The following is a 55,778-nucleotide window of genomic DNA, read 5'->3' as shown; positions in this document are numbered from 1 at the left end:
ATGCGATTTCGCCCGTCATCGCGGCCGGACAGCGCGTTTTCGGCGAGAATCGCGTGCAGGAAGCCAAGACGAAGTGGCCTTCCTTGATGCAGGCCCACCCCGGCATCGTGCTGCACCTGATCGGGCCGTTGCAATCCAACAAGGCGAAGGAGGCGGTGGCGCTGTTCGATGCTATCCATTCGGTGGACCGCCCCAGCATTTGCGAAGCGTTAGCCAAGGAAATCAAAAACCAGAACCGGCAGCCGCAATTGTTCATCCAGATCAATACCGGCGAGGAGCCGCAAAAAGCAGGCATTTCCCCGTCCGATGCCGACGCCTTCATCGCACGCTGCCGGGAGCATTACGGGCTTTCGATCTCGGGCCTGATGTGCATCCCGCCGGTCAACGACCCCCCTGCCCCGCACTTCGCGCTGACGGCCAAGATCGCCGCGCGCAATGGCCTGACAAATCTCTCGATGGGCATGAGCGCCGATTTCGCCACCGCGATCCAGATGGGCGCGACCCATGTGCGCGTGGGATCCGCGATATTTGGCGCGCGGTAAAGGATGGCGGCGCTCTCCACGTCGTCATTGCGAGCGAAGCGAAGCAATCCATTTCGCCACCTGCTGAGGCATGGATTGCTTCGGTCGCTTCGCTCCTCGCAATGACGTTGTGGAAGCCTGGTCGAGCCCAACTGATTCCCTTCCCCGCAGGGCAAAACCAGCCCTCTACCCGATCACGATTCTCGTCTGCGGGCTCATTCGCCGTAGTAGCCGCAGCATCGCGGATTTGGTCATCGAGACGCAGCCGGCGGTCGGCGCGAAATTTGGACGGGCGAGATGCAGAAACACCGCGCTGCCACGGCCGGCGATGCGCGGGGTGGCGTTGTGGTCGATCTCGATGATGAAGTCGTAGAGATGATCCTCGCGCGTCAGCCGGTCGCCGTTCTGCTCGCGGGTAAGCTGCATCGGCTGGTTGTAATGGCGGTCCCGCGGGTCCTCGCACCAGGCGTCCTCGGGCCGAATGGGGCGGGTGGGCAGGAAGCTCGTCGGTCGCGGGGAGCGGTCCGCCCGCCACCACAATTGCCGGGGGCGGAAGATGCCCCGGGGGGTGCCGCCGTCGCCCTCGCGCTTATTGGCGAGGATGCCGCCCCGGCCGAGCGCCACCGGCACCGACCAGCCGTCGGCGGTCAGCCACCCCCGGCACGGGTTACCGGCGGCGGGTTGGACCCGGACCAGGGACAACGGCCGATCACGCGCGGTTGTCTCATAAGTGATTGAAAAATTGGAACTTCTCATGTGAATCAAAAAGCCCGCGCCTTGCCTGCCCGGCCCCGATTGTTCTATCTGGCGGGATTACAGCACATTCATCCAATCGGATGCTGATTTGGGATAGACTGTGATCGGCTTGTGAATCGGTAATGAACGACTACCTACAAAGCGAGTCTCGCCATCAAGTCTCGGCCAAAGCGCTGTCCGCTTGTGTCCGCTGCCTGCCTCCAAGAGGATCGTTCCTATGGCCAATGCCCGCAAGATTTTGATCGTGGATGACGACACCGACCTGCGTGACACGCTGGTCGAGCAACTTTCCCTTCACGAGGAATTCGAAGCCTCCGCAGTCGATACCGGCGCCAAGGGCGCCAGCGCGGCCAAGACCAACTCTCCCGATCTGGTCCTGATGGATGTGGGCCTCCCCGATACCGATGGCCGCGAGGTGGTGCGGTCCTTGCGCAAAGGCGGCTTCAAGGCGCCGATCATCATGCTGACCGGCCATGACACCGATTCGGACACCATCCTCGGCCTCGAATCCGGCGCCAATGACTATGTGGCAAAGCCCTTCCGCTTCGCGGTGCTGCTGGCCCGGATTCGCGCGCAGCTCCGCCAGCACGAGGCGAGCGAAGATGCGGTGTTCTCCGTCGGTCCCTACAGCTTTCGGCCCGGCTCGAAGATGCTGACCGCCGCCAATGCGCGGAAAGTGCGGCTGACCGAGAAGGAGACCGCGATCCTGCGCTTCCTCTACCGCGCCGGCCAGATGCCGGTGTCGCGCGAGACGCTGCTGCAGGAGGTCTGGGGCTACAATTCGGGCGTCACCACCCATACGCTGGAAACGCATATTTACCGGCTCCGGCAGAAGATCGAGAAAGATGCCGCCAATCCCGAGATCCTGGTGACCGAAGCCGGTGGCTACAAACTGGTGCCGTGATACGATTCGCGACCGAATCGTATCCCCGGTCACCGGCCTGAATGTCGATCGAAGATGACGTAGCGCTGCTCGAACGCGTCTCCACCTTGCGCCTGCTGGGGGAAACTGCGCTGCGTATGCTTGCGATCGGCTCCGAACAGCGCAATTTCGAACGCGGCGACGTTCTCTTTCATGCCGGCGACCAGGCGGATGCGGGCTATGTCGTGCAGCGCGGCGCTTTCCGCGTGGAAGACGGCGGTGCCGAGATCATCGCAGGCCCCGGCGCGCTGATCGGCGAGCTCGCGCTGATCGTGCCGATGAAGCGGCCGTCGACCGCGACCGCGCTGGAGCGCGCCACCTGTATTCGAATCTCGCGCAGCCTGTTTCAACGCGTGCTGGAAAGCGATCCGGCCGCGGCGCGAAGGCTGCGCGACGAATTCGCCACCCGCACCAGCCAGCTCGCCAGCGATATCGTGGTCGCGGGCGGGAAGTTGAGTTCGTAGCTGCTCTCCGTCGTCCTCGCGAAAGCGAGGACCCATAACCACAGCTAGTTGTTGCGGCGGAAGCAAGCGGTTGCGGCGGAGCACACTACAAAGGCCTGTGGTTATGGGTCCCGGGTCAGCGCTTCGCTTGCCCGGGACGACAGCCGGCTACCGGCCGGCTACACCTCCAGCGTCACCGTCACCGGCACGTGGTCCGATGGACGCTCCCAGCCGCGCGCGTCGCGGGTGATCCTGAAATCCGTGACGCTGTCCTTCAGCGCGCGCGAGACCCAGATGTGGTCGAGCCGGCGGCCGCGGTCGCCGACGGTCCAGTCCGCGGCGCGGTAGCTCCACCAGGTGTAGACTTTCTCCGACAATGGAATCCGCTCGCGCGCGACGTCGAACCATTCGCCATGCATCTGGGCTGCGAGCAGCTTCTCGGTCTCGACCGGCGTGTGCGAGACGACTTTCAAAAGCTGCTTGTGCGACCACACGTCGTTCTCATGCGGCGCCACGTTGAGATCGCCGACCAGGATGTGGCGGTCGTCACCGCGCGGATGCAAGGGTTCGCAGGCTTTCATCTCGTCGAGGAATTGCAGCTTGTGCTCGAATTTCGGATTGAGCGCGGGATCGGGTATGTCGCCGCCGGCCGGCACGTAGAAGTTATGCAGCACCAGCGGCTTTGAGAGCTGTGCCTTGTCGCCGAACTCGACCGAGATGTGGCGGGAATCGATCTTGTCGCAGAAGGTACGGATGTCGGTCTTCTCGAACGGCACCTTCGAGATGATGGCGACGCCGTGATAGCCCTTCTGTCCGTTCAGCGCGACATGCTCATAGCCAAGCCGCTTGAACCGCTTCAGCGGAAAGGCGTCGTCGATGCATTTGGTCTCCTGCAGGCAGAGCACGTCCGGCCGCGCCTGCTTGATGAACTTGGCGACGAGGTCGATGCGCAGGCGCACCGAGTTGATGTTCCAGGTTGTGAGGGAGAGACGCATGGGAACTGCGTCTTAGCATGGATCGCGGCGGTGGATAGGATTGTCCACAGGACCGTAGGATGGGTAGAGCGCAGCGAAACCCATCATTTTTCGCATGCGGCACGATGATGGGTTTCGCTGCGCTCTACCCATCCTACAAAAGGCTCAGACGTGCAGACGCGTAGGGTGGGCAAAGCGAAGCGTGCCCACCATCCACGTTCGGTGCAAGAAAGGTGGGCACACTTCGCTTTGCCCACCCTACAATCCAACGAACTACTATCCCGGCGGCGTCACGTAGTTCGTGAAATCGATCTTGAACAGGCCTGGATCGATCTTCTTGGTGGAATCGAGATTGTAGACGGCAACGGTGGTGTCGTAGCCCTGCGGATCGGTGATGGTCCATTGCTTGAGCTGGCCGTCCTTGGCGCCGACCATCAGCATCAACCGGCTGGTGCCGATCAGCGCCTGCTTCTCCTCGATAATGATCGAGACGAAGACATCGTCGGCGTTGACGCTAACGACATTGGTGTCCTTCATCAGGTCGATGCGATCGGACAAGAGATAGCGCAGCGGCGTCTGCGACAGCGGATAGATGTCCTGCGTGGCGAGCTTGCGATCACGCACCGCGACCGAGGAGCCGTCGGCGACGATGTCGATCGGGCTCGGCGGTTCATATTCGAAGCGGACCTTGCCGGGCTTCTGGATATAGAAATCGCCCTTGGTCTTGGAGCCGTCGGGGCCGACCTGCACGAAACTGCCTGACAGCGTCTGCAGCGAGGAGAGATAGCTGCTGATCCTCGCGGCCTGTGCCTTCTGGTTGGCATCGAACGTCGCGAAGATGTTGGCGGGGACGTTGCGGCGCGGGTCGGGGATGACGGGGTTCGGCGGCGTCTGCGTCGAGCCTGTGGTCGCGGGGCCTCTCTGCTCCTGCGCGCTCATCTGCGTGCCGTCGCGGCCCTTCGGCGCGGGCTTCGGCACCGGCACGTTCTGCGCCGATGAGGGCGCGGCGCCGGCGATCGACGTCGCGATCAGGATCGCCAATCCGGAATGGATGGCGCGATGAACGTGCTGTTTGGCCATTCGGTATTTCGGATTCTGATGCAACGCGTGTTCCGACTTTAAGGGCATGATCTTTTCGGAAAACCGGTGCCCACTTTTCCGGATCATGCCTGAGTTTATCGTGGGTGGTGCCGCGGCGATATCGCTTTTCCGTGAAATTCTCGGGGCAGGATCACATGCTGCCTTCTTCTTCGATCAGGATCTCGCGCTTGCCGGCATGATTGGCCTGGCCGACAATGCCTTCGAGTTCCATCCGCTCCATCAATGACGCGGCACGGTTGTAGCCGATCTGCAGGCGCCGTTGAATATAGGAAGTGGAGGCCTTGCGGTCGCGTTTGACGACCGCCACCGCCTGCGAATAGAGGTCGCCGCCGCCATCCCCGCCCATGCCGGTGGAGTCGAATACCGCGCCGTCCTCCTCGCTCGGCTCTTCCGCGGTAACGGCTTCCAGGTATTCCGGCGCGCCTTGCGTCTTCAGATGGCGCACCACCTTCTCGACTTCCTCGTCGGAGGCGAACGGGCCGTGCACGCGGCTGATGCGGCCGCCGCCGGCCATGTAGAGCATGTCGCCCTGCCCCAGCAGTTGCTCGGCGCCCATCTCGCCCAGGATCGTGCGGCTGTCGATCTTCGAGGTGACCTGGAAGGCGATGCGGGTCGGGAAGTTGGCCTTGATGGTGCCGGTGATGACGTCGACCGACGGACGTTGCGTGGCGAGGATCACATGCAGGCCGGCGGCGCGCGCCATCTGCGCGAGGCGCTGCACCGCGCCTTCGATGTCCTTGCCGGCGACCATCATCAGGTCGGCCATCTCGTCGACGATGATGACGATATAGGGCAACGGATCGAGGTCGAGCTTCTCCTCCTCGTAGATCGCCTTGCCGGTCTCCTTGTCGAAGCCGGTGTGCACGGTGCGCGTCAGGTCTTCGCCCTTGCCCTTTGCCTCGACGAGGCGCGCATTGTAGCCGTCGATGTTGCGCACACCGAGCTTGGCCATCTTCTTGTAGCGCTCTTCCATCTCGCGCACGGCCCATTTCAGCGCGACCACCGCCTTCTTGGGATCGGTGACGACCGGCGTCAAAAGATGCGGGATGCCGTCATAGACGGAGAGTTCGAGCATCTTGGGATCGACCATGATCAGGCGGCACTGGTCGGGGCGCAGCCGATACACCAGGCTCAGGATCATGGTGTTGATCGCGACCGATTTGCCGGAGCCGGTGGTGCCGGCGATCAGCATATGCGGCGTGCGCGCGAGGTCGATGATGACGGGCTCGCCGCCGATGCTCTTGCCGAGGCAGAGCGGCAGCTTTGCCACCGAATCGATGGCTTCCTTCGCGACCAGGAGCTCGCGCAGGTAGACCTTTTCGCGATGCAGGTTCGGCAATTCGATGCCGATGGCGTTGCGGCCGGCGACCACGGCGACGCGGGCCGACAGCGCGCTCATCGAGCGGGCGATGTCGTCCGAGAGGCCGATCACGCGCGACGATTTGATGCCGGGCGCGGGCTCGAGCTCGTACAGCGTCACGACCGGACCCGGATTGGCTTTGACGATCTCGCCGCGGACGCCGAAATCCTGCAGCACGCCTTCGAGCGCGCGCGAATTGGCTTCCAGCTCGGCCTTGCTCTGCGGCTGGCGATCGGCGGCCTTCGGCGCTGACAGCACGGAGACCGAGGGCAGTTCGAACTTGTCGGAGGATTTCTTCTTCGCGCGCGGCTCGGCCTTCTTGCGCGGCGCGCGGGCGACGGGCGCTTCCTCCGCTTCTTCCTCGGCCTCGTCTTCTTCCTCTTCAACCTCTTCGTCGAATTCCTCGTTCGCCTCAGGCACCACGGAGGGCGCGGTCGCGCGGCCGCCGAGACTGGGCTCCTGCCGTTCGAATGCGCCTGCACTGCGCTGCGGCGCGCTCGAGACCAGCGAGCGATAGGCGGTGCCAAGCAGCCAGCCGAGCCGCGCCTTCGCGCTCATGACAGCGTGGAACAGCCAGCCGAGCGAGATCGAGCTGCGGTCCTCCTCGTCGTCTTCTTCGACGAACGGCTCGTCACGATCCTCGATCGCCGTCAGCTCTTCTTCGCTCTCCTTCGCGCCCCAGCCGCTCGCGAACAAAAAGCTTGCGGTCATCGCGACGAACAGGATGGCGCCGAGCACCAGGCGATAGATCATGCCGGCCGGACCGAACACCACTGCGGGCGCGCGCACCAGCGCGTCGCCGACCACGCCGCCGAGCCCGGTCGGCAATGGCCAGGCGCCATTATGCGGGAAGCAGCTCGCAAAGCCGGCGGCGATCACGGTGGCGAGGATCCAGCATGCCAATCGCAGGGCTTCGCGGTCGAAGGCGCGATGCGTCAGCATGCGCCAGCCCCACACAGCGATGGGGAGGATCAGCATGATGGCGCCGAGCCCCAGGATCTGCATCAACAGATCGGCGCCGATCGCGCCGGGATAGCCGAGGATGTTGCGGATCGGGCGCGAGGTGGCGTGGCTCAAACTCGGGTCCTGCACCGACCACGTCATCAGCGCCGCCGCGGCGACGCCGGCAAGCATGATCAGGCACAGCCCGCCGAATTCTCGCACCCGCCGCTCCAAGGCTTCGCGGATCGGGACCGGCAGATGGCCGACCAGGGGAATGACACGTTCGATCGCTGGCATGCGCTTTCAGAGCCTTGCGATTAACTTAAGGTTTCGACCAGGCGGTGCAGCGCCTCGGCCGTTGATTCACTGTCGGAGACCAGCGCGAGCCGGATATAGCCCGCGCCGGGGTTGGAGCCGTCGGCTTGCGGCCGCGCCAAATAGCTGCCCGGGATCACGCGCACGCCGGCATCGCGATAAAGCTTCACCGTCGCCGCCTCGTCGCCGCCGCGCTCGGAGACGTCGAGCCAGACGCAGAAGCCGCCGGCCGGACGCTGATAGCCGTAGCGACTGCCGAGGATCTGGTCGGCGAGATCGAACTTGATCCGGTATAGCCTGCGGTTCTCCTCGACATGCGCCTCGTCGCTGTAGGCGGCGACCGCGACATGCTGCAGCGGCACCGGCACTTGCGGCGCTGCGACGTTGCGGAGTTCGTGGAAGGCGGCGAGGAATGTCTTGTCGCCGGCGGCGAAGCCAACGCGCATGCCCGGCAGGTTCGAACGCTTCGAAAGCGACTGGAACACGACCACATTGGTGAAGTCGGGGCCGGCATATTCCAGCGCGCTGCCCGGCGCTTCCCTGGTGTAGATCTCCGAATAGCACTCGTCGCTCAGGATGATGAACCCGAAGCGGTCGGCGAGCGTTTTCAGCCGCGCGAAATAATCGCGCGAGGCGACCGCGCCTTGCGGGTTCGCGGGCGAAGCGATGTAGAACGCCACCGTGCGCGCCAGCAGCGCGTCATCGAGCGCGTCGAGATCGGGCAGGAATCCATTGGCCGGCGTGGTCGGCAGATAGACCTGCTCGCAGCCGGAGGCACGTGCGCCGGCACCATAGGCCGGATAGAACGGGTTCGGCATCAATATCGCCGGCGTCCCATAGCGCACGCCGACATAGCGGGCGGCGGTGATGGCGGCGAAGAACAGGCCCTCGCGGCTGCCATTCAGCACCAGCACTTCGCTCTCAGGATCGACCGCCCGCGGCAGGTGGAACCGGGTCGAAAGCCAGTTCGCCACCGCGCGGCGGAATGGCTCGATGCCCTTGGCGAGCGGATAGCGGCCGAACTCGGCGGTGTGCTTGGCCAGCACCGGCCCGACAAACGCTGGAACCGGGTGCTGCGGCTCGCCCAAGGACAGCGTAATCAATGGCTTGCCCGGCTGGTACGGTGCCAGCAGCTCAGCCGTGCGCGCAAAGGGGGAACGTTCGGCCTGACCGGCCGGCATTACACTGCCGGCGTCTTGCGCCACGCCGGAGGGAGCGGTCATTGCCATGTCTAAACGCCAGCACTTTCAATGCGGTCGAGGGGAATCCGGCTCGACCGTAAATTGATCAAGTCACCATAGATACGGCGAGGTTAAGACGCGATTAACCATCGGCGGTATGGGCCATCAAGAGTGGGTTCGGTAAGGCGGGTCGGTGCCCAGCAGGGGCTAGATCGGCGACGCAGCACCTTATTTTACCAGCAATAACAAAGGGAAACGCCACCAGCCCGCCGTAATGTTCCGCATTTAGGATTTGGGAACTTGGGAACCGGGTTGGGGGAATCGATGCGTGCGGTTGGTCGGCCATTGCGGGCCGTGTTTGTGCTGCTGCCGTTGCTGGCCGCATGTGCGCCATCTCCAGACAATGCAGTTCCGAATGGGGCTCTCCCTCAGGCGATGCAGGGCAATTCGTCGTCCGCCGAGCGGCGCCTCGCGATCACGCATCGCTACACGCTCCGCGTCCCCAGCGCCGAAACCGAAGCCATTCAGCAAAAGCATATGGCCGAATGCGCCAAGCTTGGCTGCTCCATCCTGAGCACGTCGATCGACCGGTCGAACGAAGGGCGCATCAACGCGCGCGCATCGGTTCGCATCAAGCCCGAATCCTTCGACGCGTTTGCGGCAGTGCTGACCGCGCCGCCGGCCCAAGTCACCATGCACGCCCAATCGGTGGAAGATATCGCCGTCCCCAGAACGGCGGCTCGATGCGAAAATAGTGCTGCGCGACCGCCTTAGCGGAATGTTGCGCGACCAGACCGTGAAAACGGCTGCCGACCTGATCACGATCGAGAAAGAGCTGGCGCAGGCACAGAGCGACATCGAAGCGATCACGGCGCAGCGTGACGCGCTGCGGACACGCACCGACACGATACGGGTCGAGATATCCTATGTCGGCGCCGCCAGCCTGGTTGGCGGAGCCGACTTCACCCCGATCTACCAGGCCATCAGGACGATCAACCAGACGGCGGTCAACTCCGTCTCCTGGCTGATCTCCTTCGTCGCGGCCATCGTGCCATGGCTTCCCGTCATCGCGTTGGTCTGGTGGGCCGCGCGCCTTGGCATGCGACGATGGAAGTCCCGGAGGCTGTCCGGATAAGAGCCGCTACCGCGCCGGCAGCAGCCAAAAAGAAAGGGGCTCCAACTTGCGCTGGAGCCCCTCAACGGTCGGGGCATTGCCGGGTATGTGCCCGAACCGTAGTTCTGGGTGTGATCCCGGGAGAGATCACACCCCGGGAGAACTCACATGTTGTAAGCGCGCTCCGTGTGCTCGGTGATGTCGAGGCCTTCACGCTCGGTCTCGACGTTGGCGCGCAGGCCGACGATCACGTCGACGACCTTATAGAGGATCGCCGAACCGACGCCGGACCACACCAGCGTGGTGCAGACGCCCCAGATCTGCGAGGTCATCTGGGCGACGAAGTCGTAGTCGGCGATCTTGCCGGCGACATAGTCCATCACGCCGGTGCCGCCGAGCGCCGGGTTCACCAGGATGCCGGTGCCGAGCGCGCCGACGATGCCGCCGACGCAGTGGACGCCGAACACGTCGAGCGAGTCGTCATAGCCGAGCGCATTCTTCACCACGGTGCAGAAGAACAGGCAGACCACGCCGACCACGAGGCCGAGCACGATCGCGCCCATCGGACCGGAGAAGCCGGCCGCCGGCGTCACCGCCACCAGGCCCGCGACCGCGCCCGAGATGGCGCCGAGCATCGACGGATGACCCTTCACGATCCATTCCGCGAACATCCAGGACAACGCCGCCGCCGCGGTCGCGACGAAGGAGTTGGTCATGGCGAGCGCGGCGCCACCGGAAGCCTCGAGGTTCGAACCGGCGTTGAAACCGAACCAGCCGACCCAGAGCAGCGAGGCGCCGATCATGGACATCGTGAGCGAGTGCGGAGCCATCAGCTCCTTGCCGTAGCCGGTGCGCTTGCCGATCAGGATCGCGCCGACCAGGCCGGCGATGCCGGCGTTGATGTGCACGACGGTGCCGCCGGCGAAGTCGATCGCGCCCTTCTTGAAGATCCAGCCGGCGTCGGCATTGATCTCGTCGAGCTTGGCCTGCGCCGCGGTCTTCGCCGCGCCGTCAGCCGCAGCCGCCAGCGCCTTCGCCGCATCCGTGATCGCGTCCGGTCCGGCCCAGTACCAGACCATATGCGCGATCGGGAAGTAGATCAGCGTCACCCAGAGCGGGATGAACAGCGCGAGCGCGGAGAACTTCATGCGCTCGGCGAAAGCGCCGACGATCAGCGCGGGCGTGATCGCCGCGAACGTCATCTGGAAGCAGACATAGACGAGTTCGGAGATATTGGCGTCGACGCTGAAGGTGGCCGCCTTCGAGTCCGGCGTCACACCTGCCAGGAAGGCCTTGGAAAAGCCGCCGATGAAATCCGAGCCGCCGGTGAACGCGAGGCTGTAGCCGTAGAGCGCCCAGAGCACGGTGACGATGCACACCGTGTAGAACACCTGCATGAGCACCGAGAGCATGTTCTTGGAGCGGACCAGGCCGCCATAGAACAGCGCGAGCCCCGGGATCGTCATCAACAGCACCAGCACGGTCGACGTCATCATCCAGGCGTTGTCGCCCTTGTTGACGGTCGGCTCGGCATAGGCAGCGGTCGCAGCGAACAGGCCGAATGCGAGTGCCGCCAATCCCGCGCTGTGGGGACGTTTGAACGTCATGTTATTCTACTCCTGAATTGTAAGGTTTGAGCGCGAAATCAGAGGGCCGCGGCATCGGCCTCGCCGGTGCGGATGCGCACCGCATGGTCGAGGTTGATGACGAAGATCTTGCCGTCGCCGATCTGCCCGGTCTTTGCCGCCGATGTGATAGCGTCGATGGTCTTGTCGACCTGGTCGGCCGCAACCGCGACCTCGATCTTGATCTTGGGCAGGAAGCTCACGGCGTATTCAGCGCCGCGATAGATCTCAGTGTGGCCCTTCTGACGCCCGTACCCCTTGACTTCCGTCACCGTGAGACCGTGAACGCCAATGGCGGTCAGGGCGTCGCGGACTTCTTCGAGCTTGAATGGCTTAATAATCGCCATAACAATTTTCATGTGTCCTATCCCCGCTTGGGCCCGGTGCAGACGAACCGGGTGTTTCGACTGAGATCCACCACGCGGAGAAAATTCACAACGCGGTCACAGCCGCCGGCGTTAGAATCAAATGCCGTGCCAGATCGACGGCGCCGCCTAACGGATTATGAATCCGCCTGTTTTCGCGCTTGACGGGAATTGGTCGGACCTGCGCTATTCCGTCGCGCTCAAAACGTAATCAATATTGCCCGATTCATAGGCACGCCAGAGTCTGGACATAATCCTGCCCAGCCCGACGGCAAATCAGAGGTAATAAAGTAGAGGAAATTACTGCAGGGCCTCGCCGTGCTGCGAAATATCCAGGCCTTCCAGCTCCTGCTGCAGCGATACCCGGAGCGGGACGAACGCGCTGACCAGCTTCAGGAGCACGAAGGTCACGCCGCCGCACCACACCAGCGTAACGGCGACGCCGGCGAGTTGGATCAGCAGTTGCTGCGGACGGCCCTCGAGCAGGCCGGCCGTGCCGCCGATGGCGCTGGCGGCGAACACGCCCGCGAGCAGCGTCCCGGCCATGCCGCCGATACCGTGGACGCCAAACACGTCGAGTGAATCGTCATACTTGAAGCGGTGCTTCAGCCAGGTGCAGGCCCAGAAGCACACGAGGCCCGCGATGATTCCGATGATGACTGCGTGCCATGGTTCGACGAAGCCCGAGGCCGGCGTGATAGTGCCGAGCCCTGCCACCGCGCCCGAGATCATGCCGAGCACCGACGGCTTGCGCCGCGTCGCCCATTCGATCGCGCCCCAGGTCAGCGCGCCGGCGCAGGCGGAAAGATGCGTGGCGATGATCGCCATCACCGCGCGCGAATTCACGGCAAGCGCCGATCCGCCATTGAAGCCGAACCAGCCGACCCACAGCAGTCCGGTGCCGATCACCGCGAGCGACAAATCGAACGGCGACAGGTTCTCGCTGCCATAGCCGCGGCGCCGCCCCAACACTTGCGCCGCGACCAATCCGCTGACGCCGGCCGAAAGATGCACCACGAGCCCGCCAGCGAAATCCAGCACGCCAAGATTGGCGAGGAAGCCGCCGCCCCACACCCAATGTGCTAGCGGAATATAGGCGAAGATGAACCAGCCGACGGAGAACCAGAGATAGGCCGAGAAGCGCATGCGATCGGCGACCGAGCCTGCCACCAGCGCCACGGTGATGATCGCAAACGTCATCTGGTACAGCATGAACAGCGCTTCCGGGATCGTCTTCGCCGCCGGATTGACGCCGTCCATGGTCATGCCGGCGAGAAACCAGCGGTCGAGCGTGCCGATCCACGGTCCATCACCGACGAAGGCGAGCGAGTAGCCGAACATCACCCAGAGGATCGAGACGATCGCGACTGCGGACAGGCTCTGCGCCATCGTCGCCAGCACGTTCTTCTTGCGCACCATGCCGGAATAGAACAGCGCGAGCCCCGGGATCGTCATCATCAGCACCAGCGCGGTGGCAACGATCATCCAGGCGGTGTCGGCGGCGTTGATGGCCGACGTCTCCGCACGCGCCGGCGTCGCCGACAACAGCGTCGCAAGACCAAGCGGCGCGATCAGCCGCACGGCGCGAGATGGTGCCCCCATGATGTTTCCCCGGCAGAAATGAAATGATTCTGGTTGATGCGACCGGCGGCGTTGTCGGTGCCCGCGTTCGGCGAGAATTCATTCTTGTTTGAGCATGATCTTTTCGGAAAACCGGAGCCCACTTTTCCGGATCATGCTCTAGAGCGCGTCGCTGTCGGTCTCGCCGGTGCGGATCCGCAGCGCATGTTCGATCGGCGTGACGAAGATCTTGCCATCGCCGATCTGGCCGGTGCGTGCCTTTGCGGTAATGACTTCGACCGCCTTGTCGGCGATGTCGGATGCGACCGCGATCTCGATCCGCAATTTGGGCAGGAAGTTCACGACATATTCTGCGCCGCGGTAGATCTCGGTGTGCCCTTTCTGCCGGCCATAACCTTTGACTTCAGTGACGGTCATGCCGTGGACGCCGATCTCGGTCAGCGCCTGGCGCACCTCGTCGAGCTTGAAGGGTTTGATGATGGCGACGACAAGTTTCATGGCTAGCGGCCCGCTTTTTTCTTAAAGTTCGGCCAACCGCCTGCTCTTTGGATGGCCTTCGATCCCGGGCCAATCTGGCATCTTTCTGAGCAAATGGCACAAAAAAGTTGCAGGTTTAGGGGGAAAACATTGGCAGACCCTGACCTCGCTCCCTGTACAGGGGACATGATCGTCCGTCACAATGCGGCTTTCCTGCTTCGCCAGTTGTTCTGCTGGCGCCTGTTCCCAAGAATCGCGTTTTCCAAGGAAATGCCATGGCCGATCGATCCTGGTTTTATGCATCCGAGGGCCAGCAAAAGGGCCCATTTCCCGAATTCCAGCTCCGCGATCTCATCATGCGGGGCACCGTCGGGCCGGATACGCTAGTCTGGACCGAGGGGATGGCCGGTTGGCAGAAAGCGGGTGAGATTCCCGGACTGATTTCGGATATTTCCAGTCCAGCGATGCCTTCGCAGCCGGGCGGGCCGCCGATCATAACTGCGGCCGGCTATGCGGGTGGAACGGTCTCAGCCGATCTGCCGATCCGGGAGCTGTTTGGACGCAGTCTGTGGTTCGCCATTGGCCAGCTCCTGGTGATCCCGGCGCCGTGGTCAGCCACCGGCTTTTATCGCTGGATCATCCCGCACATCAACGTCCCTGGCCGGCCGAATCTCGGTTTCACGGGACAGGTCGGTGACATCTGGTATGTGTTCGTCGCGATAGGGCTCTTGAGCTATACGGGCTGGACCGAGAGCACGACGATCGAACTGCTTGCGCCGCTACTGCAGGCGGCGCTCGGATGGGTGGTCATCCGCTGGATCGCCAGCCATCTCAGTTCAAACGGGCAGCAGCTCCCAATCGCCTTCAACGGCAGCATCATCGCCTATACCGGGTGGTATCTGCTGTTGGCGATCTCCTTCATCACCATCATCGGCTGGGCGTGGGTGACCACGGCGTGGATGAGGTGGATGTGCCGCAATATCGAGGGGACGCGCCGTGAAATCATCTTCAAGGCGTCAGGCCTCGAGATGCTTTGGCGAACCGTCGTGTTCACAATCGGCTGCTTATTGCTGATTCCAATCCCGTGGGCTTTGCGCTGGTATGCGAATTGGTACCTGTCGCAATTCGCGCTGGTCGAGCGCAGCACGCTGGCGAACGCTTAGAGCGACGAATGAGATGCCGATTGGTTTCACCTCTCCCGCTTGCGACCCGCAAGCGGGAGAGGGAGTCATCGCGGCGGCAATTCTAACGCGCGCTACTTCCTCTCGCGCACCGAACCTTCCTGCGCCACTGACGCCACCAGCGTGCCGTCGGGCTTGAAGATCATGCCGCGGGTCAGGCCGCGGCCGCCTTGCGCGCTCGGAGAGTCCTGCGCGTAGAGCAGCCATTCGTCGGCGCGGAACGGGCGGTGAAACCACATCGCGTGATCGAGGCTTGCCGGCATCATGCGCTTGTCGAACAGCGTGCGGCCGTAGCGCGCCATCACCGCGTCCAACAGCGAAAAGTCGGAGGCATAAGCCAGCGCACACAGATGCAGCGCGGGGTCGTCGGGAAGCTTCGCCGCGGTGCGGATCCAGACATGGATGCGGCCCTCCTCGATCTTCTGGCCGAAATAGCGGCCGAGCTCGACCGGGCGCAGTTCGATCGGCCGATCGGATTCGTAATAGCGGCGGATGAAGTCCGGCATTTCGCGGAACATCGGCTGCTTCGACACTTCCTCGGCGGTGAGCTTTTCCGGCGGCGGCACGTCCGGCATCTTCTCCTGGTGATCGAAGGCGCCCTGCTCCTCGGCATGGAACGACACCATGATCGAGAAGATGGCATTGCCGTGCTGGATCGCGGTGACGCGGCGGGTCGAATAGCTCTTGCCGTCGCGCAGCCGCTCGACCTGGTAGATGATCGGGACCTGCGGGTCGCCCGGCAGGATGAAATAGCAATGGATCGAATGCGGCAGCCGGCCCTCGACGGTGCGGCAGGCCGCGACCATCGCCTGGCCGATTACCTGCCCGCCGAACACCCGCTGCCAGCTTGTTTTCGGGCTGTTGCCGCGGAACAGATTCACCTCGAGCGGTTCGAGATCCAGAATGGAAAGCAGGTCAATCAGGCTTTTTGACATGTTGCATCTTTCAGGTTCTCCGCATTGTCATTCCGGGGCATCGCCACCGGGTCCGCGCAGCGCGGCCCGATGACAGGCTCCGCGATGAACCCGGAATCCAGAGGTTTCGGCGCGAGATTCCGGGTTCGCGTCTTCGACGCGCCCCGGAATGACGGCATTACATTAAGCACCTTGCCTCAAGACCCTGTTTCGCCCAGCCGTTATCAGGTAGCAAGCACAGTCTGAGGGCATGAGCGCGTAAGGGACTTGCATGTCGGCACAGCGAGGCATTGTCATTTGCGGGGGCGCCTTTGCGGGCCTGGCGCTGGCCCTGGCGCTGCGCCAGGGGCTGGGCACCGAAATCCCCATCATCGTCGCCGATCCGGCGCTCGGGCAGCGCCCGAGCCGCGATCCGCGGGCGACCGCGATCGTCGCCGCCTGCCGCCGGTTATTCGAGGCGATCGGCATCTGGGCCGAGATCGCCGACACGACGCAGCCGATCCTCGACATGGTGGTCACCGATTCGCGGCTCGACGACGCCACCCGGCCGGCGTTCCTGACCTTTGCCGGCGATGTCGAGCCCGGCGAGCCGTTTGCGCATATGGTTGAGAACCGGCATCTGATCGACGCGCTGGTGGCGCGCACTGAGGCCGCAGGCATCGATCTGCGCGCGACCGCGGTTTCGACCTATGAGGCCAATGCCGATCTCGTCAACGTGACGCTCGCGGACGGCAGTGTGATCGAAGCGAGCCTGCTGGTGGCCGCCGACGGCGCCCGCTCGAAGCTGCGCGAGCGCGCCGGCATTGTCACGCATGGCTGGGACTATGATCAGTCCGGCATTGTCGTCACGGTCGGCCATGAGCGCGATCACCAGGGCCGCGCCGAAGAGCATTTTCTGCCCGCGGGTCCGTTCGCGATCCTGCCGCTGAAGGGAAAACGCTCCTCGCTGGTGTGGACCGAGAACCGCAAGGAAGCGTCCCGCATCGTCGGCTTGAGCGATGCGGAATTCCACGACGAGCTGGAGCGGCGCTTTGGTTTGCAGCTCGGAGAGGTCAAGGCGCTCGACAAGCCGCGCGCCTTTCCGCTCGGCTATTTCGTCGCGCGCTCCTTCATCGCCGAACGGCTGGCCCTGGTCGGCGACGCAGCGCATCTGATCCATCCGATTGCAGGGCAAGGGCTCAATATGGGCCTGAAGGATGTCGCGGCTTTGGCTGAGGTGGTGGTCGATGCGGCGAGGCTCGGCATCGATCTTGGCCAAGCCGATGTGCTCGAGCGCTACCAGCGCTGGCGCCGCTTCGACACCATGGCGATGGGGGTTGCGACCAATTCGCTGAACTTCCTGTTCTCCAACGAATCGACGCTGCTCAGGACCGTGCGCGACGTCGGGCTCGGCGTCGTCGACCGCCTGCCGCCGCTGAAGAGCTTGTTCATTCGTCAGGCCGCCGGCCTCTCGGGCGAAGTGCCGCGGCTGTTGAAGGGCGAGGCGTTGTAAGCGGCGAATAGCGAATGGGGAGTGGCGAATAGAAGGCTCCTCCTTCGCTATTCGCCACTCCCCATTCGCTATTCGCCCCCTCCATCACTCGATCTTGCGCGCTTCTTCCGGCAGCATGATCGGGATGCCGTCGCGGATCGGATACGCGAGTTTTGCGGAGCGCGAGATCAGTTCCTGCCGTTCCGCGTCGAACTCCAACGGACCCTTGGTGATCGGACAGACCAGGATTTCCAGCAGCTTTGGATCGGCGGTGCTTTCGAGATGATCAGTCGGGGAGCTCATGACGGTCTTCCAGTTTCGCAGGCGCTTCTTACCATGTCTCAAACGGCGAGTGTAACGCGCGCAGCCAATTAGCGCACGGCCATCCGCAAGAGTTCGTCGACGATCGCCTGCTGCTTTGCTTTCGGCAGCGGCTGCTCCGTCAGCGCCTGGCCGAGGAATGCCCAATAGAAGATCTGGGCACGGACGCGGGCCACGTCGTCGGTGAGGCCCGCCTGCTTCAGGAGACCTTCGACATAGCCGAGCCGCCGCTGGTCGATCGCCTGCACGGCGGCGCGTGCTGAAGCGTCGACGCTCGCCCAGCTTCGGACCGCGTTTTCCAGCGCCAGCTTTTCGGAAAACACCCGGCGCAGCAGCACGGCCAGGGCGTCAGAACCCGCCGCCGTCGCCTCGACATCGACGATGATCCGCTCCGCCGCGATCTCGCGCCAATGTTTCAGGACGGCGGCGTGGTAGGCGGCGATATCGGCGAAGTGCCAGTAAAAGCTGCCGCGGGAGACGCCCATCTCTTTTGCCAAGGGTTCGGCCTTCAGCGCGGTGAAGCCGCGTCTTGCCAGTGCTTTCAGGCCCTGGTCGAGCCAGTCCTGTGCGGAAAGCTGATCGGTCATGCAGCCTACCATACACCAGTGTATTGACAGGCGCCAATGCGCGGGCGATAACCATACACTGCTGTATGGAGGCGAACGATGCGCGATATCCTGCTGCAATGTTCCGGCCTCGCCGCGATCGCGGCGGCGCTGATCCACGGTTACCTTGGCGAATTCAAGGTCTTTCCCAAAATGACGATCGAACCGGCGCGGCTGCGCACGCTGATCCGGCTGGTCTGGCAGGCCGGCACGGTGGCGTGGATCGGTGGCGGCGTGCTGCTGCTCGCCGCGCCCTGGATGGCCTCGGAGGTGGCGCGGCACTGGATCGTCGTCACGCTCGCCTGCGTGTTCGCTTTCGCGGCCCTCGCCAATGCGGTTGCGACGCGCGGCCGGCATTTCGGCTGGATGGCGCTCAGCGCCGTGGTGGCGATGGCGGTCGCGGGGTATTAGGCTAGCCCCACACGCGGTCATTCCGGGGCACGCGCAGCGTGAACCCGGAATCCATCAAGCCGCATGCGCTGGTCGAGAAATGGATTCCGGGTTCGTCCTTCGGACGCCCCGGAATGACGGTAGAGGAGAATGACGGGACGGCCGAGAATCACTGCAGCGGCGGGTCACCGCTGGTGCGCTTCTTGGCGAGATCCATCTCGGTCACCGCGATCAGGATTTCGGCGCGGGTCTTGAGGTCGGGCGCTTCCAGCATCGCCTGCTTCTCCGCCGGGCCATAGGGCGACATCATCGCGAGCGCATTGACCAGCGCCTCGTTGGGCGCGGCTTCGATGCCGGCCCAGTCGACCTTCAGGTTGTTCGCTTTCAGGAAATCCGTCAGCACCGAGAGCAGCGCTTCGCGGTCGACGTCCTCTTCGCCGCTGCGCGCGACGAAATCGTCGGTGAAGGAGAAGAAATCGACCTTGCATTGGCGGTACGGGGTCAGCACGCTGAGCTCCTCGACCACCTTGAAGCGCGACACGCCGGTGAGTTCGAGGATGTAGCGGCCATCGCCTGATTCGGCGAGCTGGGTGATGCGGCCGACGCAGCCGACGCGGAACAGCGCCGGCTTCTCCTCATTGTGCGAATGCGTCACGTCGGGCTGGATCATGCCGATCAGCCGATGGCCGTCGCGGAAGGCGTCGTCGACCATGGCGAGATAGCGCGGCTCGAAGATGTTGAGCGGCATCTGGCCGCGCGGCAACAATAGCGCACCGGCAAGCGGAAAGACCGCGATCACCTCGGGAAGCTCGGCCGGGCCCCGATATTCGGCATTGATCGGCATCTGCGGCCCCGGTGTTATGCACGCACTAGATTATGATCCGATTGAACGAAATCGGATCATAATCTCATGTCTTTGTTTGAGCATGATCATTTCGGAAAACCGGTTTCCACTTTTCGCTACGCGGCCCTTCGGGTCCGGATCATGCTCTATGAAAACAGGATCGTCGAAAGCCGCTTTCGTCCCTCGACGGTCGCTTCATCCGCCCCGCCCCACGCTTCGAAGAACTGGACGAGCTGCTTGCGTGCGCCGTCATCGTTCCACTTGCGGTCGCGCCTGACGATCTCCAGGAGCTGGTTGGTCGCCTCGCTGCGCTTGCCCATCGCGTTCAGCGCGGTGGCGAGATCGAACCGCGCCTGATGATCGAGCGGATTTGCGGCGACTTTCTGTTCCAATTCGCCGATCGGACCGACCGATTCCGCCTGCTCGGCAAGGTCGATTGCGGCCTGCACCGCCTTCACAGCCGGCTCGTTGCGCTTGGACTCCGGCACCATGCCGAGCGTCTGTTTGGCCTGGTCGACCGCGCCCGTCGTGACATAGCATTTGGCGAGACCGGCGAGCGCGGCGATATTGGTGGCGTCGATGCCGAGCACCTCGGCATAGATCTGCGCCGCGGCCGCGGCGTCGCCTTCGGCGAGCACGGCGTCGGCTTCTTTCAGGATCTCGGCAATATTCGGCTCGCCCGCGGCAGGGACGCCCTTCGTCAGCCGCTCGATGAAGGCGTTGACCTGGCTCTCCGGGATTGCGCCCATGAAGCCGTCGGCCGGCTGGCCGTTGACAAAGGCGATCACGGCCGGGATCGACTGGATGCCCATCTGGCCGGGGATCGACGGATGCTCGTCGATGTTCATCTTGACGAGCTTGACCCGGCCCTTGGCGTTGGTCACCACCTTCTCCAGGATCGGGGTGAGCTGGCGGCAGGGGCCGCACCAGGGCGCCCAGAAATCGATCAGCACCGGCTGGCGCTTCGACTCCTCGATCACGTCCTTGACGAACGTCTGGGTGGTCGTTTCCTTGATCAGATCGCCTGCCTGCGGCGCCGGACCGCCGCCCTGCTCAACTATCGTCACGATATCCTCGCCTGATGTCCCGAGATTGGGGCCCGTTCTAGCACGGCCGGAACCGAACACCCGTCAGCTAAATGGCGGTTTGGCGCCAAATTTCAATCGCCTGGTACCCTGCTCGTTCCGCCGCAGGCCGATCATGCAGGGTCGCGATCAAATGCGGCCGGAGTTTGTGGGCTGCTTGAGGCGAATCAGCCCGTAGCGGCGTGAGGACGGGAAAAGTGGGTTCCCAGGCGAAAAACCCGGCGAGCCGCCACCGAAACGCCCCTCGGCGCGTTGCTTTCCGTCCTTTCGTCCCCATTTCCACTCAAATGAGGCGATTTAGCCGCCTTCGGGCCTGTTGCATTCACGGTCCGCTTTTGGCATAGCTCTGCCGTTGCCGGCGAGTGATCGCCGCCATCAGGATGCGGGTGTAGCTCAGTGGTAGAGCACGACCTTGCCAAGGTCGGGGTCGAGGGTTCGAGCCCCTTCGCCCGCTCCAAATTTCCCCGTCCGTCGAACTGGCTTTAACCTCCGGCCGCGCGCCGTCGTCGCGCCTGCTGCTCTCCCTCGCTTGACCGAAGCAAGCCCACGCTAAGGTATCTCCGGCGAGAAACGAGACCCGGCCCAATCATTCATCCGACGATTGATTTCCCAGCCAATCGAATCGTCGGCCGTGACGCTGCGAGCGGCGTTAACTTCGAACGAATATTGCGGCGCAATGACATCGCTGGCGCTTCGCAAGAAACAGCGCAAGCGAACCCGCTCAACTTGTCTTGACCTCGCGCGAAAGCGGCGTTCATCGCCTCGCGCTTCTCTCGCGCGAGGGATGTGCTAACATTTTCTGCTCTGGCCTCTCTCTCGCAGGCCACTACGATCGTCTCGTTAGAATCAATAAAGAGCCAGCCGCCCGGCTGGATAGGGGAGTAACGCGATGCAATCGGTTTTCAATCGTTCCATTCTTGCGCTTGCCACCATCGCCCTCGTGGCGGGGACTGGCTTTGCCAATGCGCAACAGCAGCAGGACAAGGGCAGGTCGCTGAAGAAATACGAATCCGGCACCAAGGAATTCTGGACCCATCCGCCGGATGACTGGTTCCTCGGCGACGAGACCGAAACGCAAAAGGGGCTCGCGCCGCCATCAGGACCGCCGACCGGCGCCTCCGACTCCGAGCTGGCGGCGCTGATCAAGAAGATCAAGCTGCCACAAGGCTTCAAGATCGAGGTCTACGCGTCGAACGTGCTCGCCGCGCGGCAGATGGCCTGGGGCGACAAGGGCACGCTGTTCGTCGGCTCGTTCGGGCTCGGTAACGTCTACGCAATCAAGGACAACAACGGCAAGAAAGAGGTGAAGACCATCCTCAAGGGGCTGAACATGCCCACCGGTCTCGCCTTCCGCGACGGCGCGCTCTACGTGATCGCAGTCGACAAGCTGATCCGCTACGACAATGCGGAGGCCAATCTCGACAATCTCGGCCAGGGCAAGGTGGTCTATGACGACATGCCCTCCTATGCCGCGCATGGCTGGAAATATATCGCGGTCGACAAGGACGGCTGGTTCTACATTCCGTTCGGCCCGCCCTTCAACATCGGCATTCCCCCGACCAGCCTCTCGCAGATCCGCCGCGTCGATCCCAAGACCGGCAACGCGGAAATCTGGGCGCTCGGGGTGCGCAACAGCGTCGGCGGCGATGTCGATCCGCGCACGGGTCGCTACTGGTTCACCGAGAACGCGCGCGACTGGATCAGCGACGATCTGCCGAGCGACAAGCTCAACATGATCTCGAAGATCGGCGAGCATTTCGGCTATCCCTATTGCCACCAGGGCGACCTGCCCGATCCGAAATTCGCAATGGGGCACAAATGCTCGGAGTTCACGCCGCCTGTGCTCAACCTCGGCGCCCACGTCGCCCCCCTCGGGATGAAGTTCTACACCGGCAATCAATTCCCGGCGGACTACAAGAACAACATCCTGATCGCCGAGCACGGCTCGTGGAACAGACACAAGTATCAGGGCGCGCGCATCGTGCGCGTGATCGTCGGTCCCGACGGCAAGAACGCCAAGCAGGAAGTGTTGGCGTCCGGCTGGATCGAGGGCGACCAGGGCTATCTCGGCCGCCCTGCTGACATCATCCTCGATAAGGACGGCTCGATCCTCGTTGCCGACGACTGGGCCGGTGCGATCTATCGCATCAGCTACAGCAAGAAGTGACACTGTAACGAATGGAGGCTGCGGTGGCCGGATGGCGGCCGCGGCCTCTTTGTTTTGAATTTCGTCGTTCCGGATTGCGCGCAGCGCAAGTCCGGAACCCATAACCACGAGCGATAGTTATGGATTCCGGGCCTGCGCTCCGCGCATCCCGGAATGACAGGGGTGATGGAGTGGAGCCTGACTGATGCGCCGACAGTTCGTCTCGTACCTATTTGGTGGACTCGCGCTCCTGACCACGACCGTCACTCCGATCCGCGCCGCCGATGTCGCGGCCGGCAAGGAAAAAGCGGAGATGTGCGTCTCATGCCACGGCGAGAACGGCATTTCGCAGACGGAGAACATCCCCTCGCTCGCCGGCCAGCCCGATCAGTTCCTTCAGTGGCAGCTCGTGTTCTTCCGCGCCGGCACCCGCAAGAACGAGCTGATGCAGCCGATCGTCGAGCAGCTCAACAATGACGACATCCGCAATCTCGGCGCCTACTTCTCCTCGCTGACGCCGCCGAAGGGCCCGAAGGACGACGATCCTGATCTGTCGGAAAAGGGCAAGCAGGCCGCCGCCGGCCGCCGCTGCGCGTCATGCCATACCGACAGCTATGCCGGCACCAAGGCGGTGGCGCGCATCGCCGGCCAGCGCGAGGATTATCTCGTCAAGGCGCTGCACGACTACAAGTCCAGCGCGCGCTCCGGCGGCGGCATGGCCGCGATGGCCGAGGTCGCCTATCCCCTGAGCGAAGAAGAGATCACCGCGCTCGCGCATTATCTGGCACATCTCTGATGGTGATGCCGTAGCCGTAGCCCGGGTGGAGCGCAGCGTAACCCGGGAACACTGTGCGCCGCGGAGAGGGTTGTCCCGGGTTGCGCTGCGCTCCACCCGGGCTACAGGACTACTTGCCCCGTTGCAATTCGTACGCCTTGAGATGCGTATATGCCGTGCGCAATTTCGGCACGGGAATCTTCGCGGCGTCGGCGCGGGCGACGAGGTCGCCGATCACGTGATCGGCTTCGACCGGCAAGCCGGCCTTGATGTCGCGGAACATCGAGGCGGTCATCGGCGAACCCGCGGCGGTCAGCATGCCCTTGACGCGTTCGAAGAACGGTCCAGCCGGCGCATAGCCTTCGGCGGTCGCCACCGCGCTGCATTCGTCGAGCATGCCGAGCAGGAAATCCTTGCCGCCGGGCGCGGCCAGGATGTTGCCGACGGAGGTGCGCATCAGGCTGGTGGAAGCCGCGAGCGAAGCCAGGAACACCCACTTTTCCCACATGTCCTGCATCACATGATCGCTGGCGGTTGCGCCATTGACGGCGGAAAACACCTCCGCGATCGCGCGCACGCGGTCGGACATCTTGCCGTCGCGTTCGCCGAACGTCAGCGACTGCATCGGCTGAAGCTGCACCACCTCGCGCGCATCATTGAGCGTTGCCGCAATCGCGCAGAGGCCGCCGAGAACCTGCTCGGCGCCGAATTTCTTGTCGAGCGCGCTCAGATGCAGCATGCCGTTGAGCAGCGGGATGATGGCGGTGTTCGGTCCGACCGCCGGTGCGAACGACTTGATGGCATCGTCCAGGTCGAACGCCTTGCAGCTCAACAGCACGACGTCGAATGTCTCGGTCAACTTGTCAGCCTGCACCGTCGGCGGATTCTTCAAGGTCACGTCGCCGTTTGGGCTCTTGATCACAAGCCCGGCAGTCGCGAGTTCGGATGCGCGCTTGGGGCGCACCAGGAACGTAATGTCACGGCCGGCCTGCAGCAGCCGCCCGCCGAAATATCCGCCGATCGCACCGGCGCCGACGACGAGAACGCGCATGGGATGATTCCTTGTTGTTGTTGCTTCGGGGATGGCAGGTGAATGGCGAATGGGGAGTAGCGAATAGGGATGGATGCTTTCCGTCAAGCGAGAATCCCTGGGTAACTACCTCTTCTTCGCTCCTCAGTTCCGGTGGTCCATTCTGTCGCGATCTTCGCGGCACGTCTACAGTATGATGATGGTCATCATACTGTGTCGTGTCAAATCAAACGCTCGACCGTCTGCTTCCGCCAGACCAGCATGTAATAGCCCATCTGCAGCAGGAACATGGTGCAGAAGGTGATCGGATAGGCGACCCACACCCCCTCGATGCCGATCAGCCGGCTGAGGATGATGGCGGACGGGATCTCGACCAGCATGATCGCGAGGGCGGAGATCAAGAGCGGCATCCAGACCGTGCCGCCGGCGCGCATCGCCCCCGAAAACACCGTCGACATCCCGAACAGGACCGAGCTCCACAGCACGATGTGCAGCAGTCCCTGCGCGAGCTCGAGCACGGCGGGGTCGGTGATGAAAAAGCCCATCAGCGTGCGGGAGAACAGATAGCCGAGCGTGGCCAGTCCGCCAGTCAGGATCAGGTTCATCTTCAGCCCGGTGCCGACGATGGCGCCGATCTGGCCGGCTTGGCCGCGGCCGATCGCCTGCGCTCCGAAGATCGAGACCGAGATCGCGATCGAGAGCGCGGGGAACTGCACATAGCTCAAGACCTGGTTGACCGCTCCATAGGCCGCCGTGGCGTTGGAGCCGAAGCCGTTGACGAGGCCGAGCAGCACCAGCTCGGCGAGCGACATCACCACCATGCCGAGCGCTGCGGGAATGCCGAGCCGCAACACGGTTCGCAGCAGCGTGCCGTCCGGCCGCATCGCGCGCAGGAACGCGGCATCGAAAGCCAGCGCATGGCCTCGTCGCCGCAGATAGAGGTGGAGCCATATCAGCGTCAGCAGGCTCGATACCGCCGAGGCCCAGGCGGCGCTGGCGACGCCGAGATGCGGCAGGCCAAGCCAGCCGCGGATCAGCGCCGGCGTCACCACGAGGCCGATGACGGTCGAAATCGCGAGCGCGACCAGCGGCGTCAGCGTGTCGCCGACGCCGCGCAGCATCGAACTGGCCAGGATGAAGGCGAAGGTAAGCGGCATCGTGACCATCATGGTCCGCGCGTAGGACGTGGCGGCATCGAGGATATCAGCCGGTGTGGCGAGCGCGACCAGCAGATCGCGCGTGAACAGCAATCCGAACAGCGCGATGCCAATGGCCAGCAGGAGCGCAACCGTCAGCGTGGTGCCGGCCACCGCCTTGACCTTGTCAGATTGGCCGGCGCCGAAGGCCTGGCCGACCAGCACGGTCGCGCCGGAGCTTAAGCCCATCACGAAGGCGATCAGGAAGAACATCACCGGGAAGAACACCGAGACGGCGGCGAGCGCATCGACCCCGATCATCTGTCCCAGATAGACGCTGTTGATGGTGCCGAACAGCGCCTGCAGGATGTTGCTCAGCATCATCGGCAGCAGGAAGGCGAGGAAGGTCCTCCAGAGCGGCGGCGGCGTGGACATGGGAAGGTACCTGCTAAAGCATGTGGGGTAGCTGATTGAGTCAGTCGGGCCGCGAGTTCACCTCCCCCGCTTGCGGGGGAGGTCGGATCGCATCGCCAGATGCGATCCGGGTGGGGGCTTTCTCGACATAGCGAGTCCCGCCGCGGAGACACCCTCACCCCACCCTCTCCCACAAGCGGGGAGAGGGAGCGCATCTCCGTCGAGGCGCTAATCCGCGCGGTCGCTGTAGGCGAGCTTGACGACGTGGTCGCGAATGTCCGGCGGCCATTCGGCGATCTCGCCGACGAAGCGGCGGCGGTCGTCGGAGAACAGTGCGCGCGAGGCCTCCTCGAATTTCGGGAGGTTGCCAGCCATCGCCGACATGAAGTGATAGGCGGCATCGCGTGCGGCGCGTTGGCGGTCGCGGTCGCCGCTGCTGCGGCGCGCCTCGTCCACGAGCTTGCGGAGCGCGACCGAGGCGCCGCCGGGCTGCGCGTTGAGCCATTCCCAATGGCGCGGCAGCAGCGTCACTTCGCGCGCGACCACGCCGAGTTTCGGTCGCCCGCGGCCACGCGGCTCGCTCGGTGGCGCCTCGGGCGCTTCGCTTGGCGGAGCCGATGCCGGCAGCCGTGCCAGGATCGCGTCATCGCTGCCGCGAAGGTCGAGATCAACGGCGCGCCCGGTCCCGTCGCAGAAGATCGCAATCGGCTCGGCGCTCTGGCCGGCCCGTTTGACCGCCAGCGCGACCTCGGCCAAAGGCCCGGTGGCGAGGCGCCGCTGGCCTTCGAAGGCTGTAAATGTCTGATTCATTTGAGTTATCCAGTCGACTCGCGTTTCATGCATTTATGCCCGGGTATAATTTCGATGTCAATATCACCCGGATAAATAATTTGGCCTCTCGGCCAATCGCGAATCCCGCGATTGCCTGATAGGGAACGCCCGGGAAGGTTCTTTGCATTTCGGGGGACGCCGTGCTGACCGTTCATCACCTCAACAACTCGCGCTCGCAACGGGTGCTGTGGCTCCTGGAAGAGCTTGGCGTGCCCTATGAGATCGTGCGCTATCAGCGTGGGCCCGACATGCGCGCGCCGAAGGAGTTGCTGGCGGTGCATCCGCTCGGCAAGTCGCCCGTCATCACCGATAACGGCAACACGATCGCGGAATCCGGCGCGATCGCCGAATACATCCTCGGCACTTACGGCAAGGGACGCTTGATCCCGCCGCCGGACACGCCGGAGCGGCTGCGCTACACCTATTGGCTGCATTATGCCGAGGGATCGGCGATGTCGCCGCTGCTGCTGAAGCTGCTGTTCACGATGATGCCGAAGCGCGCGCCCGCTTTGTTGCGGCCACTGGTGCGCAAGGTCACCAACCAGGCGCTAACCGTGCTGGTCAATCCGCAGCTCAAGCAGCACATGACGTTCTGGGAGGCGGAACTCGGCAAAAGCCAATGGTTCGCGGGCAACGAGTTCAGCGTGGCCGATATCCAGATGAGTTTTCCGCTGGAAGCCGCCTCCGCGCGCGCCGGGCTGGAGGAGGGGCATCCCAGGTGCATGGCGTTCCTCGAACGCATTCACGCGCGCCCGGCCTATGTCCGCGCGCTGGAGAAGGGCGGACCGTATCTGGTGGGGCGGTAGGCGAAGTCACCTCTCCCCGCTCTTGCGGGGAGAGGTCGGCGCGTAGCGCCGGGTGAGGGGCGTTGCCGCGCATTCGGTGTTCGTGGAAGCAGCCCCTCACCCCAACCCTCTCCCCGCAAGAGCGGGGCGAGGGAGTCTCACCGCTCCACCGCCGCGATCACCTCTTTCACCAGACGCGCCAATCCGCGCATGTCTCCGGTCCGATCGACGCTGTCGCCGAGGCGGACCACGACGAGGTGCTGCGTCGGCATGATGACGATGCGCTGGCCGAGGTCGCCCGAGGCAAAGAAGGCGTCGCGGGGAATGCCGAGCGCGACACGGTTCTTGGCACGCGCATGTTCGCTGCGGTTGGTCCAGAAGCCGGCGCCGTAGTCGGTCTTCAGGGTCGCGGCGGCGGAAAAGTCCACCCAGTCTTCGTGCAACAACCGCTTGCCGCCGACCACGCCGTCATTGAGATAGAGCAGCCCGAAACGGGCCCAATCACGCGCGCTCGCCAGCATGTAGGCGGTGCCCTGCAGCGTGCCGCTGCCGTCGAATTCCAGCGTGACACTGCGCATGCCGAGCGGATTGAACAATTCGCGCCAGGCAAAGGCGAGCGTCTGTTCGGGCCCGCCGACGGCATCGCGGATGATCCGTGCCAAGAGTTGCGTCGAGGGACTCGAGTAGTGCCAGCGCGTGCCGGGCGGCGCCATCAGGGGCGCCTTCACCGCAAAGCCCGCCATGTCGTCATGCAGGTAGGCCATCTGGCTCGAGGGATCGAAGCCCGAATTGGTCTCGTCCAGCGCCAGCCCCGTGGTCATGCGCATGAGGTGCTCCACTTCGATCTCGCGACGCGGATCATTCCTGCCGCGCCATTCCGGGATCGGCGCGGGCATCGACGGCGTGACGACGCCTTGTTGGGTCAGGATTCCGATCAGCGCATTGATCACCGACTTGGTCATGGAAAAACCAAGCAGCGGCGTATCGACACTGATGCCCTTGGCATAGCGCTCGGCGATCACCTTGCCATGATGGACGACCACCACCGCCTTGGTGCGCCGGAACGGCGGCTCCGCCGGCTCCTCGAAGGCATCATCGAGTGCCGCTTTCAGCGCCGGGTCCGAAGGCTCGACAGGTTCAGGGCCCGCGATCTCCTCAAGCAGCGGCAGCGCTTTTGTCACCTTCAGCGCGTCGATATCGCTCTTGAGCACATAAGGCGCCTTCGCGCCGTGCAGCAGCACGCATCCGAGCCCATCGTGAAACGCAGCACGGCTTGTCAGCCATCCAGCCATCGACGCGTCGACGGTCTTGCCGGTGCGGTCGAGCGCAAAGCGGAGCAGCGGACGCAGTCTGCGGATGCCGGCCCGATCGATGGTTTCCGAAAACACCGTTTCCGGATCGAGGCCGGAGACGAACACCTTGGAACAGACATTGTGTGCGACCACGCCGGTCGCGACACGAACGGCCCGATCAGGACGGAAGTAGGCGGCAATCGCCACCGCGGCGGCGAAAGCGATTGCTGCCGCGATCCATTTCTGCCAGCCCACAAATTCCTCCGCGCCTGAGCCGATCTTACTTTACCTCGCCCCGCTTGCGGGGAGAGGTCGGAATGCAAGCGCAGCTTGAATTCCGGGTGAGGGGGACTCTCCGCGAGTTCACCTATCACCCAGTTCGCGGAGGCAGCCCCTCACCCCGACCCTCTCCCCGTGAAGAACGGGGAGAGGGAGAAGAGGCTCCGTGCTTGCTTCGATCGAGTTCTACCGTGACTTCTGGGCTTCGCCAACGGAGGGCAGTGGTTGGACGGTGACGCCGGGCGGCGGCACATCGTCGTCGGGTACGAAGAAATCCGACATCAGCGCGACCTTCGGGTCGACGCGGTAGTGCTCGAAATCGCGCATGCCGCTGTCATAGAGCACCTTGTCGTCGATGCAGAACCGGCCGGTGAATTCGCGCGCTGGTCTGGTCAGGATAACATGCGCGGCATCGGCCATGATCTCGGGTGTGCGGCTGGCACGCATCATGGCGTCGCCGCCGAGGAGGTTGCCGACCGCGGCGGTGGCGATCGTCGAGCGCGGCCACAGCGCGTTGACGGCGACGCCGGCCGATCGCAATTCGCCTGAGAGCCCCAGCACGCACATGCTCATGCCATACTTCGCCATGGTGTAGGCGGTGGAATGCTCGAACCATTTTGCTTTCATGTCGAGTGGTGGTGACAGCATCAGGATGTGCGGGTTTACTGCTTTCTTCAGATGCGCAATGCAATATTTCGACACCATGAAGGTGCCGCGCGTGTTGATACCCAACATCAGGTCGAACCGCTTCATCTCCGTGGCCTGCGAGTCGGTCAGGCTGATCGCGCTGGCGTTGTTGACGCAGATGTCGATGCCGCCGAATTCGGTGACCGTCTTGTCGATCGCCGCGATCACCTGCGCCTCGTCCCTGATATCGCAGACGACCGGCAGCGCCTTGCCGCCGGCGGCGCGGATCTCGTCGGCGGCGGTGTAGATCGTGCCTTTCAGTTTCGGATGCGGTTCCGTGGTCTTGGCGGCGATCGCGATATTGGCGCCATCGCGTGCCGCCCGCAGCGCAATCGCGAGCCCGATGCCGCGGCTCGCACCGGTGATGAACAGCGTCTTGCCCTTGAGCGACGTCATCCGAACCTCCCGTGTTATTCATCCATCTGCATGCAACACCCGTCCGCGGGTCTCCGGCAGCGCGTAGGCGGCCAGGAAGAATACAGCGTAAGCGGCGACCGCGAAAATCGCGATCGCATTGGCGAGCGACGTCGTGGTCGAGAGCGCGCCGACGAGATACGGGAACAGCGCGCCGATGCCGCGGCCGAAATTATAGCAGAAGCCCTGTCCGGAGCCGCGCAGCCGCGTCGGATAGAGCTCGGTCAGGAACGCGCCCATGCCGGAGAAATAGCCTGATGCGAAGAAGCCGAGCGGAAAGCCCAGCACCCACAGCAATTCGTTGCTGATCTCCACTTGCGTATAGAGCAGTACGACCGCGATGGCGCCGAGCGAGAAAGTCAGGAACAGGTTCCGGCGGCCGATGCGATCGGCGAGCCAGGCGCCGACGAGATAGCCGATGAAGGAGCCGATGATCAGCGCGGCGAGATAGCCGGTCGAGGTGACGATCGAAAGGTGGCGCTCCGTGGTGAGGAAGCGCGGCACCCAGAAGGTGATGGCGTAGTAGCCGCCCTGGCAGCCCGTCGCCGCCAGCGACGCCAGGATCGTCGTCTTCAGGATCGGACCGTGGAAGATCTCCCACAGCGACGGCCGGTCGCCTTCGGCCTGCTGCTTCACGCGCGTCGCCGCCGCGATCTCAGGTTCGGTGACGTAGCGGCGCAGATAGAACACCAAGAGCGCCGGCAGCGCGCCGATCACGAACATCCAGCGCCACGCGGTCTCCGCGGGAAGAATCGTGAACAGGATCGCCTGCGCGAGCACCGCCAGGCCCCAGCCGACCGCCCAGCCCGATTGCACCGAACCGACCGCGCGTCCGCGATATTGCGGCCGGATCGCTTCGCCCATCAGCACCGCGCCCGCCGCCCATTCGCCGCCGAAGCCCAAGCCCAGGATTGCCCGCGCGATCAGGAGCTGATCGAAATTCTGCGCGACCGCGCAGATCAGCGAGAAGAACGAGAACCAGAGAATGGTGATTTGCAACGTCCTGACACGACCGATGCGGTCGGCGAGATAACCGCCGAGCCAGCCGCCGATGGCCGACGAGAGCAGCGTCACCGTGCCCGCAAGGCCCGCGGTGCCGGCATCGACCTTCCACAGCGTGATGATGGTGCCGATCACGAGCGGATAGATCATGAAATCCATGCCGTCGAGCGCCCAGCCCGAGGCGCAGGCCCAGAAGGTGCGCCGCTCCTGCAGGTTCATGTCGCGGTAGAAGGCGAGCAGGCTGGTGTCGTGGATTTCAGCGACTTCCATCGCCTTCGATGGATCCGATGTCGTCATGTTGAGGTCTCCGCGAGTTTCTTCTTGATCGGCCCTATTGCATGCGGCCGGCTTGCGGGAAAGGTAAATCTATCGCGACAGGATAGCCGGAATGTGCATGCATCTCCATCCGTCATTGCGAGCGCAGCGAAGCAATCCATGCCGCCACGTGTGGAGAAATGGATTGCTTCGCTGCGCTCGCAATGACGGGTGGAAGAGCGTACGGCCCGTCTCCGTCAATACCCCGCCGCGTCAGCGCCGCGGGTGCGGGGATCGGGGGCGCCGAGCGGGCCGTTCGATGTCACCAGGATCGAGTTGGCGGAGGAATAGCCGAGCGGCTCGACGAGCTTGTGGCCTTTGGCCCTGAGCTCGGCCAGCACGTCATCGGGAAATCCCTTCTCGATCCGCACTTCATCCGGCAGCCATTGATGATGCACGCGCGGAGCGGCGACAGCGCCGGCGATATCCATTTTGTAATCGATGACATCGACGATCACCTGCGTCACCGCGGAGATGATGCGGCTGCCACCGGGCGTGCCCGTCACCAGCACCGGCTTGCCGTTCCTCAGCACGATGGTTGGCGACATCGACGACAACGGCCGTTTTCCCGGACCGGGCAGATTGGCCTCGAAGCCGACCAGGCCGAATGCATTCGAGGCGCCGGGCGCGGCGGTGAAATCGTCGAGCTCGTTGTTGAGCAGCACGCCGGTGCCCTCGGCGACGAGGCCGACGCCATAGGGGAAGTTCAGCGTATAGGTGTTGCTGACCGCATTGCCGTGTTCGTCGACCACGGAGTAATGCGTGGTGTTGGAACCTTCGCGCGGCGGCACCGCGGCCGCTTCGGCCCAGGGCGTGGCGCGGGCAAGATCGATGGTGGCGCGCTGCTTGGCGGCATAATTCTTGTCGAGCAAAGCGACCGTCGGCGCATTGATGAAGGCGGGATCGCCGAGATAGCGGGCGCGATCGGCATAGGCGCGCTTCATCGCTTCGATCATGACATGGAGCGAAGCGGCCGAGCCCTGCTTCATGTCGGACATCTGGAAACCCTCGAGGATGTTCAGGATCTCCAGCAGCACGATGCCGCCCGAGGAAGGTAGCGGCATCGAGACGATGTCATAGCCGCGATAGGTGCCGCGCACCGGCGTGCGGATCACGGGCTGATAGGATTTCAGATCATCCAGCGCCATGATGCCGCCGGCATCGCTGATAGCCTTGACGAGCTTTTCCGCGACCGGCCCCTCGTAGAAGCCGCGCGGGCCCTGTTCGGCGATTGCGGCGAGCGTGACCGCGAGATCGCTCTGGATCAGCGTGTCGCCCTCATGCAGCGGCGAGCCATCTACGCGGGAGAACGTCCTGGTCGAGTGCGGCCAGCGCGACATGCGGCGATACATGTCCGGCAGCGTGTCCGCGGTATCGTCAGCAACGGGAAGGCCGTCGCGCGCTAGATCGATCGCGGGTTTGACGATCTGCGCCAGCGTGAATTTCCCCGAACCATATTTCTCCAGCGCCAGCGCGAGACCGGCGACCGTGCCGGGCACGCCGATGCCGAGCGCGGAATTGCGCGACTTGTCGGGATCGGGCTTGCCCTCGGCATTGAGGAAGATGTCGCGGGTGATGGCGCTAGGGGCGGTCTCGCGATAGTCGATCGCGATATCCTCGTTGCGGTCGGCGAGATGGATCACCATGAAACCGCCGCCGCCGATATTACCGGCGCGCGGATAGGTCACCGCCATGGCAAAGCCGGTCGCGACCGCCGCATCGACGGCATTGCCGCCCTGGCGCATGATGTCGGCGCCGACGCGGGCTGCCAGCTTTTCCTGCGCCACCACCATGCCATGTTCGGCGGCAATGCCCCGCATGGTGTCGGCAGCCGGTGGCATGTAGAAGCGGCGCTGTTCCTGCGCGGCCGCCGGCATGATCGTGAAGACCACGAGCACGACAGTCGCGACAATCCTGCGCCAACGATTTGAGGAAGCTGTCATCAATATTTCGCCGCGGTTGGAGCCGAAGTGAAGCGCTCGCGTAAGCGCCGCATGCTATATGGATTTGAAGCCGACAGGCAAAGCGCCTGTTCGTGATTGGGGCAGGACGATTTTCGCATGGACATGGCAATCAGCGAGGCAGGCAACGCGGAGTTGCCGAAGGAATATCCAAGCCGTGCCGCCGTCGTTAGCTGGATCTTTTTCGACTGGGCCGCGCAGCCTTATTTCACGCTGATCACGACCTTCGTCTTCGCGCCCTATTTTGCAGGTTTCGTCGCGCCCGATCCAGCGAGCGGGCAGGCGATGTGGGGCTTTGCCACCGCTGCGGCGGGGCTTGCGATCGCGCTATTGTCGCCGGTGCTCGGCGCCATCGCGGACGCCAGCGGCCGGCGCAAGCCGTGGATCGCCGGTTTCGGCGCGCTGCTCGTGCTCGGCTCCTCGCTGATGTGGATCGGCCGGCCCGGCGATGCCAGCATCATCCCGCCGCTTCTGTTTGCCTATGCGCTCGCCTCTGTCGGCGCCGAGTTCGCCACCGTCTTCAACAATGCGATGATGCCGACCTTGGTGCCGCCGAACCGGATCGGGCGGCTCTCAGGAACGGGCTGGGCCACCGGCTATGCCGGCGGCGTGCTCAGCCTGTTCCTGGTGCTCGGCTTCCTTGCGGCCAGCCCTGACAGCGGGCGCACGCTGTTCGGTTTCAAGCCGCTGTTCGGGCTCGATCCCGCCACGCATGCGGGCGATCGCATCACCGGACCTTTGACCGCCCTCTGGTTCATCCTGTTCGTGACGCCGCTGTTTCTGTTCACGCCGGACTATCCGGCGAAGCGGCCGGTGCGGCAGGCGCTGCGCGAGGGTTTGCGCGAATTGAAGCAAACGATCGGCGAACTGCCGAGGCGGAAATCGCTCGCGACGTTCCTGCTCGCCAACATGATCTACGCCGATGGACTGGTATCGCTGTTCGCGTTCGGCGGCATCTACGCTGCCGGCACCTTCGGCTGGCGCACGATCCAGATCGGCACCTTCGGCATCATCCTCGCAATCGCCGGTGTGTTCGGCGCTTGGCTCGGGGGCAAGCTTGACGATCTCCTGGGCCCGAAGCGCGTGATCGTGGGCAGCTTGATCATCCTCTTGTTCTCGATCGCGGCTATTCTGCTCGTCGACAAGGATTCGATCCTGTTCGTGCCGGTTGCGCCGCCCGAGCCGGGCGGTGCGCTGTTCGCCGGTGCCGCCGAGCGCGCCTATCTCGTGCTTGGCTGTTTGATCGGCGCCGCCGGCGGGCCGTTGCAGGCGGCCTCGCGCACGCTTCTCATCCAGCTCGCGCCGAAGGATCGCATCGCGCAGTATTTCGGATTGTTCGCGCTGACCGGCAAGGTGACGTCGTTCATGGGCCCGCTCCTGATCGGGGCGATCACCGCAGCGACCGCGAGCCAAAAGGCCGGCATGGCGGTGCTGGTGCTGTTCTTTCTCGGGGGGTTGGCGCTGGTCGTGCGGGTGCGGGACAATCCGTAGCCCGGATGAAGCGCAGCGCAATCCGGGACGGCTCAATCCGCGGACGCAGGACCCCGGATTACGCTGCGCTCCATCCGGGCTACGTCTACTACGCTTACCGGCTCAATGTCGGAAATGCCTGACGCCGGTGAAGACCATGGCGATGCCGTGCTCGTCGGCGGCCTTGATCACTTCGTCGTCGCGCATGGAGCCGCCGGGCTGGATCACCGCGGTGGCGCCGGCCTCGATGCAAGCGAGCATGCCGTCGGCGAACGGGAAGAAGGCATCCGAGGCGACGACCGAGCCCTTGGTCAGCGGCTCGGCGAGCTTCAACTCGGCGGCGGCATCCTGCGCCTTGCGCGCGGCGATGCGGGCGGAATCGACGCGGCTCATCTGGCCGGCGCCGATGCCCACAGTGGCGAGATCCTTGGCGTAGATGATGGTGTTCGACTTCACGTGCTTTGCAACGCGGAAGGCGAATTTGAGATCGCGCAGCTCGGCGTCCGAGGGGGAGCGCCTGGTCACGACTTTCAGCGCCATGTCGTCGATCACCGCATTGTCGCGGCTCTGCACCAATAGCCCGCCAGCGACGGTCTTGGCGGTGAGGCCCGCCGCGCGTGGGTCGGGCAGGCCGCCGGCGAGCAGAAGACGGAGATTCTTCTTCGCCGCGACGATCTTGATCGCTTCATCGGTCGCGTCAGGCGCGATGATGACCTCGGTGAAGATCTCGGTGATCGCGCGCGCGGCGTCCGCATCGAGTGTGCGGTTGACGGCGACGATGCCGCCAAAGGCGGACGTCGAATCGCAGGCCAATGCCTTTCGATATGCGCTGACGAGATCGGCGCCTTCGGCGACGCCGCACGGATTGGCATGCTTGACGATAACGCAGGCGGCGGTGCGCTTGGCATCGAACTCGCCGATGCATTCATAGGCCGCGTCGGTGTCGTTGATATTGTTGTAGGACAGTTCCTTGCCCTGCACCTGCCGCGCGGTGGCAACGCCGGGACGTTTCTCCGGCGTTGCGTAGAATGCGGCGCTCTGGTGCGGGTTCTCGCCATAGCGCAGCTTCTGGATCAGTCTTCCGCCGACGGCGCGGAAATCCGGCGCCTCGGTCTTGAGCTCTTTCGCGAACCAGTTCGAGATCGCCGCGTCATAGGCCGCGGTGCGGGCATAGGCTTTCGCGGCGAGGCGGCGGCGAAGCGCGAGCGTGGTCGCGCTTTTGTTGGCCGCGAGCTCGTCGAGCACCGCTTGATAGTCCTGCGCCTCGACGATCACGGCGACGTCGTCGTGATTCTTCGCCGCGGCGCGGATCATCGCGGGACCGCCGATGTCGATATTCTCGATGCACTCCTCAAAGCCGGCGCCCTTCTCGACGGTGGCCTCGAACGGATAGAGATTGACGACAAGCAGATCGATCGGCGCGATACCGTGGGCCTGCATTGCCGCCGCGTGCTCCTTGTTGTCGCGGATCGCAAGCAGGCCGCCATGCACCTTGGGATGCAAGGTCTTGACCCGGCCGTCCATCATCTCGGGAAAGCCGGTGAGGTCGGAAACGTCTTTCACTTTCAGCCCGGCCGCGGCGATCGCCTTGGCCGTGCCGCCGGTGGAAACCAGCTCCACGCCGTGGCCCGCCAGCGCCGTGGCGAACTCGATCAATCCGGTCTTGTCGGAAACGGAAAGGAGCGCGCGGGTCACGCGGCGAAGCTGTTCGGTCATGTCGGGAATCCCTGGCTGTTAGAGCGTTTTCGAGCGAAGTGGGTACCGGTTCGCGTGAAGAAAACGCCTCAAAACAAGAATCTAGACCAGCCGGGTAGCATGGTTTTGCGGTCCATGAAACCGCTCGCCGGCCCATGCGGTAAAATTTGACCCAGGAGCAACGAGCAAGCCCCAAGATGGTGCCATTCGCCCCGTCAGGCGGCTCTTGCCTTGATGGTCGGAATGTGACGGACGTCCTCGGTCCGCTCTGCATGCCAGGTGTCGTAGGCGGCTTGCATCCGGGTCCAGATGCCTGCTCCGTCACCGAAAAGCTTGCCGAGCCGCACCGCGATAGCCGGCGAGACCGGTTTCCTTTCCTGCAGAATGTCATAGAGGTGCTGCCGCGAAATCCCGAGCAGGCCAGCGATCTCAGCCTTGGTCCGACCGGTCGCCGGGATGATGTCATCGCGGAGCAGAGCACCGGGATGGGTGGGACAGCGCGTCTTGCTGCGCTTTGCGACATAGACCATGTTCGATCTCATTTCTTGTTTGGGCAGGATTTTTTCGGATCATGCCTAGTGATACTGCTCGAAATCAACGCGGTGGGCATCGCCATCTTCGAATTCGAACGTGATGCACCAGGGGCCATTGACGTGGACCGTGTATCGCTTCGGATTGAAGCCCTGCAGCGTATGAAAGTCGAAGCCCGGAACGTTCATTTCCTCGGGCCGAACGGCCACGTCGAGGCGATCAAGCCTCGCGAGAATGCGCTTGTGCATCTTCGCGTCGATTTTTGAGCTCTTGCCCTTAGCCCAAAGCTCCGACAGAGCCTTGCTCTTGAAGGTCTTGATCACGAGTTCATGTAAGCAATTGGCTTACATCGGTCAAGCAGTATGGCACATGCCGCGCTGGATTCATCTACAACGGCAATTCCGGCTCGCGGCGGGCGTTGCGGCGGGCATTGGTCTGGGCTGCCGAAGTGCTCGAGCGGACGAAACTCCAGCGGATGGTGGAGACCTGCCTTGCATCCTGCCGGATCACGATCTGAGAGGTGCGGCGCGGACCGTCATTGCCGGCGAGGAACACGCTGTCTTCGAGATCGACCTTGTCGTCGACCGCCTCGAAGGTCCAGACGTCGCGGTTCGGCAGCACCAGCATGACGCCGCGGGCATCCGAAAGCCGGCTCGCCTTCACCGACGGGTGCAGGTGAAACCGCAACGCGTATTCGCTGTCGTGGCCCTTGATGCGGCCGCCTGATGGCGGCGACAGCGTGTCCTCGCCGTCGAGCCGCGAGCCGTCCTGCGCCGCCATCAGCACGCGGTGATGGATGACGCCGAAGCGCGAGAGATAGCCGTCATGCGAGGTGGTCAGGACATCGCCATTGCTGGTTGCCTCGCGATAGCTCTCGACATTGCTCGGGCCGCTGGTGATCGGCGCGCCCCTGAGCAGACGCTTCATCGCCGACATCTCGACGAACTGGCAGGATGAGCTGTCGTGATAGGTCAATGTCGAATGCGCCGCCGTCGAGCGCGCGAATGGCCGCCAATTGTCGCGACCGGTGGCCGGCATGCCGCAATTGACGACGATCCGGCTCGGTCCGGCTGAAAGCTCGAACGACAGACATCCGGCATGGGCATCCTGGCTGACGCTCGGCGGTGGCGGCGGGCCGGTGTCGATGATCACGGTCATGTTGCCGGCATCGAGCCGCTGATAGCCGGTATGCGGCATGCTCGCCATCGGCGCGCCGTGGGCGTCGTCATAGGCCAGCAGCGTCGCAACGAGGTCGGACGGCGCGGTGCTCATGCCGTTGAACAGCGCGAAGCTGCCATCGCCATGGCGGAAGAAGCGCAGCATCGGCATCATGCGGTCGATGGCGTTGAGCAGCGCCGGCGGCGGGGCGATGTTTCGGGCGGCAAAGGTCTGGCGCAGCGGCAGCATATCGCTGAGCAGTTCCACCAGCGCTCCGGGATTGCGCGAGATGTGGCCGCCATCGGGCAGGATCTGCCGTTGCAATTCGTCGGACAGCCGTCGCGTCGCCGAGCGGACGTGGCGGGCCTGGTTGGCAAGGCAGAGCGAGGCGTAGCACAGCGCGATCAGGACCTGCAGCCGCGGCACCCCATCGGCGACATCGACCATGCCGTAGCGCAAATGGCGGATCTCGCGCCCCAGCCCGCGCAGATATTTCCGGTAGAATTTCCCGTCGGTATCGCTGAGCACCAGGGGCGCCTGGGACAACAGCGAGATGACGCGCCGCGCCCGCACGTCGGCGCGGCGCTCCAGGGGCCGCTTGCGGGACGCGTTCGACATCCAGTCGTCGATCAGGGAGCGCGCATTGGCCCGGGTCAGCGCGGTATCGGCGACGCGCAGATGGCGCAGCCAGCCGAAGCCGAGCAGGGCCGCCTCCCAATCCTCCGATGGCGGTTCGAGGTCGAAGATCGAACGGCCGTGGCAGGTCACGATCTTGCCGGCGAACACGAAGCGGCCGGCATAGATTTCCGCGGCGCGGGTGGCATCCGCGGTGCGCAGGTCATGGGGGGCGATGATCAGGCGGTCGCTGCGGCCGGGCCACAATCGCGACAGCGCGACGGTTCCGCCGCTGGCGCGCGCGGCCACGCTGCGCGCGAAGCGGCCAGCGATCAGCGTCGAGATGCGTCTGCGTTGGGCGACGGACACGCCTAACCTTTGAGGGGAGAAGGGGTTCTGGCGAATCCTTTTAATCCGGAAACGCCGCCAAGACACCATCTTGAAACGGCGCGAATCAGGCGCAGCGCGATCCGGACAAGGAGGCACCGGTTTTCCTCGCGCCAACCGCAAGGCATTGGCGCGGAGATCGGGTGCCAGCGACGGTGAAAACTCAATGAAATCAGGATTTAACCAGCCGCGCAGCGTAGAATCCGTCCAATCCGCCGAGCCTCGCATCGGCATGGGGCAGATGGCAGGGCAGCGTGCGCAAGTCGCCGTCGGCGGTGAGAAGCTCGGAGAGGCCGGCGACCTCGCTTGGCGTGATCGGCACGCGGCGCAGCCCTGATTCGCTGCCCAGGAGCGCCGCGATGGGTTGCTCGCCCTCCTCCGGCTCCAGTGAACAGGTGCAATAGACCAGTGTTCCGCCTGACTTGAGCAGCGTGACCGCCTTTTGCAGCAGCCGTTTCTGCAAGGCGGCCAGCGTCGCGATCTCGGCCTCCTGCCGCAACCAGGCCACGTCGGGGTGGCGGCGGATGGTGCCGGTCGAGGTGCAGGGCGCGTCGAGCAGGATGCCGTCGAAGCCGTCACCGTCGCCCGGCCACTCGACGGCGTCGGCGACGATGCATTCTGCCGAAAGCGAAAGTCGCGCAAGGTTGTCGCGCAGCCGCGCCATCCGCGCCGGCGAGCGATCGACGGCAGTCACCTGCGCGCCGGCATAGGCGAGCTGCGCCGTCTTGCCGCCGGGCGCGGCGCAGAGATCGGCGATTCGCTTGTCTTTGATGTCGCCGAACAGCCGCGCCGGAAGTGCCGCGGCGGCGTCCTGCACCCACCATTGCCCTTCCGGAAAGCCCGGCAGCATCGTCACCGAGCCGTGCAACAGCGTGCGCACGGTTCCCGTCGGCAGCATCTCACCGTGCAGCCGGCTCGCCCATTGCGCGGGGTCGGATTTCACGGTGAGGTCGAGCGAGGGTTCATTGGCGATGGCAAGCGCCATTTCGCGTGCGGTGGCTTCGCCGTAATGAGCGGCCCAGCGCGCAAACAACCAATGCGGGAGATCCAGCGTCTGGGTCCTGACCTCGTCGACCAGCGCATGGCCCTCGCGGGCGCAACGGCGCAGCACCGCATTGACGAGGCCCGCATATTTCGCGGCGCGCCGGTCCGACTGCACGAGCCGCACCGACAGATCGACCGCGGCATGATCGGGCACGTCCATCCAGAGGATCTGCGCGGCGCCGATCAGCAGCGCGCTCTGCGCACGCGGCGCGTCGGTCGGGATGCCGCGGTCGAGCAGGCGCGACAGCAGATGGCCGAGGGTTCCGAGCCGGCGCAGGATCGTCGACACCAGTCGACGCATCAGCGCGCGATCGCGATCGGCAAGCGTCTTCAGGCCGGGATGGGCGCCAGTGCCATCAAGCTGGTCATCGAGCGTGCGATGCTTGTGCAGGACGCCGTCCAGAATGTCGGCTGCGATCCGTCGCGCCGCGAGGCCGGGCACTTCGATCGACGCTGCAAATCTTGAAGGGGGCATGGAGCGGGAATATCTCAGTCGGGAAAGCCGGATAGCGCCTCGGCTCATGCCATCTTGGGGGGAAGGGACAAAAGCTCTGGCATGCGAATATGCCAAATGTAAGAAGCGGTCTTCTGATTTCTTGATCGTGATGCCAAAGCTTTGCGGATATCCGCGATATAAAATCTGTTGCAGGAAGACCGTATCATGACTGACCATGCGCCACCGCCGGAACGCAAGCCGCTGACGCCAGCGGCGCAACGTGCGCTTGCCGAAGCCGAAGCGCGACGGAAGGCCGCGACAGCAAGCGCAACGCCGATGCAGAAGGAGGTTCAAGGACCAAAGGGACCGGAACCGACGCGCTACGGTGATTGGGAGAGCAAAGGCATCGCGTCGGATTTCTGACGCGGCAGTTTCGTGTCACCTCACCCGGCTCGATTTTGTTTGGGCATGATCTCCGCGCAAACGCTTCGCGTTTGTCGCGAGCGAAATCCGGATTTCACTTTTCCGGATCATGCCCCAGAGCGTTTTCAAGCGAAGCCTGTCCCGCACTTGATGCGGGATGGAAGCCGGTTCGCGTGAAGAAAACGCGTCAAAATAAGAATCTGGAGCTTCGGTTCTGATTCAATCACGACCGAATATGCTCTAGCGTGGGGCGATGCCTCCCGACGAGCGAATCAATCCATATCGGCGATCGTTTCGCCGCGCTCCATTTGGCCGTCGGTTCTCGGCTGCTTTGCCATGGGTGTTCGTGATCGGTATTGCGCTCGGCACCCTGCTTCCAATCCGGCAATGGGTGCCTTGGCAGCTTCCGCATTGGGGGAGTGGCCGCGTGCAGGATACCGATGCGATCTGGCAGCGCGGCGGCACTCCAGATGTCCGCCGCACTGTCGACGTCATCAGGACGATCGACGGCGACACGTTCGAGGCGCGCGTGCATCTGGAGCAGGGACGCGATCTCATGACCCATGTCCGCTTGCGCGGCATCGATGCGCCGGAGTTGAAGGCATCATGCCAGGACGAATTGGAAAGGGCCGAGGCCGCGACCGATGCCTTGCGCAATCTTCTCAGCCAGGGCGGCGTCGTGATCTACAACATCGGTCCCGACAAATATCAGGGGCGCGTCGTCGCCGACGTCGCGACCAGGCGTACCGACAACGTGTCGGCGGCACTGCTCGCGGCAGGCCATGCGCGCAGCTACAATGGCGGCCATCGCTTTGGCTGGTGCGCGAGAAGTCGGCGCTTCTGGCAATAAAAAAAGCCGTGCAACGGCGCGGCTCTTGTTCATACGCGTGCTCGATCGGTTCAGCCCTGCAGCCTGGGTGGAGCGGAACGCATAGCCCGGGACATCTGCGTCAGCCTTTACGAGCGGTCCCGGGTTACGCTGCGCTTCACCCGGGCTACTGAAAATCAGTGCGTGACGACCACGGTGGCGCCGACGGGGACGCGGGAGTAGAGGTCGGTGATGTCGTCGTTCAGCATGCGAATGCAGCCGTAGGAGACGAAGCCGCCGACTGAGCCCGGCACGTTGGTGCCGTGGATCGCATATTCGCCGCCGGCGAGCGTCATCGCCGCAACGCCCATCGGATTGCGCGGCGAGCCGCCGGGAATCACGTCGGGCATGGAGGGCTTGTCCCGCTTGACTTCGGCGGGCGGCGACCAGGCCGGGTAGCGGTATTTGCCGTCGATCTGCGTGGTGCCGGCCCACTGCTTGCCGGCCTTGCCGACGCCGACCGGATAACGCATGGCGTGACCGTAATCGAGAATGAGATAGAGGCGCCGCTCGCCGGTCCTGACCACGATCGTGCCCGGAGAATAATGATCGTCGTGCATATCAACCATTTCCGGCCGTGCTTCGGCCGCCGTCGGCATCAATGCGCCCAGCCCGAATACGCCCAGCCCAAGGGTGGCAGCCACGGCCACCGTGCTCCTCATCGACATGAAGCTCTCCACTTCCAGCCGCCCAATTCAGTGCCCTGAGATGTCAGGGGCTCTCAAATCTCGCGCCGGCCGGCGAAATACCGGCTGGCCGCTCGCACCAGGCATTCTCGACCGCGTTTGTTAACCGGCTATTTTTTGTGTCGGGCGCGGGACGGCTCGCGATAGGTCGAAGAAAAGAAAAGTCGAAAATAAAGTAAATGACCCGGAAACAACGCCCGGCGGCAACCGTGCGGCCATGGCGGCAGAATGCCTGACGGTCGCGTGAGAAGATGTCGATCGTGGTTGCGCGGCGGCTACTTGCTCGACTTCTTCTTCTTGGCCGCCGGCGGCTTCTCCGGCTTCGGCTCCGCGGCGCCCGGCGCTTTCTTGCAAGGACCGGCATAGTCGACCGCGACCTTGACGTGCCGCGCCTCGCACTCGTTCGGATAGGTCTTGCCGTTGCAGCCGCAAACCGGGCGGTGAATCCGGATGCAGAAAGCCGGGGCCTTCTCGCAGGTGCCTTTGGCTTCCTCGACGCCGCATTGTCCGGCGTCCTTGCGGCAGAACAGTGCCGAGTTGCACGTGATCTTCTCCGGCCCCCCGCAGGCTTCGTCGAGATTCGCCGCGCGCAAGCTCGGCACGCCGACCATGAGGCCAACCGCGGCAATCAGCGCCGCGGCAGCAAGACGACCAAAATGCAACCCCATGAACTTCCCCCTGCCGCGGTCTTAAACCGCGGCGCCCTTCTTGTTCTGCCGGTTCTTGACGAGATCGTCCACGACGGCCGGATCGGCCAGCGTCGAGGTGTCGCCGAGGCTTGACGGCTCGTCCTCGGCGATCTTGCGCAGGATGCGGCGCATGATCTTGCCGGAGCGCGTCTTGGGCAGGCCCGGTGCGAACTGGATCAAGTCGGGCGAGGCGATCGGACCGATGTCCTTGCGCACCCAGGCAACCAGCTCCTTGCGCAACTCCTCGCTCGGCTCGGTGCCTGCCATCAGCGTGACATAGGCGTAGATGCCCTGACCCTTGATGTCATGGGGATAGCCGACCACGGCGGCTTCCGACACCGCGGCATGCGCCACCAGCGAACTCTCGACCTCGGCGGTGCCCATGCGGTGGCCGGAGACATTGATGACGTCGTCGACGCGGCCGGTGATCCAGTAAAAGCCGTCGGCGTCGCGCCGGCAGCCGTCGCCGGTGAAGTACTTGCCCTTGTAGGTCGAGAAATAGGTCTGCTCGAAACGGGCGTGGTCGCCATAGACGGTGCGCATCTGGCCGGGCCAGGATTTGATCAGGCAGAGATTGCCGGTCGCCTCGCCCTCCAGCACCTTGCCGTCGGCATCGACGATGTCAGGCACCACGCCGAAGAACGGCCGCGTCGCCGAGCCCGGCTTCAGCTTGGTGGCGCCGGGCAGCGGGGTGATCAGAATGCCGCCGGTCTCGGTCTGCCACCAGGTGTCGACGATCGGGCAGCGGCTGTCGCCGACCACGCGATAGTACCATTCCCAGGCTTCCGGATTGATGGGCTCGCCGACCGAGCCGAGCAGCTTCAGGCTCTTGCGCGACGTCTTCTTGACGGGCTCGTCACCACCCTGCATCAGCGCGCGGATCGCGGTCGGCGCGGTGTAGAAGATGTTGACCTTGTGCTTGTCGACGACGTTCCAGAAGCGGGAATTGTCCGGATAGTTCGGCACGCCTTCGAACATCAGCGTGGTCGCGCCGTTGGCGAGCGGACCATAGAGGATGTAGGTGTGGCCGGTGACCCAGCCGACGTCGGCGGTGCACCAGTAGATGTCGCCGTCGTGATAATCGAACACGTATTGATGCGTCATCGACGCGAACACGAGATAGCCGCCGGAGGTGTGCAGCACACCCTTGGGTTGGCCGGTCGAGCCTGACGTATAGAGGATGAACAGCGGATCTTCGGCGTGCATCGGCTCGCACGGGCAGTCCGTCGTCACCATCTCGGCCGCCTCGTGGTACCAGAAGTCGCGGGTCGGATTCATGTCGACGGCGGCGCCGGTGTGCTTGACCACGACGACCCAGTCGACGCCCTCGGTCTTGGAAAGCGCCGCATCGACATTGGCCTTCAGCGGCACCTTCCTTCCGCCGCGCAATCCTTCGTCGGCGGTGATGACGATCTTGGATTTGCAGTCGTTGATGCGCTGGGCGAGGCTGTCGGGCGAGAAGCCCGCGAACACCACCGAATGAATCGCGCCGATCCGCGCGCAGGCCAGGATCGCATAGGCGGCCTCGGGGATCATCGGCAAATAGATGGTGACGCGGTCGCCCTTTGCGACGTTGCGGTTGCGCAGGATGTTGGCCATCCGGCAGACTTCGTCGTGCAGCTCGCGATAGGTGATGTGCTTCGACTTCGAGGGATCGTCGCCCTCCCAAATGATCGCGGTCTGGTCGCCGCGGGTCTCGAGATGGCGGTCGATGCAGTTCCAGGCGACGTTGAGCACGCCGTCCTCGAACCATTTGATCGAGATGTTGCCGGGCGCGAAGGAGACGTTCTCGACCTTGGTGTACGGCTTGATCCAGTCGATGCGCTTGCCGTGCTCGGCCCAGAAGCCGTTGGGGTCGGAAACCGAGCGCGCATACATCTCCCGGTACTTGGCGTCGTCGACATAGGCGCGCTTGGCCCAATCGGCTGAGACGTCATAGATCTTCTCGGACATCATTCCCTCCACTCGACATCCGGCCCGCGTGATCCCGGTGTTGCGGGCCGTCTTGATCGTTACGGTGATTATGCGTCGCCGGACAATGCCCGGACAAGCGCTGGCGACTTGGACCTTGGTCGGCTCTCCTGCCGAAGCCTTGGTTCCAGTTGAACGGAGCGATCAAAATCACGTTTTGAGCGAAGTCAAAATCAACGTTATCGCGCGAATGGCACCCATGAGCGGTAATTAGAAACCGGTAATGACTGATTCGCGACTCGCAAAAGGTAAAGGAACCCCCTAAATGGCGTTTCCGGGGCCAGACGGCCCTCCGGAACCAAGCCATAAAAATCGGCATTACCGATAAACAGTGGAGCCAAGGCGTCAACGGTCATGACGGATCAGCAGAATTTTGTGGCTACGCGGCCCGTTTCCGCCGATCCAACCCTGCCCCTGGCAAAAGCGCTAGGCCAATGGCCGCGCAAGCTGCCCACCCCCAAGCAGAAGATCACCGTCAAGACCTCGGTGAGGGAGCTGGCCGAGGAACTGGGCCTGAAGCTCGGCGACCAGGCCCTGCTCACCATCCGCCGTGTCAAGCGCGGCAAGAGCTATTCCTTTGTTCGCGCCAACGGCTCGCACATCCGCGATGCCCGTACCATCCGCCGCCTGCACGCGATGGCAGTGCCGCCGGCCTATCGCGAGGTGCGCTATTCCCACGATCCCAGCTCGCATTTGCAGGCGATTGGGCGCGACGCCGCCGGACGGCTGCAATACCGGTATCACGCCGACTGGGAGAAGGTGCGCGAGCATCGCAAGGCGCATCGGCTGGCAAAGCTGGTGGGGGCGCTGCCGAAGATCCGGCGCAACGTCTCGAAATACCTGTCCGACGACGAGCCGACGCGCGAATTCGCGCTGTCGGCGGTGATCGAATTGATCGCGCGCACGGCGATCCGCCCGGGCAACGAATCCTATGCGCGGCTGAACGGCACTCGCGGCGCCACCACGCTCTTGAAGTCGAACGTCACGCTCGAAGACGACTGCGTGGTGCTGACCTTCAAGGCCAAGGGCGGCAAGGCCGTGCGCAAGGAATGCGACGCGGCCAAGCTGGTGCGCGCGATCGGCATTCTGCGTAGCGTGCCGGGCAAGCGCATGTTCCAGTATCGCGACAGGTCGGGCATCGTGCGCGCGGCGTCGACGACGGCGGTGAATGCGTTCCTGCGCGAGATCGCCGGCATCAAGATTTCGCTGAAGGATTTTCGCACGCTGATGGCTTCTGCGGTCGTGCTGGAGTCGCTGTCGCGGATCACGCCGGCATCCAGCGCCCGCGGCCGCAAGAAGCAGGTGCTGGAAGCGGTGCGTGCCGCCGCCGATGAACTCTCCAATACGCCCGCGATCTGCCGCAAGAGCTATGTCCACGACACCATCGTCACCGCCTTCGAGGACGGCATCCTGGAGCGATTTGCCGCGACCATGAAGGGCTACCGCACGCAAGCCAAGCGCGAGCAGCTATTGGCGCAGGTGGTGACCGCGGCGGCGGTTTGAAGATTTTGTAGTGGGCAAAGCGAAGCGAGCCCACCATCAAGCATTCCGCTCGTGGTGGTGGGCACGCTTCGCTTTGCCCACCCTACCGAAGTTACGAGGCGGCGCTTGTCACAGCCCGCCCATCTTGCAGACGATCTTCCACTCATCCGCGGTAACGGGCTGTACCGACAGGCGCGAATATTTGACCAGCGCCATATCGGCGAGCTTTGTCTCGGCCTTGATCGCTCCGATCGTCACCGGCGTCTTCAGGGGCTTGTCGGCCTTGATGTCGACGCAGACGAATTTGCCGGTTTTGTCGGTCGGGTCGGGATAGGCCTCCTTGATGATCTCGGCGATGCCGACGATCTCCTTGCCCTCGTTGGAGTGATAGAAGAAGGCCTTGTCGCCTTTCTTCATGTTCACGAGATTCTGGCGCGCGGTGAAGTTGCGCACGCCGGTCCAGGCCTCGCCCTTGGCGCCCTTCGCCACCTGCTGCTCCCAGGACCAGCTCGACGGTTCGGATTTCACCAGCCAGTACGCCATCGTCATCCCTCCGCCTTGAACGGCCGCGTCAAGAGGCCCTCGATCGCAGCATCGATCGTCAATTGCTTGGTAAGGATCGCTGCGACCGCATTTGATACCGGCATCTCGATGTCTTGCGAAGCCGCAAGCTCGATCAGCACCGGCGCTGTGAATTCCCCTTCGGCGAGCTTGCCGGTCGCGGGCCGTTCGCCGCGGCCAAGCGCAATGCCGAGTGCGAAATTACGCGACTGCGGGCTGGAGCAGCTCAGGATCAGGTCGCCGAGGCCGGACAGTCCCACTAAGGTTTCGGCGCGGGCCCCGCAGGCGCGGCCGAGCCGCGCCAGTTCGGTGAAGCCGCGCGTGGTCAACGCGGCAAGCGCCGACGCCCCGAGCTCGCGGCCAGCCACGATGCCCGCCGCGATCGCCAGCACGTTCTTGGCGGCACCGCCGATTTCGACGCCGCGGACGTCGGTCGTGTGATAGGGCCGGAAGGTCGGCGATCCCAGCGCCTGCACCAGTAAGCTCGCCAGCGCTTCATCTCTCGTCGCCAGCGTCACCGCTGTTGGAAGTCCGCGCGCGACATCATCGGCAAAGCTTGGTCCCGACAATATCGCCGGCGTCGCGTCGGGCGCGGCTTCCGCAATCACGTCGGTCATGAATTTGTGGGTGCCGCGCTCGATGCCCTTGGCGCAGGCGATCACAGGGGTGGCCTTCGCAAGTTGCGGCGCCAGATGCATGACGGACGCGCGCAGATGCTGCGCGGGGGTGGCGACCAGGATGAGATCGGCGCGGGCAGCCGCGGCGATGTCGGCGGTTACCTTGACGCTGGCATCGAGAAGCACGCCGGGCAGTCTTGGATTGGCGCGCGTCGCCTGGATCTGCGCAGCATGCGCCGCGTCGCGCGCATAGAGCGTGACGTCACGACCGGCGCGCGCAGCGACAGCCGCGAGCGCCGTGCCCCACGCACCTGCGCCGATCACGCCAACGGATTGATGCGCCGGCATCAGGCAGACTCATCTGAACTCCCTCTCCCCGCTCTTGCGGGGAGAGGGTTGGGGTGAGGGGCTGCTCTCCGCGAATCCGCAAAGTGAGGTGTGCGCGGAGGCTCCCCCTCACTTGGATTTGCGCTACGCGCAAATCCGACCTCTCCCCGCAAGCGGGGCGAGGTGGCACGGCGTCTGCAGCGTGATCCTTCAAACATCTCAGAATCCCGCGCGGGTGTTGGCGTAGCCCGCGGGCGCCTTGGCGTTGGCGTCGAGCAGCCAGCGGGCGCGCGGCGGCGCGTCCATCGTGTCGGTGAGGCCGAGCGCCATCCGCTCGGCGCCGGCCCACGCGATCATCGCGCCATTGTCGGTGCAGAGCGCGGGCGGCGGAATGATCAGCGTCGTCTGTGCACTGGCGGCGACATCCTGCAGCGCGCCGCGGATCGCATGATTGGCGGCGACGCCGCCGGCCGCGACCAGCGCGCGCGGCGGACCGAATTGCTCATGGAACAATCTCAACCCGACACTCAGCCGGTCCGCAGTCGATTCCAGCACCGCGGCCTGAAAACCGGCGCAGAGATCGCTGACATCCTGCGGCTCCAGCGGCGCCAATCGGCTCGCTTCGTTGCGCACGGCGGTCTTCAGGCCTGACAGTGAGAAATTGGCGTCGGCGCGGCCGAGCATTGGCCGCGGAAACGCAAAGCGCGTGGCGTCGCCGCCTTCGGCCGCGCGCTCCACCTCCGGCCCGCCCGGATAGGGCAGCGACAGCATCTTTGCGACCTTGTCGAAGGCCTCGCCCATGGCGTCATCGACGGTGGTGCCGAGCCGCACATACTGGCCGACGCCGACGACGGCGACGATCTGGGTATGGCCGCCGGAGGCCAGGAACAGGCAATAGGGAAACGCTAACGCACAAGTGAGCCGCGGCGTCAGCGCATGCGCCTCCAGATGGTTCACCGCGATCAGCGGCGTCTCGTGCACCATCGCGATCGCCTTTGCCGTGGTGAGGCCGACGATGACGCCGCCGATCAGGCCGGGGCCTGCGGCCGCAGCGACGGCGGACAATTGCGCATAGCCGATATCAGCCTCTTTCATGGCGCGATCGACGATGCCATCGAGCAGGTCGACATGGGCGCGCGCGGCGATCTCCGGCACCACGCCGCCGAAGCGTGCGTGCTCTTCTGTCTGCGAGCGCACGATGTTGGACAGGATGCGTCCGCTGCCGTCGCTCTGGCGCTCGACCACAGCGGCTGCAGTTTCATCGCAGGTGGTCTCTATACCCAACACCAGCATCGGCGTGTCGTTACCCAATCTCGGTCCTTGTGCTATTCGCTTGCCATCATCCGTCCGTCACTCGGTAGCATTGTGAGGTCACAGCGTGCAATCGTCGGTTCAGCCCCAAATGTCGCTCCTGAAAGCCTGAAGATGGCCGTTCTTGTCACGCGCCCGCAAGGAGATGCCGAGGCCACTGCCGATAGCCTGCGCAGCCGGGGTTTTGAGGTCCTGCTCGCGCCGATGCTGCGGTTCGAGGCGCTGCCGTTCCAGGAAGAAGATGCGGCGGGCTATGACGCCGTCATCGTCACCAGCGCCAACGCGCTGCGCGCCGTCGCGCCGCAGCTAGCCGGCCATGCGCTGCTTCGCCTGCCGCTGTTTGCGGTCGGCGAGCATACCGCTGCCGCGGCGCGCGAGGCCGGATTTGGCGAGGTGGCAAGCGCCGACGGGGATGCCACTGCGCTCTACGAGCTCGTGCGGGCGCGCAGGAAGGCCAAGAAACTGAAAAAGGCGGCGACCTTGCTTTATCTCGCGGGCGCCGATCTCTCGCGCGATCTCGCCGGCGAGCTGGGCGAGGCCGGCTTTACGGTCATAACCCGCACGACTTACCGGATGAGCCCGGTGGCCGGCCTGCCGCGGCAGGCGTGTGACGCTTTCATGGCCGGCGGTATCGAGGCCGTGTTGCATTATTCCCGCCGCAGCGCGCAGGCGTTTCTCGATGCGGCGCGGGCCGAAGGGCTCGAAATATCGGCCCTGGCGTCGCCGCACTGCTGCATTTCGGCGGGTGTTGCCGCCGTCCTGCGCGAGGCCGGAGCCACCCAGGTCGTCACCGCCGCCTCGCCGGACGAAAATGCCCTGTTCGAGGCCCTGACGCGTGCTTTGCGGCCCTGATTGGCTTAAGAGAACGGTCCGATTCTGGTAAGTCTTATTCTGGTAAAGTCTTGGCTTTCCCGGTTTCGGCGTATCAACAGTCAAGGGAACCGCTGCATGGTCGACGAGAGGCCCGAAGACACCGAATCGGCGGCGGATTCCTCCGCCCGGCCGCGGCGCGCGCCGCCGACCATCGATCTCAAGGCGACCGAGGTGTCGAGCGAACCGCCCAAAACGGATTCCGTGAGTCCGGATGGCGCGGTGGCGGATAGCGAGAATGTGAGCGGCGAAGCGGCGGCCGCCGAAGCAACACCGCAGCCCGAGCCTGAGGTGGAGACGGCTGCGGCCGCGCCGGATCCGGAACCCTCGTTCTCCGAAGCCCCGCCTCGGCCGATCTCGCCCTGGGTGATCGCGCCTGTTTCGGGCGCCGTCGCTGCCGCGCTGGTGATCGGCGTCGGCTGGTTGCTCGGCTGGCCCGCGGTACAGCCGGCGCAGCCGCCTGTGCCGCAGCTTAGCGCCGGCGCCATCGATGAGCTCACCGGGCGTGTCGCAGGCGTGGAAGCTAAGATCAGCAGGCAGGCTTCAGGCGATCAGGCACTGACCGCGCGGATCGACGGGCTGGAGAAATCCGCGAATGCGTTGCGCGGCGAACTTGCAGCGTCACGCGCGCAATCGGACAGACTGACTGCTGCGATCGATCAGGTGAAATCGATGCCACGCGATGGGTCCGCGCCCGCGCAGGATCTTTCTGTTATCAACGATCGCATCGCAAGGATCGAGAGCGCCGTACGGAAGCAAACGGCTGAGTTGGCCCAGCAAGGCAACAAGCCCGCTGACGACATGCCGCTGCGCCGCGTGGTTGCCGCATCGCTGCTCGATGTCGCGGTCCGCCACGGCGATGCCTATGCGGCGCCGCTCGAGGCCGCCAAGCAGTTTGCGGAAAACCCCGATGTGCTCAAGCCGCTCGATGCGTTCGCGGCCTCCGGCGTGCCGAGCGCGGGTGCGCTCTGCCGCCAGCTCCTCGAGATCGTGCCAAAGCTTGCGCCGCCTCCGCCCGCGTCCGCTGCCACCACCGGCACCGGCATCGTTGATCGCCTGCAGGCGGGCGCGGCAAAGCTCGTGCGCATCGAGCGCACCGATGCGGCCGGCACCGATCGCGGCAGCGTGGTTGCGCGCATCACCCAGGCTGCGCTGCGCAACGATCTCGGTGAGGCGCAACGCGAACTGATGACGCTGGCGCCCGCTGATCGCACGGCGGCGCAAGCGTGGCTCGAAAAAGTCGAAGCGCGCGCCGCAGCGCTGGCGGCTTCGCGAACATTCGCCGATAACGCCATGGCTGGGCTCGCGAAGGCCGGACAGTAGGTTCTCCATGATCCGGATCATTGTGTTTCTTGTGTTGATCGCGCTTGCCGCGGCCGGCGCCGCCTGGGTCGCCGACCAGCCCGGCGACGTCGTGCTGTCCTGGGCCGGCGGGCGCATGACAACCACGCTGCCGGTGTTCGCGCTGGGGCTCAGCATCGTCGCGGTCGTGGCCGTCATCGTCTGGTCGATCCTGCGCGGCCTGTGGCGGGTGCCGGCGCGCATCCGGAGCGGCCGGCGCGAGCGCCGTCATGCGCGTGGCCGTCATGCGATCACCCAAGGGCTGCTCGCGATCGGCCACGGCGATTCGACGGCGGCGCGGCAGCATGCGGAAACGGCGCGGCGTCACGCCGGCAGCGATCCGCTGACGCTTCTTCTGAACGCGCAATCGGCGCAACTCGACGGCGATCGCGCCGGCGCGCAAGCCGCATTCCGCGCGATGGCCGAGCGTGGGGATACGCGGCTGCTCGGCCTGCGCGGCCTGTTCATCGAGGCGCAGCGTTCGGACGATGCGGTCGCCGCGGTCATGATCGCGGAAGAGGCGCTGAAGGTTTCGCCATCCTCGCCATGGGCCTCGCAGGCCGTGCTCGGCTTCTGCTGCGCCAAGGGTGACTGGGCCGGCGCACTGGCGATCCTCGACAACAACCAGACGTCCGGCCTGATCAATAAGGCGACCTATCGGCGGCAGCGCGGCGTGCTGCTCGCCGCACGCGCGCTGGAGTTCGAGACCGTCGACCGCGACCTGTCGCGCGAAAGCGTGACGGAGGCGATCAAGCTCGCGCCGACGCTGATCCCGGCCGCGGTGCTTGCCGCCAAATATGAGAGCGAGGCGCACCAGGTTCGGCGCGCGATGAAGATCGTCGAGACCGCGTGGCTGTCGCAGCCGCATCCCGATCTCGCCGATGCCTATGCGCATGTGAAGCTAGGGGACTCCGCGCGGCAGCGGCTGGTGCGGGTGGAGACGCTGGCGGCGAAGACACCAGGCAATATCGAGGGCGCGCTCGCGATCGCGCGCGCGGCCATCGACGCCGCCGAATTCGCCAAGGCGCGCGAGGCGCTTACACCCTTCATCGCCGCGCCGACGCAACGCGTGGCGCTGTTGATGGCTGAGATCGAGCGCACCGAGCATGGCGACAGCCGCCGCGCCCGCGCCTGGACCTTGCGCGCGGTGCGCGCACTGCACGATCCGGCCTGGACTGCGGACGGCTATGTCAGCGATCGCTGGCGGCCGGTCTCGCCGGTCACCGGCCGGCTCGATGCCTTCCAGTGGCAGACGCCGGTTGCCGCGCTCCCGTCCGACAAGGGCCCGGCCATCGAATCCTCGCCGTTCGAGGAAGCGATGCTCGCCTCAAAGCGGATCGAGTTGCCGAAGGAAGCCCCGAGCGCGCCGCCCGCAAAACCGCTCGAGCCGGTGGCCGAAAAGCCGGTCGACATCATAAAACCGGTTGAAGCAGCGCCACCCGCCCCCCAGGACAACACCCCGCTGGCCGCCCCCCAGGCCCCGGTGGAACCAGCGTCCGCCCCACCGCCAGCGGCCGCGTCGACCCCGCCCGCGCCACAGCCGGCACCGGCCGAATCATCGCCTGCGGCGGTCGCGCCGCTGTTCCGCGAACGCCAGGACATCCCCAAAACGCCGCCGGCGCCGATTCCGGCCGTGATTCCCATCGTCCGCGCCCCCGACGACCCCGGGATCGAGGAAGACGGCACCCGCGACGAATTTTCCGAGCAAATCGGCCCGCCCAAGGCCCAGGCCGGCGGCTGGCGCGGGTTTCTGTCCCGCTGGGGGAGCTGAGGCGCGGTCAAATGACCGCGTCAACCTTGCCAATCGAGGCCACGCCCGATATCAGTGCGCACGCGCTTTCCGGCCAGTCGCCGAACGGGTCCGCCGCAATAGCTCAGTTGGTAGAGCACGTCATTCGTAATGACGGGGTCGGGGGTTCGAGTCCCTCTTGCGGCACCATCGCTCAGCATTCCCGCGACGAACTCAGCGGTGAGCGTCCGCTGCGCGCATTTCGTGATCCCTTCGAACTTAAGCCGTCCCAAAAACGTGGATGGCCGGGACGAGCCCGGCCATGACGACGATACGCGGATAGGGCGCTGTTCGATCAGTTACTGCTGCGAAACGGTCTGCACCACGCTGGAGAGCGGACGCGCGCTCACGGCGGGGACCTTCATGTCCTTGACCATGAGGGCGTCGTATTCGGGCAGGGTTTCCAGCGGCTCCTTCGCCTTCATCTGGACCACTTTGTAACCGCCGGCCTTCAGGCGACGCAGCAGCGTCGGCAGGGCTTGCGCGGTGTGCTTCTGCAGGTCGTGCATCAGGATGATGCCCTTGCCCTGCTTTTCCAGCTTGGTCATGACGGTCTGGATCACCTGGTCAGGCGAGCTGGACTTGAAGTCCAGGGAATCGACGTCGACGGAGAACATCGCGATATTCCGGCTGGCCAGATGCGCGATTGTCGCTTGGGTGTGGGCGAGCGCCGGGAAGCGGAAGAACGGCGAGGGCGCGGTGCCGAGCGCCATCTTCACGGCGCTGAATCCCTTTTCGATCTCGTCCTTGGCCTGCTGCTCCGTCAGCTTCTTGCTGTCGAGATGCGCATGCGACCAAGTATGCGCGCCGACCGTGTGGCCGGCGGCGGCGACCTGCTTCAGGATCTCCGGATGATAGGTGGTGTGCAGGCCGATCGGGAAGAACACCGCCTTGGTGCATTCGTCGGCCAGCGCCTTCAGCACCGCCGGCGTGGTCGGCCACGGGCCGTCGTCGAAGGTCAGCACGACCTCCTTGTCGGTCAGGAAGTCGAATTGCTTGTACTGCAGGAAGCCGAAGCCCGGTCCGCCCGTGGTGTCGATGACGACGGTGCGGCTGACGCCGAGCGCATCGGGATTGGCGCAGGTCGATTTCGCCTGCATCGGCGCGGGTGCCGGTGCGGGAGCAGGCGCCGGGGCGGCAGCCGCCTGTTTGGACACCGTGGCGGTGGTCTCGACATCGTCCTTGGCGGCCGATTTCGCGGCGGCTGGCGGCAGCGAATCCGCCGCCCGGGCGGCGACGGTTTGTGGCGGAGCCGCATCGGCCCGCGGCGCAGCAGTCCAGAACCACACTCCGGCGATCACGACCGCCGCAACAACAACGGCCAGCATCAGGCCTATCGGATTACGCATCGCTACTCTCTTGGGAAACTCGGGGCTCGCTCGTAACGATCCATTAGTGCCAACGAGGTCTTAACGCGATCCCAACGCGCCCCGCTTTGGCGAAGAAAATTCGGCCTTTGTTCTGCGTGATGATCATCACATCCGTTCGCCGCGACGTTTGGCCGGAACTGGGCCGCGGGTGCGGTTGTTTGAACCTTCTTCAGCGTGAGGCAACAATATAGAACGCCGTTGTCTCGCCTATTGCCAATACGAAGGCTTGAGAAATGACCAGATTGCTGTTCGTGATTCCGCTGCTTCTGGCGGCATCCGCGGCCTCGGCGCAGCAGCAGGGGCGGGAGGCCTGTACACGCGACGCGTCGCGGTTCTGCCGGCCGTATCTCGACAAGGGCGATGATGCTGTGCTGGCCTGCCTGAAGGAGCACCGTGGCCGCCTCACCAAGGCGTGCCAACAGACGCTGACCACTCACGGGCAGTAACGGCAAGTAGTTCGTAGCCCGGGTGGAGCGGAACGCGTAACCCGGGACAGGCGCATCAATGTCCACTGGAGTGCCCCCCAAAAGTGAGACACGGGAAATTAGGGACAGTTCTCTAACGGAGAACGTATGCCCAACA

The 55,778-nt window shown here is 64.4% G+C and carries 52 protein-coding genes and 2 tRNA genes (1 of these 54 running past the window's edge); 21 read left to right on the top strand and 33 right to left on the bottom strand.

Annotated features, from left to right (window positions below):
* Positions 1 to 542 carry the 3' portion of a YggS family pyridoxal phosphate-dependent enzyme gene (locus OZ411_RS31060; RefSeq protein ID WP_282531007.1) on the top strand. Its footprint begins 148 nt before the window's first position, so the window shows 542 of its 690 coding nt (coding positions 149–690); its start codon lies beyond the left edge, outside the window; it ends in the stop codon at positions 540 to 542.
* A gap of 165 nt (positions 543 to 707) precedes the next feature.
* On the opposite strand, the gene OZ411_RS31055 is transcribed toward OZ411_RS31060, so the two are convergent.
* Positions 708 to 1,277: a L,D-transpeptidase family protein gene (locus OZ411_RS31055; RefSeq protein WP_282531006.1), complete on the bottom strand. Its 570-nt coding sequence runs from the start codon at positions 1,275 to 1,277 to the stop codon at positions 708 to 710.
* 217 nt (positions 1,278 to 1,494) lie between these two features.
* On the opposite strand from OZ411_RS31055, the gene OZ411_RS31050 reads away from it, so the two are divergent.
* Together OZ411_RS31050 and OZ411_RS31045 are read left to right on the top strand one after the other, a co-directional pair.
* Entirely contained in the window at positions 1,495 to 2,181 is a 687-nt protein-coding gene (locus OZ411_RS31050; RefSeq protein WP_027582830.1) for a response regulator transcription factor, read from the top strand.
* Between the two features lie 41 nt (positions 2,182 to 2,222).
* On the top strand, positions 2,223 to 2,663 hold the full coding sequence (locus OZ411_RS31045) for a cyclic nucleotide-binding domain-containing protein (RefSeq protein WP_130581788.1): 441 nt from the start codon (positions 2,223 to 2,225) through the stop codon (positions 2,661 to 2,663).
* Positions 2,664 to 2,821: 158 nt separating this feature from the next.
* Here OZ411_RS31045 and OZ411_RS31040 read toward each other — a convergent pair whose 3' ends face one another.
* From OZ411_RS31040 to OZ411_RS31025, 4 genes are all read right to left on the bottom strand, one after another.
* A complete protein-coding gene (locus tag OZ411_RS31040; protein WP_130581789.1) occupies positions 2,822 to 3,637 on the bottom strand; it encodes an exodeoxyribonuclease III in 816 nt (271 codons plus the stop codon).
* A 255-nt stretch (positions 3,638 to 3,892) separates the two neighbouring features.
* Positions 3,893 to 4,696, bottom strand: a complete 804-nt coding sequence (locus tag OZ411_RS31035; RefSeq protein ID WP_282531005.1) for an outer membrane lipoprotein carrier protein LolA — start codon at positions 4,694 to 4,696, stop codon at positions 3,893 to 3,895.
* Positions 4,697 to 4,847: 151 nt separating this feature from the next.
* Positions 4,848 to 7,316, bottom strand: coding sequence for a DNA translocase FtsK (locus OZ411_RS31030; protein WP_282531004.1), 2,469 nt, complete (start codon positions 7,314 to 7,316; stop codon positions 4,848 to 4,850).
* Positions 7,317 to 7,336: 20 nt separating this feature from the next.
* Complete coding sequence (locus OZ411_RS31025; protein WP_282531003.1) at positions 7,337 to 8,563, bottom strand: aminotransferase class I/II-fold pyridoxal phosphate-dependent enzyme; 1,227 nt, start codon at positions 8,561 to 8,563, stop codon at positions 7,337 to 7,339.
* A gap of 306 nt (positions 8,564 to 8,869) precedes the next feature.
* Here OZ411_RS31025 and OZ411_RS31020 point away from each other — a divergent pair, with 306 nt between their 5' ends.
* On the top strand, positions 8,870 to 9,289 hold the full coding sequence (locus tag OZ411_RS31020) for a DUF4349 domain-containing protein (protein ID WP_282531002.1): 420 nt from the start codon (positions 8,870 to 8,872) through the stop codon (positions 9,287 to 9,289).
* 4 nt (positions 9,290 to 9,293) lie between these two features.
* Positions 9,294 to 9,650 (top strand): DUF4349 domain-containing protein, encoded by a 357-nt coding sequence (locus OZ411_RS31015; RefSeq protein ID WP_282531012.1) that lies wholly within the window; start codon positions 9,294 to 9,296, stop codon positions 9,648 to 9,650.
* Between the two features lie 143 nt (positions 9,651 to 9,793).
* On the opposite strand, the gene OZ411_RS31010 is transcribed toward OZ411_RS31015, so the two are convergent.
* From OZ411_RS31010 to OZ411_RS30995, 4 genes are all read right to left on the bottom strand, one after another.
* A complete protein-coding gene (locus tag OZ411_RS31010) occupies positions 9,794 to 11,236 on the bottom strand; it encodes an ammonium transporter (RefSeq protein WP_282531001.1) in 1,443 nt (480 codons plus the stop codon).
* A gap of 38 nt (positions 11,237 to 11,274) precedes the next feature.
* Complete coding sequence (locus tag OZ411_RS31005) at positions 11,275 to 11,613, bottom strand: P-II family nitrogen regulator (RefSeq protein ID WP_028164751.1); 339 nt, start codon at positions 11,611 to 11,613, stop codon at positions 11,275 to 11,277.
* Between the two features lie 306 nt (positions 11,614 to 11,919).
* Positions 11,920 to 13,221 carry an ammonium transporter gene (locus OZ411_RS31000; RefSeq protein ID WP_282531000.1) on the bottom strand — a complete coding sequence of 434 codons (1,302 nt, stop codon included), beginning with the start codon at positions 13,219 to 13,221 and terminating at the stop codon, positions 11,920 to 11,922.
* A 138-nt stretch (positions 13,222 to 13,359) separates the two neighbouring features.
* Positions 13,360 to 13,698, bottom strand: a complete 339-nt coding sequence (locus OZ411_RS30995; RefSeq protein WP_130582970.1) for a P-II family nitrogen regulator — start codon at positions 13,696 to 13,698, stop codon at positions 13,360 to 13,362.
* 254 nt (positions 13,699 to 13,952) lie between these two features.
* Here OZ411_RS30995 and OZ411_RS30990 point away from each other — a divergent pair, with 254 nt between their 5' ends.
* Positions 13,953 to 14,840: a DUF4339 domain-containing protein gene (locus OZ411_RS30990; protein WP_282530999.1), complete on the top strand. Its 888-nt coding sequence runs from the start codon at positions 13,953 to 13,955 to the stop codon at positions 14,838 to 14,840.
* Between the two features lie 92 nt (positions 14,841 to 14,932).
* Here the strand turns inward: OZ411_RS30990 and tesB are convergent, their stop codons facing one another.
* The gene (gene tesB / locus OZ411_RS30985) at positions 14,933 to 15,793 is read right to left on the bottom strand and encodes an acyl-CoA thioesterase II (RefSeq protein WP_130582968.1); all 861 of its coding nucleotides are present in this window, start codon (positions 15,791 to 15,793) and stop codon (positions 14,933 to 14,935) included.
* A 250-nt stretch (positions 15,794 to 16,043) separates the two neighbouring features.
* Between tesB and OZ411_RS30980 the strand changes: the two genes are divergently transcribed.
* Positions 16,044 to 17,264 (top strand): ubiquinone biosynthesis hydroxylase, encoded by a 1,221-nt coding sequence (locus tag OZ411_RS30980; protein WP_130582967.1) that lies wholly within the window; start codon positions 16,044 to 16,046, stop codon positions 17,262 to 17,264.
* 84 nt (positions 17,265 to 17,348) lie between these two features.
* Here OZ411_RS30980 and OZ411_RS30975 read toward each other — a convergent pair whose 3' ends face one another.
* A complete protein-coding gene (locus OZ411_RS30975) occupies positions 17,349 to 17,546 on the bottom strand; it encodes a Trm112 family protein (protein WP_130582966.1) in 198 nt (65 codons plus the stop codon).
* A gap of 68 nt (positions 17,547 to 17,614) precedes the next feature.
* Entirely contained in the window at positions 17,615 to 18,151 is a 537-nt protein-coding gene (locus OZ411_RS30970) for a TetR/AcrR family transcriptional regulator (RefSeq protein WP_130582965.1), read from the bottom strand.
* A gap of 78 nt (positions 18,152 to 18,229) precedes the next feature.
* Between OZ411_RS30970 and OZ411_RS30965 the strand changes: the two genes are divergently transcribed.
* Positions 18,230 to 18,580, top strand: a complete 351-nt coding sequence (locus OZ411_RS30965) for a hypothetical protein (RefSeq protein WP_130582964.1) — start codon at positions 18,230 to 18,232, stop codon at positions 18,578 to 18,580.
* A 148-nt stretch (positions 18,581 to 18,728) separates the two neighbouring features.
* Here OZ411_RS30965 and OZ411_RS30960 read toward each other — a convergent pair whose 3' ends face one another.
* Both OZ411_RS30960 and trxA read right to left on the bottom strand, forming a co-directional pair.
* A complete protein-coding gene (locus OZ411_RS30960; protein WP_130582963.1) occupies positions 18,729 to 19,403 on the bottom strand; it encodes an LON peptidase substrate-binding domain-containing protein in 675 nt (224 codons plus the stop codon).
* A 146-nt stretch (positions 19,404 to 19,549) separates the two neighbouring features.
* Complete coding sequence (gene trxA / locus OZ411_RS30955) at positions 19,550 to 20,470, bottom strand: thioredoxin (RefSeq protein ID WP_130582962.1); 921 nt, start codon at positions 20,468 to 20,470, stop codon at positions 19,550 to 19,552.
* A 400-nt stretch (positions 20,471 to 20,870) separates the two neighbouring features.
* Between trxA and OZ411_RS30950 the strand changes: the two genes are divergently transcribed.
* The 3 genes from OZ411_RS30950 (at position 20,871) to OZ411_RS30940 (ending at position 23,430) form a co-directional block, all read left to right on the top strand.
* A tRNA-Gly gene (locus OZ411_RS30950) sits at positions 20,871 to 20,945 on the top strand.
* Positions 20,946 to 21,377: 432 nt separating this feature from the next.
* Positions 21,378 to 22,655 (top strand): PQQ-dependent sugar dehydrogenase, encoded by a 1,278-nt coding sequence (locus OZ411_RS30945; RefSeq protein ID WP_282530998.1) that lies wholly within the window; start codon positions 21,378 to 21,380, stop codon positions 22,653 to 22,655.
* Between the two features lie 184 nt (positions 22,656 to 22,839).
* Positions 22,840 to 23,430, top strand: a complete 591-nt coding sequence (locus OZ411_RS30940) for a c-type cytochrome (RefSeq protein WP_282530997.1) — start codon at positions 22,840 to 22,842, stop codon at positions 23,428 to 23,430.
* 109 nt (positions 23,431 to 23,539) lie between these two features.
* On the opposite strand, the gene panE is transcribed toward OZ411_RS30940, so the two are convergent.
* The 3 genes from panE to OZ411_RS30925 form a co-directional block, all read right to left on the bottom strand.
* Positions 23,540 to 24,460: a 2-dehydropantoate 2-reductase gene (gene panE, locus OZ411_RS30935; protein WP_282530996.1), complete on the bottom strand. Its 921-nt coding sequence runs from the start codon at positions 24,458 to 24,460 to the stop codon at positions 23,540 to 23,542.
* Positions 24,461 to 24,660: 200 nt separating this feature from the next.
* Complete coding sequence (locus OZ411_RS30930; RefSeq protein WP_282530995.1) at positions 24,661 to 26,010, bottom strand: MATE family efflux transporter; 1,350 nt, start codon at positions 26,008 to 26,010, stop codon at positions 24,661 to 24,663.
* Between the two features lie 207 nt (positions 26,011 to 26,217).
* Positions 26,218 to 26,799 (bottom strand): DUF2239 family protein, encoded by a 582-nt coding sequence (locus tag OZ411_RS30925; protein WP_282530994.1) that lies wholly within the window; start codon positions 26,797 to 26,799, stop codon positions 26,218 to 26,220.
* 161 nt (positions 26,800 to 26,960) lie between these two features.
* On the opposite strand from OZ411_RS30925, the gene OZ411_RS30920 reads away from it, so the two are divergent.
* Entirely contained in the window at positions 26,961 to 27,626 is a 666-nt protein-coding gene (locus tag OZ411_RS30920; RefSeq protein WP_130584207.1) for a glutathione S-transferase, read from the top strand.
* 137 nt (positions 27,627 to 27,763) lie between these two features.
* On the opposite strand, the gene OZ411_RS30915 is transcribed toward OZ411_RS30920, so the two are convergent.
* The 4 genes from OZ411_RS30915 to ggt form a co-directional block, all read right to left on the bottom strand.
* Positions 27,764 to 29,152, bottom strand: coding sequence for a serine hydrolase (locus tag OZ411_RS30915; RefSeq protein ID WP_282530993.1), 1,389 nt, complete (start codon positions 29,150 to 29,152; stop codon positions 27,764 to 27,766).
* Positions 29,153 to 29,362: 210 nt separating this feature from the next.
* A complete protein-coding gene (locus OZ411_RS30910; RefSeq protein WP_282530992.1) occupies positions 29,363 to 30,259 on the bottom strand; it encodes an NAD(P)-dependent oxidoreductase in 897 nt (298 codons plus the stop codon).
* 18 nt (positions 30,260 to 30,277) lie between these two features.
* Positions 30,278 to 31,576, bottom strand: a complete 1,299-nt coding sequence (locus OZ411_RS30905; protein ID WP_282530991.1) for an MFS transporter — start codon at positions 31,574 to 31,576, stop codon at positions 30,278 to 30,280.
* Between the two features lie 215 nt (positions 31,577 to 31,791).
* Positions 31,792 to 33,537, bottom strand: coding sequence for a gamma-glutamyltransferase (ggt, locus tag OZ411_RS30900; protein WP_282530990.1), 1,746 nt, complete (start codon positions 33,535 to 33,537; stop codon positions 31,792 to 31,794).
* A 123-nt stretch (positions 33,538 to 33,660) separates the two neighbouring features.
* On the opposite strand from ggt, the gene OZ411_RS30895 reads away from it, so the two are divergent.
* Positions 33,661 to 35,046: an MFS transporter gene (locus OZ411_RS30895; RefSeq protein ID WP_282531011.1), complete on the top strand. Its 1,386-nt coding sequence runs from the start codon at positions 33,661 to 33,663 to the stop codon at positions 35,044 to 35,046.
* A 102-nt stretch (positions 35,047 to 35,148) separates the two neighbouring features.
* Here OZ411_RS30895 and purH read toward each other — a convergent pair whose 3' ends face one another.
* The 5 genes from purH to OZ411_RS30870 form a co-directional block, all read right to left on the bottom strand.
* The gene (gene purH, locus OZ411_RS30890) at positions 35,149 to 36,741 is read right to left on the bottom strand and encodes a bifunctional phosphoribosylaminoimidazolecarboxamide formyltransferase/IMP cyclohydrolase (protein ID WP_282530989.1); all 1,593 of its coding nucleotides are present in this window, start codon (positions 36,739 to 36,741) and stop codon (positions 35,149 to 35,151) included.
* Positions 36,742 to 36,935: 194 nt separating this feature from the next.
* A complete protein-coding gene (locus tag OZ411_RS30885) occupies positions 36,936 to 37,250 on the bottom strand; it encodes a HigA family addiction module antitoxin (protein WP_130581461.1) in 315 nt (104 codons plus the stop codon).
* A gap of 45 nt (positions 37,251 to 37,295) precedes the next feature.
* Positions 37,296 to 37,574, bottom strand: coding sequence for a type II toxin-antitoxin system RelE/ParE family toxin (locus tag OZ411_RS30880; protein ID WP_282530988.1), 279 nt, complete (start codon positions 37,572 to 37,574; stop codon positions 37,296 to 37,298).
* A gap of 64 nt (positions 37,575 to 37,638) precedes the next feature.
* Positions 37,639 to 39,393, bottom strand: a complete 1,755-nt coding sequence (locus tag OZ411_RS30875) for a heparinase II/III family protein (protein WP_282530987.1) — start codon at positions 39,391 to 39,393, stop codon at positions 37,639 to 37,641.
* A gap of 190 nt (positions 39,394 to 39,583) precedes the next feature.
* Positions 39,584 to 40,930, bottom strand: coding sequence for a transcription antitermination factor NusB (locus OZ411_RS30870; protein ID WP_282530986.1), 1,347 nt, complete (start codon positions 40,928 to 40,930; stop codon positions 39,584 to 39,586).
* Between the two features lie 186 nt (positions 40,931 to 41,116).
* Here OZ411_RS30870 and OZ411_RS30865 point away from each other — a divergent pair, with 186 nt between their 5' ends.
* Complete coding sequence (locus tag OZ411_RS30865; RefSeq protein ID WP_130581464.1) at positions 41,117 to 41,314, top strand: DUF1674 domain-containing protein; 198 nt, start codon at positions 41,117 to 41,119, stop codon at positions 41,312 to 41,314.
* Between the two features lie 253 nt (positions 41,315 to 41,567).
* Positions 41,568 to 42,164 carry a thermonuclease family protein gene (locus OZ411_RS30860; RefSeq protein ID WP_207234565.1) on the top strand — a complete coding sequence of 199 codons (597 nt, stop codon included), beginning with the start codon at positions 41,568 to 41,570 and terminating at the stop codon, positions 42,162 to 42,164.
* Between the two features lie 155 nt (positions 42,165 to 42,319).
* Here the strand turns inward: OZ411_RS30860 and OZ411_RS30855 are convergent, their stop codons facing one another.
* The 3 genes from OZ411_RS30855 to acs all read right to left on the bottom strand — a co-directional run bounded on the left by OZ411_RS30855 (position 42,320) and on the right by acs (position 45,510).
* Positions 42,320 to 42,850, bottom strand: a complete 531-nt coding sequence (locus OZ411_RS30855; RefSeq protein ID WP_130581466.1) for a L,D-transpeptidase — start codon at positions 42,848 to 42,850, stop codon at positions 42,320 to 42,322.
* Positions 42,851 to 43,143: 293 nt separating this feature from the next.
* Positions 43,144 to 43,536, bottom strand: coding sequence for a Kazal-type serine protease inhibitor (locus OZ411_RS30850; protein ID WP_130581467.1), 393 nt, complete (start codon positions 43,534 to 43,536; stop codon positions 43,144 to 43,146).
* A 21-nt stretch (positions 43,537 to 43,557) separates the two neighbouring features.
* Complete coding sequence (gene acs / locus OZ411_RS30845; RefSeq protein ID WP_282530985.1) at positions 43,558 to 45,510, bottom strand: acetate--CoA ligase; 1,953 nt, start codon at positions 45,508 to 45,510, stop codon at positions 43,558 to 43,560.
* Positions 45,511 to 45,882: 372 nt separating this feature from the next.
* Here acs and OZ411_RS30840 point away from each other — a divergent pair, with 372 nt between their 5' ends.
* A complete protein-coding gene (locus tag OZ411_RS30840) occupies positions 45,883 to 47,031 on the top strand; it encodes a DNA topoisomerase IB (protein ID WP_282530984.1) in 1,149 nt (382 codons plus the stop codon).
* Between the two features lie 108 nt (positions 47,032 to 47,139).
* On the opposite strand, the gene OZ411_RS30835 is transcribed toward OZ411_RS30840, so the two are convergent.
* From OZ411_RS30835 to tsaD, 3 genes are all read right to left on the bottom strand, one after another.
* A complete protein-coding gene (locus OZ411_RS30835) occupies positions 47,140 to 47,553 on the bottom strand; it encodes an EVE domain-containing protein (RefSeq protein ID WP_130581470.1) in 414 nt (137 codons plus the stop codon).
* Between the two features lie 2 nt (positions 47,554 to 47,555).
* Positions 47,556 to 48,536, bottom strand: coding sequence for an NAD(P)H-dependent glycerol-3-phosphate dehydrogenase (locus OZ411_RS30830; protein WP_282530983.1), 981 nt, complete (start codon positions 48,534 to 48,536; stop codon positions 47,556 to 47,558).
* Positions 48,537 to 48,734: 198 nt separating this feature from the next.
* On the bottom strand, positions 48,735 to 49,808 hold the full coding sequence (gene tsaD / locus OZ411_RS30825) for a tRNA (adenosine(37)-N6)-threonylcarbamoyltransferase complex transferase subunit TsaD (protein WP_282531010.1): 1,074 nt from the start codon (positions 49,806 to 49,808) through the stop codon (positions 48,735 to 48,737).
* A gap of 132 nt (positions 49,809 to 49,940) precedes the next feature.
* Here tsaD and OZ411_RS30820 point away from each other — a divergent pair, with 132 nt between their 5' ends.
* The 4 genes from OZ411_RS30820 to OZ411_RS30805 all read left to right on the top strand — a co-directional run bounded on the left by OZ411_RS30820 (position 49,941) and on the right by OZ411_RS30805 (position 53,976).
* On the top strand, positions 49,941 to 50,678 hold the full coding sequence (locus OZ411_RS30820; protein WP_130584287.1) for a uroporphyrinogen-III synthase: 738 nt from the start codon (positions 49,941 to 49,943) through the stop codon (positions 50,676 to 50,678).
* Positions 50,679 to 50,774: 96 nt separating this feature from the next.
* Positions 50,775 to 52,019: a hypothetical protein gene (locus tag OZ411_RS30815; RefSeq protein WP_282530982.1), complete on the top strand. Its 1,245-nt coding sequence runs from the start codon at positions 50,775 to 50,777 to the stop codon at positions 52,017 to 52,019.
* Positions 52,020 to 52,026: 7 nt separating this feature from the next.
* Complete coding sequence (locus OZ411_RS30810; RefSeq protein WP_282530981.1) at positions 52,027 to 53,808, top strand: heme biosynthesis HemY N-terminal domain-containing protein; 1,782 nt, start codon at positions 52,027 to 52,029, stop codon at positions 53,806 to 53,808.
* 92 nt (positions 53,809 to 53,900) lie between these two features.
* Positions 53,901 to 53,976 (top strand) — tRNA-Thr (locus OZ411_RS30805).
* Positions 53,977 to 54,125: 149 nt separating this feature from the next.
* Here OZ411_RS30805 and OZ411_RS30800 read toward each other — a convergent pair.
* Entirely contained in the window at positions 54,126 to 55,175 is a 1,050-nt protein-coding gene (locus OZ411_RS30800) for a polysaccharide deacetylase family protein (protein ID WP_282530980.1), read from the bottom strand.
* 254 nt (positions 55,176 to 55,429) lie between these two features.
* On the opposite strand from OZ411_RS30800, the gene OZ411_RS30795 reads away from it, so the two are divergent.
* Positions 55,430 to 55,642 carry a hypothetical protein gene (locus OZ411_RS30795; RefSeq protein WP_130584305.1) on the top strand — a complete coding sequence of 71 codons (213 nt, stop codon included), beginning with the start codon at positions 55,430 to 55,432 and terminating at the stop codon, positions 55,640 to 55,642.
* Positions 55,643 to 55,778: the final 136 nt, after the last annotated feature.

This window comes from Bradyrhizobium sp. Arg237L (assembly GCF_029990105.1).
In the GTDB taxonomy this organism is placed as follows: Bacteria; Pseudomonadota; Alphaproteobacteria; order Rhizobiales; family Xanthobacteraceae; genus Bradyrhizobium.
The sequence above is the reverse complement of the archived record's forward strand: the minus strand, read 5'-3'. Positions and strand labels throughout refer to the sequence as shown.

Excerpts from the sequence above, each read along its gene's own strand:
- OZ411_RS31055 (WP_282531006.1), bottom strand. The coding sequence starts at position 1,277 with ATGAGAAGTTCCAATTTTTCAATCACTTATGAGACAACCGCGCGTGAT.
- OZ411_RS30855 (WP_130581466.1), bottom strand. The coding sequence starts at position 42,850 with ATGTCGATGAGGAGCACGGTGGCCGTGGCTGCCACCCTTGGGCTGGGC.
- ggt (WP_282530990.1), bottom strand. The coding sequence starts at position 33,537 with ATGACAGCTTCCTCAAATCGTTGGCGCAGGATTGTCGCGACTGTCGTG.
- OZ411_RS30995 (WP_130582970.1), bottom strand. The coding sequence starts at position 13,698 with ATGAAACTTGTCGTCGCCATCATCAAACCCTTCAAGCTCGACGAGGTG.
- OZ411_RS30865 (WP_130581464.1), top strand. The coding sequence starts at position 41,117 with ATGACTGACCATGCGCCACCGCCGGAACGCAAGCCGCTGACGCCAGCG.
- OZ411_RS31030 (WP_282531004.1), bottom strand. The coding sequence starts at position 7,316 with ATGCCAGCGATCGAACGTGTCATTCCCCTGGTCGGCCATCTGCCGGTC.
- OZ411_RS30820 (WP_130584287.1), top strand. The coding sequence starts at position 49,941 with ATGGCCGTTCTTGTCACGCGCCCGCAAGGAGATGCCGAGGCCACTGCC.
- OZ411_RS30965 (WP_130582964.1), top strand. The coding sequence starts at position 18,230 with ATGCGCGATATCCTGCTGCAATGTTCCGGCCTCGCCGCGATCGCGGCG.
- OZ411_RS30940 (WP_282530997.1), top strand. The coding sequence starts at position 22,840 with ATGCGCCGACAGTTCGTCTCGTACCTATTTGGTGGACTCGCGCTCCTG.
- OZ411_RS30870 (WP_282530986.1), bottom strand. The coding sequence starts at position 40,930 with ATGCCCCCTTCAAGATTTGCAGCGTCGATCGAAGTGCCCGGCCTCGCG.
- OZ411_RS30860 (WP_207234565.1), top strand. The coding sequence starts at position 41,568 with ATGCCTCCCGACGAGCGAATCAATCCATATCGGCGATCGTTTCGCCGC.
- OZ411_RS30970 (WP_130582965.1), bottom strand. The coding sequence starts at position 18,151 with ATGACCGATCAGCTTTCCGCACAGGACTGGCTCGACCAGGGCCTGAAA.
- OZ411_RS30990 (WP_282530999.1), top strand. The coding sequence starts at position 13,953 with ATGGCCGATCGATCCTGGTTTTATGCATCCGAGGGCCAGCAAAAGGGC.
- OZ411_RS31025 (WP_282531003.1), bottom strand. The coding sequence starts at position 8,563 with ATGGCAATGACCGCTCCCTCCGGCGTGGCGCAAGACGCCGGCAGTGTA.
- tsaD (WP_282531010.1), bottom strand. The coding sequence starts at position 49,808 with ATGCTGGTGTTGGGTATAGAGACCACCTGCGATGAAACTGCAGCCGCT.
- OZ411_RS31040 (WP_130581789.1), bottom strand. The coding sequence starts at position 3,637 with ATGCGTCTCTCCCTCACAACCTGGAACATCAACTCGGTGCGCCTGCGC.
- OZ411_RS31045 (WP_130581788.1), top strand. The coding sequence starts at position 2,223 with ATGTCGATCGAAGATGACGTAGCGCTGCTCGAACGCGTCTCCACCTTG.
- OZ411_RS31005 (WP_028164751.1), bottom strand. The coding sequence starts at position 11,613 with ATGAAAATTGTTATGGCGATTATTAAGCCATTCAAGCTCGAAGAAGTC.
- OZ411_RS30980 (WP_130582967.1), top strand. The coding sequence starts at position 16,044 with ATGTCGGCACAGCGAGGCATTGTCATTTGCGGGGGCGCCTTTGCGGGC.
- OZ411_RS31035 (WP_282531005.1), bottom strand. The coding sequence starts at position 4,696 with ATGGCCAAACAGCACGTTCATCGCGCCATCCATTCCGGATTGGCGATC.
- OZ411_RS31000 (WP_282531000.1), bottom strand. The coding sequence starts at position 13,221 with ATGGGGGCACCATCTCGCGCCGTGCGGCTGATCGCGCCGCTTGGTCTT.
- OZ411_RS30905 (WP_282530991.1), bottom strand. The coding sequence starts at position 31,576 with ATGACGACATCGGATCCATCGAAGGCGATGGAAGTCGCTGAAATCCAC.
- purH (WP_282530989.1), bottom strand. The coding sequence starts at position 36,741 with ATGACCGAACAGCTTCGCCGCGTGACCCGCGCGCTCCTTTCCGTTTCC.
- OZ411_RS30800 (WP_282530980.1), bottom strand. The coding sequence starts at position 55,175 with ATGCGTAATCCGATAGGCCTGATGCTGGCCGTTGTTGTTGCGGCGGTC.
- OZ411_RS30810 (WP_282530981.1), top strand. The coding sequence starts at position 52,027 with ATGATCCGGATCATTGTGTTTCTTGTGTTGATCGCGCTTGCCGCGGCC.
- OZ411_RS30975 (WP_130582966.1), bottom strand. The coding sequence starts at position 17,546 with ATGAGCTCCCCGACTGATCATCTCGAAAGCACCGCCGATCCAAAGCTG.
- panE (WP_282530996.1), bottom strand. The coding sequence starts at position 24,460 with ATGCGCGTTCTCGTCGTCGGCGCCGGTGCGATCGGCGGATATTTCGGC.
- acs (WP_282530985.1), bottom strand. The coding sequence starts at position 45,510 with ATGTCCGAGAAGATCTATGACGTCTCAGCCGATTGGGCCAAGCGCGCC.
- OZ411_RS30910 (WP_282530992.1), bottom strand. The coding sequence starts at position 30,259 with ATGACGTCGCTCAAGGGCAAGACGCTGTTCATCACCGGTGCGAGCCGC.
- tesB (WP_130582968.1), bottom strand. The coding sequence starts at position 15,793 with ATGTCAAAAAGCCTGATTGACCTGCTTTCCATTCTGGATCTCGAACCG.
- OZ411_RS30945 (WP_282530998.1), top strand. The coding sequence starts at position 21,378 with ATGCAATCGGTTTTCAATCGTTCCATTCTTGCGCTTGCCACCATCGCC.
- OZ411_RS31015 (WP_282531012.1), top strand. The coding sequence starts at position 9,294 with ATGTTGCGCGACCAGACCGTGAAAACGGCTGCCGACCTGATCACGATC.
- OZ411_RS31050 (WP_027582830.1), top strand. The coding sequence starts at position 1,495 with ATGGCCAATGCCCGCAAGATTTTGATCGTGGATGACGACACCGACCTG.
- OZ411_RS30830 (WP_282530983.1), bottom strand. The coding sequence starts at position 48,536 with ATGCCGGCGCATCAATCCGTTGGCGTGATCGGCGCAGGTGCGTGGGGC.
- OZ411_RS31010 (WP_282531001.1), bottom strand. The coding sequence starts at position 11,236 with ATGACGTTCAAACGTCCCCACAGCGCGGGATTGGCGGCACTCGCATTC.
- OZ411_RS30850 (WP_130581467.1), bottom strand. The coding sequence starts at position 43,536 with ATGGGGTTGCATTTTGGTCGTCTTGCTGCCGCGGCGCTGATTGCCGCG.
- OZ411_RS30835 (WP_130581470.1), bottom strand. The coding sequence starts at position 47,553 with ATGGCGTACTGGCTGGTGAAATCCGAACCGTCGAGCTGGTCCTGGGAG.
- OZ411_RS30960 (WP_130582963.1), bottom strand. The coding sequence starts at position 19,403 with ATGCCGATCAATGCCGAATATCGGGGCCCGGCCGAGCTTCCCGAGGTG.
- OZ411_RS30930 (WP_282530995.1), bottom strand. The coding sequence starts at position 26,010 with ATGTCCACGCCGCCGCCGCTCTGGAGGACCTTCCTCGCCTTCCTGCTG.
- OZ411_RS30840 (WP_282530984.1), top strand. The coding sequence starts at position 45,883 with ATGACGGATCAGCAGAATTTTGTGGCTACGCGGCCCGTTTCCGCCGAT.
- OZ411_RS30885 (WP_130581461.1), bottom strand. The coding sequence starts at position 37,250 with ATGGTCTATGTCGCAAAGCGCAGCAAGACGCGCTGTCCCACCCATCCC.
- OZ411_RS30815 (WP_282530982.1), top strand. The coding sequence starts at position 50,775 with ATGGTCGACGAGAGGCCCGAAGACACCGAATCGGCGGCGGATTCCTCC.
- OZ411_RS30925 (WP_282530994.1), bottom strand. The coding sequence starts at position 26,799 with ATGAATCAGACATTTACAGCCTTCGAAGGCCAGCGGCGCCTCGCCACC.
- OZ411_RS30895 (WP_282531011.1), top strand. The coding sequence starts at position 33,661 with ATGGCAATCAGCGAGGCAGGCAACGCGGAGTTGCCGAAGGAATATCCA.
- OZ411_RS30795 (WP_130584305.1), top strand. The coding sequence starts at position 55,430 with ATGACCAGATTGCTGTTCGTGATTCCGCTGCTTCTGGCGGCATCCGCG.